Origin of the sequence: Saccharothrix sp. 6-C (genome assembly GCF_016695385.1) — a bacterium.
Classification (GTDB): Bacteria; Actinomycetota; Actinomycetes; order Mycobacteriales; family Pseudonocardiaceae; genus Actinosynnema; species Actinosynnema texasense.
Genome location: NZ_CP064192.1, coordinates 1541676 through 1598562 on the forward strand (window position 1 = coordinate 1541676; position 56887 = coordinate 1598562).

The 56887-nt window shown below is 73.4% G+C and carries 51 protein-coding genes and 1 pseudogene (1 of these 52 running past the window's edge); 24 read left to right on the forward strand and 28 right to left on the reverse strand.

What is annotated here, in order from left to right:
* On the reverse strand, positions 1-55 hold the 5' end (the start) of the coding sequence (locus IOD16_RS07120) for a pyridoxamine 5'-phosphate oxidase family protein (RefSeq protein WP_201439386.1). Its footprint begins 554 nt before the window's first position; only the first 55 of its 609 coding nucleotides appear in the window; the start codon lies at positions 53-55; the stop codon falls past the left edge of the window.
* A gap of 686 nt (positions 56-741) precedes the next feature.
* Between IOD16_RS07120 and IOD16_RS07125 the strand changes: the two genes are divergently transcribed.
* Positions 742-1926, forward strand: coding sequence for an acyl-CoA dehydrogenase family protein (locus IOD16_RS07125; RefSeq protein ID WP_123742975.1), 1185 nt, complete (start codon positions 742-744; stop codon positions 1924-1926).
* 350 nt (positions 1927-2276) lie between these two features.
* Here IOD16_RS07125 and IOD16_RS07130 read toward each other — a convergent pair whose 3' ends face one another.
* Positions 2277-3461 carry an acyl-CoA dehydrogenase family protein gene (locus IOD16_RS07130; protein ID WP_201439387.1) on the reverse strand — a complete coding sequence of 395 codons (1185 nt, stop codon included), beginning with the start codon at positions 3459-3461 and terminating at the stop codon, positions 2277-2279.
* A gap of 455 nt (positions 3462-3916) precedes the next feature.
* Here IOD16_RS07130 and IOD16_RS07135 point away from each other — a divergent pair, with 455 nt between their 5' ends.
* On the forward strand, positions 3917-4609 hold the full coding sequence (locus tag IOD16_RS07135; protein ID WP_201439388.1) for a lysoplasmalogenase: 693 nt from the start codon (positions 3917-3919) through the stop codon (positions 4607-4609).
* Positions 4610-4693: 84 nt separating this feature from the next.
* Here IOD16_RS07135 and IOD16_RS07140 read toward each other — a convergent pair whose 3' ends face one another.
* From IOD16_RS07140 to IOD16_RS07150, 3 genes are all read right to left on the reverse strand, one after another.
* Positions 4694-5566, reverse strand: a complete 873-nt coding sequence (locus IOD16_RS07140) for a hypothetical protein (protein WP_201439389.1) — start codon at positions 5564-5566, stop codon at positions 4694-4696.
* A gap of 72 nt (positions 5567-5638) precedes the next feature.
* Positions 5639-6934, reverse strand: coding sequence for a choice-of-anchor B family protein (locus IOD16_RS07145; protein ID WP_201439390.1), 1296 nt, complete (start codon positions 6932-6934; stop codon positions 5639-5641).
* A gap of 387 nt (positions 6935-7321) precedes the next feature.
* Entirely contained in the window at positions 7322-8281 is a 960-nt protein-coding gene (locus tag IOD16_RS07150) for a helix-turn-helix transcriptional regulator (RefSeq protein WP_201439391.1), read from the reverse strand.
* A gap of 89 nt (positions 8282-8370) precedes the next feature.
* Between IOD16_RS07150 and IOD16_RS07155 the strand changes: the two genes are divergently transcribed.
* The 3 genes from IOD16_RS07155 to IOD16_RS07165 all read left to right on the forward strand — a co-directional run bounded on the left by IOD16_RS07155 (position 8371) and on the right by IOD16_RS07165 (position 10134).
* Complete coding sequence (locus IOD16_RS07155) at positions 8371-8799, forward strand: VOC family protein (RefSeq protein ID WP_442978095.1); 429 nt, start codon at positions 8371-8373, stop codon at positions 8797-8799.
* An 88-nt stretch (positions 8800-8887) separates the two neighbouring features.
* Positions 8888-9064, forward strand: coding sequence for a hypothetical protein (locus tag IOD16_RS07160; RefSeq protein WP_201439393.1), 177 nt, complete (start codon positions 8888-8890; stop codon positions 9062-9064).
* On the forward strand, positions 9061-10134 hold the full coding sequence (locus IOD16_RS07165; RefSeq protein ID WP_201439394.1) for a winged helix DNA-binding domain-containing protein: 1074 nt from the start codon (positions 9061-9063) through the stop codon (positions 10132-10134). The genes IOD16_RS07160 and IOD16_RS07165 overlap by 4 nt, the downstream gene beginning before the upstream one ends.
* A 7-nt stretch (positions 10135-10141) precedes the next feature.
* Here IOD16_RS07165 and IOD16_RS07170 read toward each other — a convergent pair.
* The 4 genes and pseudogenes from IOD16_RS07170 to IOD16_RS07185 all read right to left on the reverse strand — a co-directional run.
* Positions 10142-10517, reverse strand: a pseudogene (locus tag IOD16_RS07170) (ABC transporter permease); the annotation flags it as partial.
* Between the two features lie 471 nt (positions 10518-10988).
* Positions 10989-11969 (reverse strand): hypothetical protein, encoded by a 981-nt coding sequence (locus IOD16_RS07175; protein ID WP_236594795.1) that lies wholly within the window; start codon positions 11967-11969, stop codon positions 10989-10991.
* Positions 11966-12484, reverse strand: coding sequence for a SigE family RNA polymerase sigma factor (locus IOD16_RS07180; RefSeq protein WP_201439396.1), 519 nt, complete (start codon positions 12482-12484; stop codon positions 11966-11968). Before IOD16_RS07180 ends, IOD16_RS07175 begins: the two co-directional genes overlap by 4 nt.
* 87 nt (positions 12485-12571) lie before the next feature.
* On the reverse strand, positions 12572-12748 hold the full coding sequence (locus IOD16_RS07185; RefSeq protein WP_201439397.1) for a hypothetical protein: 177 nt from the start codon (positions 12746-12748) through the stop codon (positions 12572-12574).
* Here IOD16_RS07185 and IOD16_RS07190 point away from each other — a divergent pair.
* Positions 12698-13117, forward strand: a complete 420-nt coding sequence (locus IOD16_RS07190; RefSeq protein WP_201439398.1) for a LysR substrate-binding domain-containing protein — start codon at positions 12698-12700, stop codon at positions 13115-13117. The two genes, IOD16_RS07185 and IOD16_RS07190, sit on opposite strands and share 51 nt — an antisense overlap.
* Before the next feature lie 3 nt (positions 13118-13120).
* Here IOD16_RS07190 and IOD16_RS07195 read toward each other — a convergent pair whose 3' ends face one another.
* Positions 13121-13978 carry a GNAT family N-acetyltransferase gene (locus IOD16_RS07195; protein ID WP_201439399.1) on the reverse strand — a complete coding sequence of 286 codons (858 nt, stop codon included), beginning with the start codon at positions 13976-13978 and terminating at the stop codon, positions 13121-13123.
* A 65-nt stretch (positions 13979-14043) separates the two neighbouring features.
* A complete protein-coding gene (locus tag IOD16_RS07200; RefSeq protein WP_201439400.1) occupies positions 14044-14850 on the reverse strand; it encodes a glycosyltransferase family 2 protein in 807 nt (268 codons plus the stop codon).
* Between the two features lie 227 nt (positions 14851-15077).
* Between IOD16_RS07200 and IOD16_RS07205 the strand changes: the two genes are divergently transcribed.
* Complete coding sequence (locus IOD16_RS07205; protein ID WP_201439401.1) at positions 15078-15914, forward strand: DUF4097 family beta strand repeat-containing protein; 837 nt, start codon at positions 15078-15080, stop codon at positions 15912-15914.
* Positions 15915-15929: 15 nt separating this feature from the next.
* On the opposite strand, the gene IOD16_RS07210 is transcribed toward IOD16_RS07205, so the two are convergent.
* The 7 genes from IOD16_RS07210 to IOD16_RS07235 all read right to left on the reverse strand — a co-directional run bounded on the left by IOD16_RS07210 (position 15930) and on the right by IOD16_RS07235 (position 24311).
* Complete coding sequence (locus IOD16_RS07210; RefSeq protein WP_201439402.1) at positions 15930-19061, reverse strand: BTAD domain-containing putative transcriptional regulator; 3132 nt, start codon at positions 19059-19061, stop codon at positions 15930-15932.
* 177 nt (positions 19062-19238) lie between these two features.
* The gene (locus IOD16_RS07215) at positions 19239-20387 is read right to left on the reverse strand and encodes a cytochrome P450 family protein (RefSeq protein ID WP_236595131.1); all 1149 of its coding nucleotides are present in this window, start codon (positions 20385-20387) and stop codon (positions 19239-19241) included.
* Positions 20324-21700 (reverse strand): cytochrome P450, encoded by a 1377-nt coding sequence (locus tag IOD16_RS39970; protein ID WP_236594796.1) that lies wholly within the window; start codon positions 21698-21700, stop codon positions 20324-20326. The genes IOD16_RS07215 and IOD16_RS39970 overlap by 64 nt, the downstream gene beginning before the upstream one ends.
* Positions 21697-22293, reverse strand: coding sequence for a GTP-binding protein (locus IOD16_RS07220; protein WP_123742958.1), 597 nt, complete (start codon positions 22291-22293; stop codon positions 21697-21699). The genes IOD16_RS39970 and IOD16_RS07220 overlap by 4 nt, the downstream gene beginning before the upstream one ends.
* On the reverse strand, positions 22271-22633 hold the full coding sequence (locus IOD16_RS07225) for a DUF742 domain-containing protein (protein ID WP_201439404.1): 363 nt from the start codon (positions 22631-22633) through the stop codon (positions 22271-22273). Before IOD16_RS07225 ends, IOD16_RS07220 begins: the two co-directional genes overlap by 23 nt.
* Positions 22630-23055, reverse strand: a complete 426-nt coding sequence (locus IOD16_RS07230; RefSeq protein ID WP_201439405.1) for a roadblock/LC7 domain-containing protein — start codon at positions 23053-23055, stop codon at positions 22630-22632. Before IOD16_RS07230 ends, IOD16_RS07225 begins: the two co-directional genes overlap by 4 nt.
* Positions 23052-24311, reverse strand: coding sequence for an ATP-binding protein (locus IOD16_RS07235; protein WP_201439406.1), 1260 nt, complete (start codon positions 24309-24311; stop codon positions 23052-23054). The genes IOD16_RS07230 and IOD16_RS07235 overlap by 4 nt, the downstream gene beginning before the upstream one ends.
* 211 nt (positions 24312-24522) lie before the next feature.
* Here IOD16_RS07235 and IOD16_RS07240 point away from each other — a divergent pair, with 211 nt between their 5' ends.
* Both IOD16_RS07240 and IOD16_RS07245 read left to right on the forward strand, forming a co-directional pair.
* Positions 24523-24981 (forward strand): AAA family ATPase, encoded by a 459-nt coding sequence (locus IOD16_RS07240; protein ID WP_201439407.1) that lies wholly within the window; start codon positions 24523-24525, stop codon positions 24979-24981.
* Positions 24982-24983: 2 nt separating this feature from the next.
* On the forward strand, positions 24984-25802 hold the full coding sequence (locus tag IOD16_RS07245) for a tRNA(His) guanylyltransferase Thg1 family protein (RefSeq protein ID WP_201439408.1): 819 nt from the start codon (positions 24984-24986) through the stop codon (positions 25800-25802).
* On the opposite strand, the gene IOD16_RS07250 is transcribed toward IOD16_RS07245, so the two are convergent.
* On the reverse strand, positions 25784-26758 hold the full coding sequence (locus IOD16_RS07250; protein ID WP_201439409.1) for a helix-turn-helix transcriptional regulator: 975 nt from the start codon (positions 26756-26758) through the stop codon (positions 25784-25786). The genes IOD16_RS07245 and IOD16_RS07250 overlap by 19 nt on opposite strands.
* A gap of 61 nt (positions 26759-26819) precedes the next feature.
* Between IOD16_RS07250 and IOD16_RS07255 the strand changes: the two genes are divergently transcribed.
* The gene (locus IOD16_RS07255) at positions 26820-27173 is read left to right on the forward strand and encodes a YybH family protein (RefSeq protein WP_201439410.1); all 354 of its coding nucleotides are present in this window, start codon (positions 26820-26822) and stop codon (positions 27171-27173) included.
* A gap of 91 nt (positions 27174-27264) precedes the next feature.
* Entirely contained in the window at positions 27265-27699 is a 435-nt protein-coding gene (locus IOD16_RS07260; protein WP_201439411.1) for a VOC family protein, read from the forward strand.
* A gap of 131 nt (positions 27700-27830) precedes the next feature.
* On the opposite strand, the gene fxsT is transcribed toward IOD16_RS07260, so the two are convergent.
* Both fxsT and IOD16_RS07270 read right to left on the reverse strand, forming a co-directional pair.
* Entirely contained in the window at positions 27831-30329 is a 2499-nt protein-coding gene (fxsT, locus tag IOD16_RS07265) for an FxSxx-COOH system tetratricopeptide repeat protein (RefSeq protein WP_201439412.1), read from the reverse strand.
* Positions 30330-30440: 111 nt separating this feature from the next.
* A complete protein-coding gene (locus tag IOD16_RS07270) occupies positions 30441-34283 on the reverse strand; it encodes an Ig-like domain-containing protein (protein ID WP_201439413.1) in 3843 nt (1280 codons plus the stop codon).
* A gap of 146 nt (positions 34284-34429) precedes the next feature.
* Here IOD16_RS07270 and IOD16_RS07275 point away from each other — a divergent pair, with 146 nt between their 5' ends.
* Positions 34430-35935, forward strand: a complete 1506-nt coding sequence (locus IOD16_RS07275) for a PKD domain-containing protein (RefSeq protein ID WP_201439414.1) — start codon at positions 34430-34432, stop codon at positions 35933-35935.
* Entirely contained in the window at positions 35932-37407 is a 1476-nt protein-coding gene (locus tag IOD16_RS07280; protein WP_201439415.1) for a PKD domain-containing protein, read from the forward strand. The genes IOD16_RS07275 and IOD16_RS07280 overlap by 4 nt, the downstream gene beginning before the upstream one ends.
* A 48-nt stretch (positions 37408-37455) precedes the next feature.
* Here IOD16_RS07280 and IOD16_RS40890 read toward each other — a convergent pair whose 3' ends face one another.
* The 3 genes from IOD16_RS40890 to IOD16_RS07295 all read right to left on the reverse strand — a co-directional run bounded on the left by IOD16_RS40890 (position 37456) and on the right by IOD16_RS07295 (position 39280).
* On the reverse strand, positions 37456-38013 hold the full coding sequence (locus IOD16_RS40890) for a carboxymuconolactone decarboxylase family protein (RefSeq protein WP_123742945.1): 558 nt from the start codon (positions 38011-38013) through the stop codon (positions 37456-37458).
* Position 38014: 1 nt separating this feature from the next.
* Positions 38015-38620, reverse strand: a complete 606-nt coding sequence (locus tag IOD16_RS07290) for a TetR/AcrR family transcriptional regulator (RefSeq protein WP_201439416.1) — start codon at positions 38618-38620, stop codon at positions 38015-38017.
* 84 nt (positions 38621-38704) lie between these two features.
* Entirely contained in the window at positions 38705-39280 is a 576-nt protein-coding gene (locus IOD16_RS07295; protein WP_201439417.1) for a CGNR zinc finger domain-containing protein, read from the reverse strand.
* 84 nt (positions 39281-39364) lie between these two features.
* Here IOD16_RS07295 and IOD16_RS07300 point away from each other — a divergent pair, with 84 nt between their 5' ends.
* On the forward strand, positions 39365-40219 hold the full coding sequence (locus IOD16_RS07300) for an alpha/beta fold hydrolase (RefSeq protein ID WP_201439418.1): 855 nt from the start codon (positions 39365-39367) through the stop codon (positions 40217-40219).
* A gap of 33 nt (positions 40220-40252) precedes the next feature.
* Here IOD16_RS07300 and IOD16_RS07305 read toward each other — a convergent pair whose 3' ends face one another.
* Positions 40253-40642, reverse strand: coding sequence for a PPOX class F420-dependent oxidoreductase (locus IOD16_RS07305; protein WP_201439419.1), 390 nt, complete (start codon positions 40640-40642; stop codon positions 40253-40255).
* 280 nt (positions 40643-40922) lie between these two features.
* On the opposite strand from IOD16_RS07305, the gene IOD16_RS07310 reads away from it, so the two are divergent.
* The 5 genes from IOD16_RS07310 (at position 40923) to IOD16_RS07330 (ending at position 45630) form a co-directional block, all read left to right on the forward strand.
* A complete protein-coding gene (locus IOD16_RS07310; protein ID WP_201439420.1) occupies positions 40923-41315 on the forward strand; it encodes a bacteriophage spanin2 family protein in 393 nt (130 codons plus the stop codon).
* Between the two features lie 43 nt (positions 41316-41358).
* On the forward strand, positions 41359-41967 hold the full coding sequence (locus IOD16_RS07315; protein WP_201439421.1) for an SGNH/GDSL hydrolase family protein: 609 nt from the start codon (positions 41359-41361) through the stop codon (positions 41965-41967).
* A gap of 340 nt (positions 41968-42307) precedes the next feature.
* Positions 42308-44605: a glycoside hydrolase domain-containing protein gene (locus IOD16_RS07320; RefSeq protein WP_201439422.1), complete on the forward strand. Its 2298-nt coding sequence runs from the start codon at positions 42308-42310 to the stop codon at positions 44603-44605.
* Between the two features lie 35 nt (positions 44606-44640).
* Positions 44641-44961, forward strand: a complete 321-nt coding sequence (locus IOD16_RS07325) for a hypothetical protein (protein WP_201439423.1) — start codon at positions 44641-44643, stop codon at positions 44959-44961.
* 6 nt (positions 44962-44967) lie between these two features.
* Positions 44968-45630: a hypothetical protein gene (locus tag IOD16_RS07330; RefSeq protein ID WP_201439424.1), complete on the forward strand. Its 663-nt coding sequence runs from the start codon at positions 44968-44970 to the stop codon at positions 45628-45630.
* A 68-nt stretch (positions 45631-45698) separates the two neighbouring features.
* On the opposite strand, the gene IOD16_RS07335 is transcribed toward IOD16_RS07330, so the two are convergent.
* Positions 45699-47081: a glycoside hydrolase family 6 protein gene (locus tag IOD16_RS07335; RefSeq protein WP_201439425.1), complete on the reverse strand. Its 1383-nt coding sequence runs from the start codon at positions 47079-47081 to the stop codon at positions 45699-45701.
* 349 nt (positions 47082-47430) lie between these two features.
* Here IOD16_RS07335 and IOD16_RS07340 point away from each other — a divergent pair, with 349 nt between their 5' ends.
* The gene (locus IOD16_RS07340; protein ID WP_201439426.1) at positions 47431-47880 is read left to right on the forward strand and encodes a hypothetical protein; all 450 of its coding nucleotides are present in this window, start codon (positions 47431-47433) and stop codon (positions 47878-47880) included.
* On the opposite strand, the gene IOD16_RS07345 is transcribed toward IOD16_RS07340, so the two are convergent.
* Complete coding sequence (locus tag IOD16_RS07345; RefSeq protein WP_201439427.1) at positions 47822-49267, reverse strand: phosphatase PAP2 family protein; 1446 nt, start codon at positions 49265-49267, stop codon at positions 47822-47824. The two genes, IOD16_RS07340 and IOD16_RS07345, sit on opposite strands and share 59 nt — an antisense overlap.
* 157 nt (positions 49268-49424) lie before the next feature.
* Between IOD16_RS07345 and IOD16_RS07350 the strand changes: the two genes are divergently transcribed.
* The gene (locus IOD16_RS07350) at positions 49425-50267 is read left to right on the forward strand and encodes a hypothetical protein (RefSeq protein WP_201439428.1); all 843 of its coding nucleotides are present in this window, start codon (positions 49425-49427) and stop codon (positions 50265-50267) included.
* A gap of 475 nt (positions 50268-50742) precedes the next feature.
* Positions 50743-51525, forward strand: a complete 783-nt coding sequence (locus tag IOD16_RS07355; RefSeq protein WP_201439429.1) for a tetratricopeptide repeat protein — start codon at positions 50743-50745, stop codon at positions 51523-51525.
* Between the two features lie 370 nt (positions 51526-51895).
* On the opposite strand, the gene IOD16_RS07360 is transcribed toward IOD16_RS07355, so the two are convergent.
* Positions 51896-52900, reverse strand: a complete 1005-nt coding sequence (locus IOD16_RS07360; RefSeq protein WP_201439430.1) for a hypothetical protein — start codon at positions 52898-52900, stop codon at positions 51896-51898.
* A gap of 122 nt (positions 52901-53022) precedes the next feature.
* On the opposite strand from IOD16_RS07360, the gene IOD16_RS07365 reads away from it, so the two are divergent.
* The gene (locus tag IOD16_RS07365; protein WP_201439431.1) at positions 53023-56514 is read left to right on the forward strand and encodes a serine protease; all 3492 of its coding nucleotides are present in this window, start codon (positions 53023-53025) and stop codon (positions 56512-56514) included.
* The gene (locus IOD16_RS07370) at positions 56502-56870 is read left to right on the forward strand and encodes a CU044_2847 family protein (protein WP_201439432.1); all 369 of its coding nucleotides are present in this window, start codon (positions 56502-56504) and stop codon (positions 56868-56870) included. The genes IOD16_RS07365 and IOD16_RS07370 overlap by 13 nt, the downstream gene beginning before the upstream one ends.
* Positions 56871-56887 lie beyond the last annotated feature (17 nt).

Here is a 56887-nt window from a genome sequence, read left to right on the forward strand (position 1 = left end):
GGGTTTGTATCACCGGATCGGTGTTCACCATGTCGACGATCTCGTGGTATTTCACGGGGTGGCCCTTCTGTGCAGCGAGTTACGGCAGTGGGTGCTCACGCTGCTCCAGGGGAGTGGAGAAGGTGGGCAGCGGGTGACGGAAAGATTTGCGAACGTCCGGTGTTTATTCCTGGTCGACCGGAATCATGGGCGAGTCCGGGCCTGCGCGGGGGAATGTCGTCCAGCTCATCGCGGCCCTTCGTCACTCGGACGTCGCAACGGCGTTCGAGTCGGATCGGCGTCATGTCGCAGGTCTTTCACGAGGCATGTAGGCCGTTTCTGCGCACCCGCGAGCCACTGTGCCACGGCCGATGATCGCGGTCTTCTTCGAAAGTGCCCGGCCACGGCATCGGCGCAGGTGGCAGCGGTTTTGCACGCAGCAATCTCGGAGAGGTGGCGCGGTTCGCGAGCCCACTAACCTGGCAAGAGGTGACCGTCGACTCTTGTCAGTCGACGCCGCGACCTGAACTCGTCCGCCGAAGTGAAGATGGCCGAATTGACGATCTCGACAACCGGCAGCGGCACGCCGACCGGTAGGCCCGGTCACCCGGGTTCGAGTGGGCCGGAAATTCCACTCGGAGTGGCAATTCAACGCGGTGGGTGGGCCCGTCCGCACCGGGCGGTCGACACCCGCCGGCGCCGCGCCGCCGCGCGCAGGATCCATTTCTCGCATCCCGCCATCGCATCGAGGAGCAGTGCAGCATGAGTTTGATCATGTCCCAGCCGAGGCCCGACCTCGTCAGCCGGGCAACGGGTCTGGTGGAAATGATCCGGAAGCACTCCGGGTGGCACGAGGAGCACCGGGAACTGCACCCGGAGGTCCTGGACGCGTTGACCGAGAACGAACTGTTGAAGATGCGGATCCCGGCGCGGTACGGCGGCAGCGTGCCGGACATGCGCACGGTGGTCGACGTGATCGCCGAGCTCGCCCGCGCCGACGGCTCCGTCGGTTGGACGTGCGTCTCGTTCACGATGGCCTCCTGGTTGTCGTCGCTGGTCCCCGACGAGGCGCAGGACGAGATCTGGGCCGACCCGGACGTCCGGTTCTGCGGGTCCGTCGAGCTGAACGGCGTCGCCGAGCCGACCGAGGGCGGCTACCTCCTCAACGGCAACTGGCACTTCCAGACCGGCTCGCCGCACGCCACGTGGGTCGCCCACTTCGCCGTGCTGAAGAACCCGGACGGCACGGGCGAGCCGGCTCTCGCCGTGGTCCGGCTCTCGGACCTGGAGGTGACCGACGACTGGCACACCTCGGGCCTGCGCGGCACGGGCAGCCGGTCGACCGCCGCGAAGGACCTCTTCGTCCCCGAGGGCTGGCTGGTGCGGGTGCTCCCGATGGCCCTGGAGGGCAAGCTGGAGACCAAGCTCAACGCGGACTACCAGGCGTGGCGGGTGCCGTTCATGCAGATGGCCATCGCGGTCGCCGCCGCGCCCGCGATCGGCATGGCGCGCGCCGCGCTGGAGAACTTCCTGGAGCGGGTGCCGAACCGGAAGATCACCTACACCCACTACGACCGCCAGGTCGACGCGCCGATCACGCACCTGCAACTGGGTGAGGCGATCCAGCTCATCGGCGAGGCCGAGTACCACCTGTACCGGGTGGTCGACGTCCTGGAGGCCAAGTCGGCGAGCGGCGAGCCGTGGACGGTCGAGGAGAAGGCCATCGCGCGCATGGACGCGGGCGCGGCCGTCGGCCGGGCCAAGCAGGCGGTGGACATCCTCGCCAACTCCTCGGGCGCCTCGTCGGTCTACTCGCACGTGCCGCTGCAGCGGATCCAGCGGGACATCGGCGTCCTCCAGCGCCACGCGATCATGTACCCGAACACGAACCTGGAGACCCTCGGTCGCGTGAAGCTCGGCTTCGAACCGAACACCGACTTCCTGTGACCGCCGCTCCACGCGTTGCGTGAGCTTTCCGCCGGCCGGCCTTGGGCGCCTCCGATCACCGGAGGCGCCCAAGGCTTTTTCGCATCGACGGCACGGCACGCGCAGGTGACTCGACGCCCGTGCGCGCTGGGGACCGTGGTCGTGTGGCTCCGGGCTCCGGGCTCCGGGCTCCGGGCTCCGGGCTCCGGGCTCCGGCTCTGCGGTGCCCGCACCCCGGCGGCGCTGCCGTCCTGTTGGTCCGGTAGCGCCGCGGTTCTGGCTCTGTGCGAGGAAAAGCGCCCGCGCACACCGCCGGCCCGCCACTTCGCGAGTGGCGGGCCGTGGTGCGTGCGGGCGCTGGAGCGCGCCGGTCAGATGTAGTAGGTGTTGGGATCGAGGCCGCAGAGCACCCGACCGTAGATCTCGGCGTTGACGTCCGGGATCATCATCGCGTGCAGGGCGACCGCGTTCAGGTCGTTGACGAACCGCTGGATCGGCACCTTGGTGTAGGCCGAGGAACCGCCGCTGGACCCGGCGAAGATCTCCGCCGCCTCCTTGGACAGCTTCACGGCCGCGCCCTCGTCCGCCCGGATGCGCCCGCGCTCCACCAGTTCCAGCGGCTCGTTGGCGGCGGACTTGGCGTCCACCGTCGCGGCCAGCCGCTGCGCGTGGAACTCGGCCTCGTCGATCTTCATCATGGCCTCGGCGATCCGCAGGTGGGTCACGGGCGCCTCGGCCTGGCTCGGGTAGTTGGTGTAGGTCACCTTCCGGTTGGGCAGCCGCTCGAAGAAGCTGTCCCGGATCGCCTTCGCCATGCCCGTGACCACGCCCACCGTGGACGCCGCGCCCACGGCGATGAACGGGGCCCGATACATCTGCGAGCCGGCGTTGGCCTTCGAGGCCGACTGGCCGGTGAGCACGGCCGGCGCGGGGAGGATGCGCTCCTGCGGGATGAACACGTCCTTCGCGGCCGTGCCGACGCTCCCCGTGCCGCGGAAGCCGTTGGTGTGCCAGTCGTCGGTGATCTCCAGCTCCGACATCGGCACCGGGCCCATCACCGGGTACGGCTCACCGTCCGGGTTGAGGAAGATGGCGCCGATCTGCTGGTACTTGCTGCTCAGCGCACCGCTGATCGAGGGCCACGTGCCGTTGACCAGGATGCCGCCGTCCACGGGGACGGCCGTCGCGGTGCCCGGTCCGATGGTGGTGCACACCTGCACGTCGGGATCGGCGAACAGTTCGTCCTGGACCTCGTCCGGGTACAGCCCCAGGCCCCAGGTGGCGACCCAGGAGCAGGCCACCACCCACGCCGCGGAGCCGTCGGCCTGCGCGATCGCGTCCGCCACGGCGACCATGGCCCGAGCGTCGCTCTCGAACCCGCCGTACCGCTTGGGGATGCGCATCCGGAACACACCCGTGTCGGTGAGGGCCTTGACTGTCTCCTCGTGCAGTCGCCTGTTCTCCACCGACCATTCGGCATTTGCCCGGAGCACCGGCGCTATCTCGGAAACCCTGTGCACCAGTTCTTCTGAAGACGGGACGACGACAGTCGACATGTCCTCTCCTTAATAGTTTTCCGAAGAATCCACTGCCCAGACTTCCGGAACCGCCGGGAGCCGCGCTTCTTCTGCATTGCCCCGTGGTCGCGGCCTGGAAGTATCAACGTCGGATGGAATATTTTGCCACTCGGCGTAACCGGTGCCCAGGGGCGAGTACGCCGTTCAGTAGAAATCGGGACAGGAGGGAATACCCGCGTCCGGCACCGTGTTCGCGCACGCCACGGGCGCGTAGCGGTGCTGCGGGCGGGTCCGCGCGGGTGCTGTCGGAGGCTCCTCGCCGGTCGACTCCGGGCCATTCTCGCGTGTTCGTCGACGAGTATTTCAATGTGAATTCGGTCAATGTCGCGCGCTTTCTCGGGATTCCGGTGCTCGTGGAGAGAATTCCCGGGTGGTTTCCGGAGGGCCCGCGGCGTGACACGATCGGCGCCGACCGCCCCAGCCTCAGGAGTACCATGACCCGGGTTCACGACCGTTTTCCGCTGTCCGCCACGCCGACGGTCCTGGCCGCCGGCGTGCTGTTCGGCGTGCTTTCCGCCGGGCACCTCGTCGCCCAACTCGTCGGGGCCGGCGGGGCCGCCCGGATCAGCCAGTGGCTGCTCATGCCGGTGCTCGCCGCGGCCGTATGGTCCGCGACCACCGGCGCGCCCCGCTCTCGGGCGGTGCGCCTGGTGCTGCTCGCGCTCGCCTTCTCCTGGCTCGGCGACAGCGTCCCGGCCTTCTTCTCCGGCGACGCCCGGTTCCTGACCATGGTCGGGCTGTTCCTGTGCGCCCAGGTCGTCTACGTGGCGGCGTTCTGGCCGTGGCGACGCCGTTCGGCGCTGCGCCGGCCCGCCGTGGTCTGGTACGTGCTCGCGTTCGGTGCGCTGCTGGCGGCCTGCGGGCCCGGCGCGGGCGCCCTGCTCGGCCCGGTGGTCGGCTACGGCCTGTGCCTGACGCTGATGGCCGTGCTGGCCACCGGCGTGGGCCGGGTGGTGGGGATCGGCGGCGCGGTGTTCTTCGTGTCCGACGGGCTCATCGCCCTCGAAGCCTTCGCCGGCTGGTACGACCCGCCGGCGCCGGGCTTCTGGGTGATGCTGACCTACCTCGCCGGTCAGGCCCTGATCGCCGCCGGCGTGTGCGGCCACCCCCGGGAGGGTGAGGTCTGACCCGCCGGACGCGTGCCGCCGACGTCGGGTCCACTGTGGAACGCGGGCACACCTCCGGCACCGCCCTCAGGCCCGGTCGACGGGTCAGGTGACGGCGATCGTGAACGCGGCCGTGTGCACGACGCCGCCGTGGGCGAACTCCAGGAACAGCCGGTACTCGCCGCGGTCGGCGAAGGTGGCCTGGAACGTCAGCTCGCCGTCGACCAGCGGCACGCCCAGCGGCTGGACCGGGTGCAGGTGGGTGGCCGACAGCAGCATCGTGTGGAAGCCGGTCATGTGCCCGTAGGCGCCCAGGTGCGGGTCGAGCGTGCGGACCGGCGAGCCGTCGGGGGCGCGGATGGCGAAGCGCAGCTCCTGGGGCCGCATCGGGGCGGGTTGAGCCGGCTCGTCCACTCGCGTCACGGTGAACCCGGTGGCGGTCGTCGCTCCGGCGTCGGGCGCGGGCACCGGGACCAGGGTGGTGTCCCCGGGCACGCTGAACGGGACGCCGAGCACCACCGGGTGCCGGGGGTCCTTGGTGTCGAGCGGGACGAACTCGGCGAACATGCGGTACGCGCCGCCGTCGTCGAGCCGCACGTCGACGTGCCACGTGTCGCCGACCAGGGTCGGGTGCAGGTGCTGGAAGACGTGCATGTCGTCGCGGATGACGAAGAAGTGCAGCTGCTTGGTCTGGTTGTCCAGGAAGCGGGTCCGCGGCCGGTCGTCGGGTCCGAGGACGCGGAACGCGACCGGCACCGCCGGGCCGCGGGTGGACGGCACGGTGACCCGCTCGAACCGGTAGCCGCTCTCGGCTTCCGACAGGCCGTCGCTGTGCGCGGCGGGCACGAAGTCGGCCGATCGCTGGTGCGCCGAGTGGGCGGGGCCGGCCGGGGACCGCACCAGCGCGAGCGCGCCGGCCACCACGATCGCGACGGCCAGGACGACGAACACCCAGTCGGTGAGGCGCAGGTGGCGCATCATCACTCCTCAGGTCCGGTGGGACGGCGGCCCCCGTGCGCGGCCGGGTGGCCGCGCACGGGGGAGGACACGTCACCGCTGAGCGAGGTTCGGCCGGACCACGACCAGGCCCTGCTCGATGCCGTTGACCAGGACGATGCCGCTGGCGAAGTACGGGTAGTTGCTCCACGCCCCGTTGAACCGCGCCGTGTCGCTCGCCGGGTAGATGTCGAAGTACCCGGCTTCGGTCAGTCGCGCCGAGGAGACCGCGCTGACGTCCAGGATGCGCAGCCCCGCCTGGTAGTTGGCCTGGTAGGAGTACCGGCCCTTGATGTACTGGTTGTGGTCGATCGCGGTGGCCGGCGAGTTGTAGGTGCCCGTGTGCACGGGGGAGGAGAGCTTCGCCAGGTCCCAGATGTAGGTCTTGGTGCGCTTGTCGGTGCCGCGCGACTCGTCCAGCTCGTCGTCCAGCAGGAAGTACCGCTGGTCCTCGGTCAGCCAGCCCTGGTGCGAGTACTGCGCGCCGGAGTAGGCCTTGCGGACGATCTGCACGGGCGCGGACTTGGTGGTCACGTCGACGATGGTCAGCGTGTCCTCGTTGGAGTTGAAGCAGATCTCCCGGCCCCGGTACGCCTGGTCCGGGCCGCGGTAGACGACGCACTGGGTGTCGTGGGTGTAGCCGTCCTGTGACACGCACCCGGCCTGGGTCGGCGACTTCGGCGTGCGGATGTCGACGATGTGCGGGCCGCCGCTGCACGTGTTGGAGCCGATCGCGTAGGCGAAGCCGGTCTCCTCGTTGATGGCGATGTTGTGCGCGGGGCCGAAACCCCGGTACAGCGCGTCCGCGGTGAACGTCTGCGGCGTGGTGACGGTCCGCAGCCGGGTCAGGTCGAACACCTGCATCCCGTGGCCGCTGATGGCGTCGGCGACGATGAACGCGTGGTTGCGGTACACCTTCATGTCGCGCCAGCTGCTGCTGCCGCCGTTGGACGGCAGGTTGCCGAGGTACCTGGGCGAGGTCGGCGTGCTCACGTCGACGAACGCGGTGCCGTTGGTGCGGCCGACGACGGCGTACTCCTTGCCGGAGGAGGGATCGGTCCACCCCCAGATGTCGTTGCCGTTGCCGCCGCCGATGGAGGCGAGCGGCAGCACGCTGAGCAGGTCCACGTTCTTGCAGGGGTAGATGTCGGCCTTGCCGTTGACGCACGGCGCGCCGGCCGCCGTGCCGACGACGGCGTGCCGGTCGGCCGGCAGGTGGTCGGTGAGGAAGGCCCGGACGGCGGCCTGTCCTTCGGGGGTGTCGGGGTCGTGCGCGGAAGCCGCGGTCATGGACATCGCCACCATGGAGGCGATCAGCACCGCCAACCCCGTCATGCGCAGGATCTTCATCGGAGTAGCACTCCTCCCGGAAATCCCGGACGCGGTGACGCGGCCGGGTGCAGGGTTTTCCGATCACCTCCGACAGTAGGAGCTGTGGCGCGCCGGGATAACCTCCGATCGTCTGCACTGCGGCACGTCCGGCGCGCTCCACGACCTCACCGTGCGGCGACACCCGCGCGCTCGCTGTGCGCGGGGGTCTGGAATCGGGGCGGGCGCGGTTCTTCGCCCGGCGTGGCAGGTTCGGCCGGCGGACGACTTGGTTCTCCTGCAGCAGGTTCTCCGCTCACCGCGACGAGGACGGGGACCGGGTTCGAGGGCAGGTCGATGCCCCGGGTGAAGGCGGAGCGGGAACCTGGTCGAGGTGATCGAGCACTTCCGCGCCCTCGTGCGGTGACCTCACCTCGCTGCCTTGGCGTAACGGCGTGCCAGGTGGGCGAAGGCGGCCTTGAGCTCGGGCGGCCCGACGACCTCGATGTCGGCGTCGAACCGGCCGAGGGTGGCGGCCAGGGCGGGCCACGACCACGAGCCCAGGGTCAGCCGGCAGCGGTCCGGGGCGAGTTCTTCGACCACGCCGTCCTGGGCGAACGGCGACACGTCGGCCGCCGGCAGGGCGAGGACCACCTCGCCGAGGCACGGTGGGCCGGCCGAGCCGGAGCCGTCGGAGCCGGCGAACCGGTCGGTGACGAAGGCGGCCACGTCCGCGGCCGGCAGGTCACGCGGGGCGAAGCGGGGACCGGTGGGGGTGCGCGGGGTGATCCGGTCGGCGCGGAACGTGCGCCAGTCGGCGCGGTCGAGGTCCCAGGCGACGAGGTACCAGCGGCCGGCGCGGGTGACGAGGTGGTGGGGCTCGACCCGGCGCGGTGGGGCCTCGGCGTCGCCGCCCGCGTAGTCGAAGCGCAGCACCTCGCGGGCGTGGACCGCGCCGCTGATCGCCATCAGCACGCCGCTGCCGACCTGCGGCGCGGCGGCCCGTTCGACCGCCGTGACCTGGAAGGTGTCGATGCGGTGGCGCAGGCGGGCGGGCATGACCTGCCGGACCGTGTGCAGGGCCCGCGCCGCGGCCTCCTCGATGCCCGCGCCGGCGGTGGTGGCGATCCGCAGCGCCACGGACAGGGCCACGGCCTGCTCGTCGTCGAACAGCAGGGGCGGCAGCCGGGAGCCGACACCGAGCCGGTAACCGCCCTCCGGGCCCTTGGCGGTCACGATGGGGTAGCCCAGCTCGCGCAGTCGGTCGACGTCGCGGCGCACGGTGCGCGGACTGACCCGCAACCGCTCGGCCAACAGCGCGCCCGGCCAGTCCCGACGCGCCTGCAACAGCGACAGCAGCGACAGCAGTCGTGCTGAGGTCTTCGGCATGGCCGCCATTGTGCCGGAGAGAAGAGGACACGACCTGGCCACTACTCCTGCGAGGGTTGCCCACGTCAGTCAGCGAGTCGACCTGAGGAGTGAGCTTGTCCGTCACGACCACCGCCCACCTGAACTTCCGCGGTGACGCCCGCGCGGCGCTGGAGTTCTACCGCTCCGTGTTCGGCGGCCACCTCGCCGTCGTCACGTACCAGGACGCCGGCGACGTCCACGAGGAGTCCGAGGCCGACCACGTGATGTGGGGCCAGGTGCTCGGGGACGACGGCTTCCACGTGATGGCCTACGACGTGCCCTCGCGCACGGCCTACGAGCGGGGCGAGAACTCGTTCTTCGTCTCCGTGCGCGGCGAGACCGCCGAGGAGGTCACCGGCTGCTGGGAGCGGCTCCGCGACGGCGCGACCGTCGTGGTCCCGCTGGGTCCGGCGGGCTGGGCCCCGGCTTACGGGATGCTGCGCGACCGCTTCGGCGTCGTCTGGGTCCTCGACGTCGTCAGCGGGCACCACGCCTAGCCCGACCCCGGCCGCGGGTGGGTGCGCACGCTCCCGCCCGCGGCCGACCATGGGACGATGACCGGACACCTGACAGGACACCGCCACCATGAAGACGCACCCCCTCGGCCGTCCCGGTCCGCGCAGCGGCACCGGGGACACCCCGCCCGACCTCGTGCGCGGCGGCGAGGTCCGCGCCACCGGCGCGTCCGACCGGCCGGTGTCGGAGACCGTGGAGCACGCGGCGTCGTGCCGTCGTCCGGCCGACGGGCGGGCCGCGGCATGACGGTGCTGGACGCCAGGGCGCTCAACCGCGCGACGCTCGCGCGGCAGTTGCTGCTCGATCGGGCCGACGTGCCGGTGCTCGCCGCCGTGGGGCACTTGTGCGGCCTGCAAGCGCAGGAACCCCAGGAGCCCTTCGTCGGGTTGTGGTCACGGCTGCGCGCCTTCGACCCGACGGCGCTGGACGACCTGGTGACCGGGCGGCACGTGGTGCGGACCCACCTCATGCGCCGCACCGTCCACCTGGTCACCGCCGACGACGCGCTGGCGTGGCGCGCCCGCCACGGTCCGATGCTGCGCCAACGGGTCCTCGGGGTCTACCGCCGCGAGTTCGAGGGGGTGGACCTGGACGAGGTCGCGGCGGCGGCACGGGAGGCGATGGCGGACGGGGAGCCGCGGACGATGCCCGAGCTCGGCCGGGCGCTCGCCGCGCGCTGGCCGGCCGTCGGGTCCCGGGCGTTGGGTGAGATGGGGATCGCCGCCCTCCTCCCGACGGTGCAGCTGCCGCCGCGCGGCTTGTGGCGCCGCAAGGCGGGCGCGCGCACCGCGTTGCTCGAATCGTGGCTGGGGCGCGAGGTCGACCCGCCCGCACCGGACGGCTCCGACCCGGTGGGGGAGGCGCTGGTGCTGCGCTACCTGGCCGCGTTCGGCCCGGCCACCACGACCGATCTGCGCGCCTGGTGCGGCCTCGCCGGGCTGCCGCGCGCGGTGGCCGCGACGCGCGAGCGGCTGGTCGCCTTCCGCGACGAGCACGGCCGGGAACTGCTGGACCTCCCGGACGGCCCGCGCCCCGACCCCGACACGCCCGCCCCGGTGCGGTTCCTGCCCGCGTTCGACAACGCGGTCCTCGGCTACCACGACCGCGCCCGGATCGTCGACCACGCCCACCGGGGCTTGTCGGTCGCCGGCGCGCGCGTCGTCCTCGTCGACGGTCGGGTCGCCGCCACGTGGACGGTCGAGGCGGGCGCCGCGCTCGTGACCCCGCTGCGCCGCTTCTCCCGGACCGAGCACGCCGCCGTGGCCGAGGAAGGGCGGGAACTGGCGTCGTTCCTGTCCGGCGGCCCCGCCTCCTAGGGCCTGTCCTGCGGCGGTGGAAGACCGTGGCGGAGAAGTGCGCGACGGCCAGGACGCCGACGCACCAGGCGAGGGCGGGCCAGAGGTCCGAACAGGTCGCGGATGGCGTTGACGATGGAGGTGACCGGCCGGTGCTCGGCGAAGGCGCGCAGGGGACCGGGCATGGTGTCGGTGGGCACGAAGGCCGAACTGAGGAACGGCAGGAAGATGAGCGGGTAGGAGAACGCGCTCGCGCCGTCAACGGACTTCGCGGTGAGGCCGGGGATGACGGCGAGCCAGGTCGACGCCACGGTGAACAGGAGCAGGATGCCCGCGGCCGCCGGCCACGCGGTCGGCCCGGCGTCGCTGCGGAAACCCATGAGGAGGGCGACGAGCAGGACCACACGGTGTCCGGGCTGCGCGCGATGTGGCGCAGCGACCGTCCCAAGAGGACGGCGGTGTCCTCGCGGAAGTCCTTGGCCATGCCCGTCCTTCACCGGCGGGTTCCCGACGAGGCTCATCGCGATGTCCAGGCGGCGGCGCATCCCGCTCGAGTAGGTCGACACCCTCTGCGCGCCGGCGTCGGTCGGGGAGAAGCGCTCCAGCAGGTCGACCGCGGTGCGGTAGTGCGCGGGGAGCTGGCGCGTGCGCGCCTTGTACGCCCGCCATCGCCGCTTGTCGCCGATGACCTTCGTGGCGAGGTCCGAAAATGCCCGTGGTCGCCTACCTCCTGGCGCGGTGTGCCCGGCCCGTCCGGCTACTCTGTGTTGCTGACTACCGGTACCTGGTACCACTGGATAGCGGTGCCGGTGCAAGTTCGCCGTGCGGCGGGAGGTCCCGTCACGGGGTGGAGGTTCGCGAGCGGGGCGCCGCGGTCAGTCCTCCTCCCACAGCGCCAGCACCCAGTCGCCTTGCGCTCCTTCCGGCACGACGCTGATCTCGACCGGTTGCCCCGGGACGAGGCCGGTCGGGTCGAAGCCGACGCTGCCGGTGACGCCGCTGGGCGTGTAGCCGTAGTTGCTGGCATCGGCGACGGTGACGTCGCCGACCAGCACCCGCAGGCGGCCGGGCGAGCCGTTCATCAGCACCATGGAGGACAGGCCGCGCCACGCGACGACGACCTTCTGCGGCTTGTTCGGGTCGAGCGGGTCGGCGCGCAGGACGATGTCGGCGTCGCCACCCACGTACTCGTCGACCCGCACCGGCTCCTCCGGCGGTGGCGGCAGCGGGTACTCGGTGACCGGCACGTGCTCGCCGACGGCCAGCCGGATCGCGATCCCGTCCGGCGCCGGGCCCACCGCGGGCGTCGTCGTCCCCACCGGCGGCTCGGACATGTGCCCGAGCACGGTCAGCCGCACGAGGGACTCCCGCCCGGTTCGCAGGCTGCCGGCCAGCGCCCGGTCGCCCGTCGAAGTCGCGTCGTCCCGGCACGCGGTCCGCGCCACCTCCTGCCCGTCGACCGAGATCGCCACGCTCAAGGACTGCTTGTCCCCGGTGGTGTGCCGGTCGCCGAAGTCGCACCTGAAGATCAGCGTGAGGTCCTCGGGAGCGGAAGTGGGCGTGAACCTGATCGTGAGCGGCTCGGGGGTGTGACCCCAGGTCTGCGCGAGGACGCGCGAGCTCAGCAGGTACTCGGGGAACGGCTCGGGCGCGGCGGGCCGGGAGTCGAGCAGCGCCGGCCTCGTCACCAGGGTCCCGCCGACCAGGGCCAGCACGGCGCACGCGACCGCGACGAACGCCCGGCGCCGCCGCACCCTGCGGACCCTGGCGCGCACACCGTCCATGCGGGCGGCGTGGGGGATCTCCGGCGGGCCGGCGCGGTGGTGCAACACGTCGCTCACGTCGTGCGGGTTCACCTGTGCACCCCTTTCCCGTGGATCTCGCCGTCGAACCGCCCGTCGAACGACGGGTCCTCCCGCAGCCGGGCGAGCGCCTTGCTCGTCTGGCTCTTGACCGTGCCCACCGAGACGCCGAGCAGGTGCGCCGTCTGCGCCTCGGTCAGGTCCTCGTAGAAGCGCAGCACCAGCACCGCCCGCTGGCGGCGCGGCAGCGTCCCCATCGCCCGCCACAGGCGGTCTCGCTCGTCCACGGCGGCCTGCGGGGGCAGTCCGACCGGTTCCGGCAGCACGTCGGTCGGCTCCTCGCCGTGCCAGCGCCTCCTCCACCACGTGGCGTAGGTGTTGACGATGATCCGGCGCACGTACGGCTCCGGGTCGCCGTCCACCCGCCGCCACGCCAGCCACGCCTTCGTCAGCGCCGCCTGCACCAGGTCCTCGGCGTGCCCGGCGTCGCGCGTCAACAGGAACGCGGTGCGCAACAGGCGCGACGACGCGCCCGCCACGAACTCCTCGAACCCCTCAGGTACCTCCACCGAGCCCCCATCCACCAACCGCCTCGCTGGTACTACCAGTCGAGGCGGGTGGATGGTTGCCGGCCGGTCACACGGGCGTTCGGGGGGTCAGCGGGCGGTCGAGACGGCGAACGGCGCGAACCCGCCGGACCGGATCACGTGCGGCACGAACAGGACCGCGGCCTCGGTGGCCCGCGCCGTCTCGATGCCGCCGAGGTCCGTGATCCAGTCCTCGTGCCGGCCGAGGTCCGCCGGCAGGCCGCGGACGACCTGCTCGGTGGGCACCCGCTGACCCGCGTCGGGACCGTCACCGCCGCGCGGTACGCCGCCGCCGAGCACCTCACCGTCTCGCGACGCGGACGGCTCGGCAACGCCCTCGACGAGGCCCTGGCACGGCTCGGGCTCACCCGGCGCGTGGTGGCCGCCGCGCCGACCGAAGCGGCCGCGTTCGCGTTCGTCCGCGGCACGGACCTCGTCGTCACGGTCCCGGAGTCGACGGCGCGGTCAGCGGCCGCGGACCTGGAGCTGCTCCCGCTGCCCTTGGAGCTGCCGCCGGCGCGGGTGTACCTGTTGTGGCGGCAGCGTTACGACACCGACCGCGCGCACCTCTGGTTGCGCGAGCTCGCGCGGACCGCGTTGGCCGCCGCGGACTGAGCTTCAACGCCCGGCGCCGCCGGGGAACCGGCACGAGGCGAAGTCGGCGATCGGGACGTAGCCGAGGCGCCGGTAGAGGGCGTTGCTGGTGGCGTTGCCCGGGTCCGCGAACAGCACGACGTCGGTCGCGCCCGCCGCCGTCGCGGCCCGGCTCACCTCGACCGTGACCGCGCCCGCGTAACCGCGCCCGCGCAGGTGGGTCGGGGTGTAGACCGGGTCGACCCGGACCATGCCGGCGATCATCGACGTGGCGCCCGCCATGGCGGCGGTGACGCCGTCCGGGGTCTCCCAGAACGTGTAGCGCTTGTCGGCGTAACGCGAGGCCGCCCACGTTCCGGCGTCCAGGGCAGGAGACTCGCCGACGGCGGCGGCGAACTCGCCGCACCAGCGGACTACCTTCGCGAGGTCTCGCGCGTCCGCGACGTGGGCACGGCCCTCCGGGACCGGCTCCGGCGGGGTGAGCGTGCCGAGGCGGTAGAGGCGGACCGGCGGGCCGTCGACCGGTTCCGCGCCGGTGTGCCGTCGCCAGGCGTCGGCGAAAGCGGTGGCGGTGTCGCGCACGGCCGTGACGCCGGAGAGGGGGAGGCCCAGGCCGGCCAGGTGGGCGGCGAGGGCGTCGGCCTGCCCGGGGGAGAGGGCGGTGACGCTCAGGTGGTGGGTCGGGCGGCGGTAGCAGGTGGCGCGGACTTCGTCGCCCTGGACCAGCCGGCCGAGCACGGTGCCGTCCGCGTGGCCCGATCTCAGCTTCTCGGTCACCGTCAACGGCATCGTGTGCAGGGCGGGGCGTGAGCGGAGGAAGTCCCCGGCCCGGGCGAGGAAGTCGTCGACGTCTTCGGTGAGGTGCCAGCCGTCCGGGCGCATGCCCCATGATCTCCGCTCGCCCCCGTCCCCTCGCACCGGGAGCCTCGGTGTTCGGGACGTTCCCGCTAGCCGGTCGGGGCCGGCTTGATGTTCGGCCCCACTCGGACGTCCGTGCCGCCGCCGTCGAACGAGGGCGGCGCGGTGAGGGCGAGCCCGGCGTTGCGGAGCGCCTTGGCGCGTTGCAGCGCGATGCGGCGGCCGGTGTCCTCCAGCCCCGGGTAGTGGGAGTTGCGCGTGGTCTGCGCCGGGTGCTTGCGGTAGAGCCAGGTGACGGTGGGGTCGTTCCAGCCGTCGGCGAGCTCGGAGACCGCCACGAGGGCGGCGAGGTCGTCGTCCACCGGGATGCCGGTCCAGCCGCCGATGGCGCGGAGGGTGTCGGCGCGCATCATGAGGCCGCCGCCGTGCACGGGCCAGTTCCCGCCGTGCCGCTCGGCCCACCGGTTGACGTCGCCGGCGGGCAGCAGGCCGAAGGGCATCGCGGAGTCCCAGGACCGGCGGGCGCCGTCCTCGAGGAGGTCGTCGGCCGCGCCGACCGCCCAGTGGATCGGGTGCTCCTCGAAGCGGCGGATGAGGGTGGCCAGGGCGTGGGGCAGCAGCACGTCGTCGTGGTCGAGGTTCTGGACCAGCGCGCCGCTGGCGCGGGCCAGGGCGAGGTTGCGGGTGGCGGCGATGCCCAGCCGGGTGCCGTTGTGGCCGTACTCGGCCTGTGCGCCGAGCGCGTCGGCCAGGACGGGGCGCTCACCGTCCTCCTGGACGACCCACTCCAGCGACCAGCCCGGCGGCAGCTGTTGCGCCCGCACGCCCCGCGCGGTCTCGGCGAGGTGGTGGGCGCTCGGGCCGTAGGCGGCGGTGATGACGGAGACCGTGGGCATGGCCGACTTCTACTCGGCCGGCCGGCGACCCGTCAACGCGACACCGGGTCGCGACGACGACGAGCCCGCACGGCCAGGTCGTGGCCTGCGGCGACGTGGTGCGAGGCCGTGTCAGGGGCGGTGTCAGGGTCGTGGCGGGGCGGTGACAGGCGGGCCGCCGACAGTTGCCCGCATGAGTTCGGCGATCGAAGTCGTCGCCACCCTCACCGAACGAGAAACGAGTCGTCATGCCTTCTTTCGCCACTCCCGGTCCCATCACCGCCACCATCGTCGTCGCCGGCGCCGGGGTGCGGGTCGACGCGAGCGACCGGACCGACACCTCGGTGCTGGTCACACCCGTCGACCCGACCAGCGAGTCGGACGTCGAGGTGGCCGGTGGGACGAAGGTCGCCTTCGCCGGCGGGCACCTGTCGGTCAAGACCACCGTTTCCGGGCGCGGAACCGGGTCCGTGGCCATCACGATCGACCTGCCCGCCGGTTCCGGCCTCGTCACCTACCTGGCGAACTCCACCGTCCGGGCCGACGGCTCGTTCGGCGAGTGCGAGCTGCACACGGCGTCGAGCCGGGTCGAGCTGGACCGCGTCGAGGCGCTGCGGGCGACCATCTCGGCCGGCGAGGTCGCGGTCGGCCACGTCGCCGGCCGCGTCGACATCGAGGGCAGCGTGGTCGAGGCGCGCATCGGCGAGGTCCGCGGCACGGTCAGGTGCTCGACCTCGGGCGGCCGGACGTGGATCGGCCACGCCGCGGCCGACCTCGACCTCAGCAGCGGCAGCGGCGGGTTCGACGTCGACCGCGCCGACGGCGGCGTCACCGCCAAGACCGGCAGCGGCGCCATCCGGATCGGCCGGTTGACCCGCGGTCGGGCGGAGCTGACGAACCGCTCGGGCGACATCGAGGTCGGCGTCGGCGAGGGCGTCGCGGCCCTGGTGGACGCCGAGAGCAAGCGGGGCGCGGTGCGCGACTCGCTGTCCTCGCGGGACGACCTGGCCGCCACCGGCCACGAGGTCACCGTCCACGCCCGCACGCGGCACGGCGACATCATCGTCCAGCGTGCGGCGGGCTGACCCGCGACGCCGCGCTCAGGGGACGAGCGCGGCTCGCGCCAGCTCGGACCAGCTCGTCTCCGCGCCCTCCCGAGCCGCCTCGGCGAACCGCGCGTCGCCGAGGCGGCCGCGCGCGCTCTCCTCGATCCGCGCCACGTCCGGGTGGGCGCGGTCCTGGAGCCCGCCCACGGCGGCGCTCGCCGCGAGCAGCCGGACCGCCTGCTCGGGCCGGTCCCGGCGCAGCGCCAGGTCCGCGATCCCGACGAGGACCAGCGCGGTCGTGGTCGGGTGCCCCGCCTCCGACACCGCCTGGCAGGCCGCTTCGCGGTGGGCCCGGGACTCGGCCAGGTCGTCGGCGAGGTAGCCGAGCAGGTCGTGGGTGATCGCGCGGATGTGCGCCCGTTCCGCGTTGGCGCCCAACGAAGCCGTCGCGGTGTCGAGCTGCCGGCGTGCCTCCTCGGCGTCACCGGTCCACCGGGCGAGCGCCGCCTTCGCCAGCGCCAGCTCGGCCAGCGCGTCCGGCCAGGTGACCCCTGCCGCGGCCCGCTGCGCCTCGGCCATCGCGGCCTCGCCGGCGTCCTCGTCGCCCATCAGCCAGTACAGCTGCGCCTGCCGCGACCGCATCCGGATGACGTCCTCGGTCGCGCCGATCTCGGCGACGACCGCGATCGCCTGCTCGTAGTGCTCGCACGCGGCGGCGAACTCGCCGCGCGTGGCGATGCGGTCGGCCAACGACGTCAGGGCGAACGAGATGCCGAACCGCTCGCCGATGGCCCGGAACTCGCTCAGCGCGGTCTCGAGGTACTCGTCCGCGTCACGGCCGCCGTGCCCGAGGACGATCCGCATCTTGCCCAGGTGCAGCCGGCCCAGCGCCCGCACCCACGGGTCTTCGTTGTCCAGCAACGGTTCCCACGAGGGCAGGAACGCGCCCGGCTCGCGCAGCATGTGTTCCAGCGGGACGACCAGCGCCAGGATCGGGTTGCTCCGCTCGACCCGCCGGCGGTGCTCGTACGCCTTGTGGATCCACTCCGCCGCCTGGTGCTCGTCGCCGAGGCCGGAGTTCACGAACATCGTCATGAGGCTGTAGACCATGGCCCGGACGTCGTCCGGCACGTCGCCGGGCGTGCCGGTGGCCGCGAGGATCAGCTCCACGCCCTCGGACTTGTGCCCGGCCAGCCACCAGTACCAGCCGGAGGCCGCCGCGAGCCGCATCGCGCCGGCCGCCTCGCCGGCCGCCAGCGCGCCCCGCATCGCGGCGCCGATGTTGTCGTGCTCGGCCTTGAGCACGGCGAGCCACGTCAGCTGGTCGGCGCGGCGGAGCCGGGGTTCCGCGGTCTCGGCCAGCTCGGTGAAGTAGGCGAGGTGCGCGTGGCGCGCCAGGTCCGCTTCGCCCGCCTCCGCGAGGCGCTGGGCGGCGTACTCCTTGATCGTGCCGAGCATCCGGTAGCGCGGCGCGCCGTCGCCCGCCGCGACCAGCAACGACTTCTCGGCCAACGTGGTGAGCAGTTCGAGCACCTCGTCCGGCTCGACCGCGTCGTCGGCGCAGACCCGCTCGGCCGCCTCCAGGCTCGCGCCGCCCGCGAACACGGAGAGCCTGCGCAGCACGATCCGCTCCGCGTCGGTGAGCAGCTCCCAGCTCCAGTCCACCATCGCACGCAGCGTGCGGTGCCGCGGCAGCGCGGTGCGGCTGCCGCCGGTCAGCAGCCGGAACCGGTCGTCGAGCCGGTTGGCGAACTGGTCGAGGGTCATGGTGCGCAACCTGGCCGCGGCCAGCTCGATCGCCAGCGGCATCCCGTCCAGCGCCCGGCAGATCCGCACCATGGTCGACCTCGCGTCGGCGTCGACCGCGAGGTCCTTGCGCACCGCGCTCGCCCGGTCCCGCAGCAGCCGGACGGCGGGCGACGCCTCGACCTCGTCCGCGCCGGCGCCCTCCTCCGGCACGCCGAGCGGCTCGACCAGCCACAGCGCCTCGCCGGTGATGCCGAGCGGCTCCCGGCTGGTGGCCAGGACTCGCAGCCGCCGGCACTCGCCGAGCACCCGGTGCGCGAACGCGGCCGCCGACTCGATCACGTGCTCGCAGTTGTCCAGGACCAGCAGCGCCTCCCGGTCGCGGAGCGCGGCGACGAGCCGGTCCGTCGGCTCCGCGTTCGGGGTGTCGCCGAGCAGGGCGTCCCGCAGGCCGAGTCCGGCGAGCGCCGCCTGCGCCACGTCGCCGTCCGCGCCGATGGCCGCGAGCTCCACCAGCCAGGCGCCGTCCGGCAGGTCGTCGAGCAGCGTGCGCGCGGTCTCGGTGGCCAGCCGGGTCTTCCCCGAGCCGCCCGGCCCGATCAGGGTGGTGAGCCGCTGCTCGGCGACGAGCCCGCGGACCACGGCCACGTCGGCGTCCTTGCCGACGAAGCTGGTCAGCTCGGCGCGCAGGTTGGTCTTGCGGTCCTCCTCGCGCCGGCTCACCTCGCCGCGCAGCAGCGCCACGTGCAGCGCGGACAGCTCCGGCGACGGGTCGACGCCGAGCGCGTCGGCCAGGGCTTCCCGCGTGCGCTCGTAGACGAGCAGCGCCTCGGCGTCGCGGCCGGCCGCGATGAGGGCGCGCATCAGCGCGACGGCGAACCGCTCCCGCATCGGGTGGGCGGCGGCCAGGTCGGTCAGCTCCGGGACGACGTCCGCGCCGAGCCCCACCTCCGCGTCGAACCGGTCCTCCGCGGCGGTCAGGCGCAGCCCGTCGAGCCGGGTGACGGCCGCGTCGAACGCCTCGCTGTCCTGCAGGCCGACGTCCTGCATGGCCGCGCCGCGCCACAGCGCCAGGGCCTCGCGCAGCAGCCGCACCCGCTGCGGCGCCTCTTCGCCGCGGGCCCGCGTGACGAGGCGTTCGAACCGGACGGCGTCGACGGCGTCGGGCGCCACCAGCAGGCGGTAGCCGTTCGGCTGCCCCTCGACCACACCCTCCGGCAGCACCTTCCGCAGCCGGGAGACCAGGCGCTGCAAGGCGTTCGTCGCGTCGGCGGGCGGGTTCTCGCCCCAGATCCAGTCGACCAGCGACGTCTTCGGGACCACGTGGCCCGGTTCGAGCGCGAGGGCGATCAACAACCCGCGCAACCGCGCGCCCGGCACGTCGACCGAGACGCCGTCGTCGGTGCGAACCTCGAATGGCCCCAGCGTCCCGATCTGCACGTGGCCGATTGTGTCACGGAGCGCCGGCAGGCCTCTGACGAGCGCGAACCCGCCCGGTGCGGGGGCGCACCGACGAAGTGGACCTGGCCTACTTCTTCGTCGAGGACGACGTGGTCACCGCGGACCGGACCGGGGGCGGGTCACCGCTCGTGACGCGCCCCCGGTCCGGTCGACACGTCACTTCAGCCGCACCGGCAGGGAGCGGTGGCCGTTGGAGATGAAGGACTGGCTCGGCTCCAGCTCGTGCGGCGCGACCGCCAGCTCCATCGCCGGGAACCGGGCGAACAGGGCGGGGAGGGCGATCTCCGCCTCCATCCGCGCCAAGGGGGAGCCCAGGCAGTAGTGGACGCCGTGGCCGAACGCCAGGTGGGTCTTGTCGGCCCTGGTGATGTCGAACTCGTCGGCGGTGTCGCCGTGCACCGACCGGTCACGGCCCGCCGCCGCGTAACCCGCCAGGATCGCCTCGCCCTTGCGGATCGGGACACCGCCGACCTCGATGTCCTCCACGGCGTAGCGCAGCGGCAGGTTGGCGATCGGGGCCTGCCAGCGCAGGGTCTCCTCGATCACGTCCATCCAGCCGCTGGTGCCCGCGCGCACCGCCGCCAGCTGCTCGGGGTGGGTCAGCAGGGCGGTGATCGCCTGGTCGAGCAGGTTCACCGTGGTCTCGTAGCCCGCCGAGATCATCAGGATCAGGGTGTCGACGAGCTCGGCCTCGTCCAGCTTCGAGCCGTCGTCCTCGCTCACCGCGATCAGGCCGCTGGTCAGGTCGTCGCCGGGCGTTTCCCGCTTCGCCGCGACCAGCTCGTGCATGATCCCGTACAGCTGCACGACGTTCGCCTGCGCCGCCTCGGCCGTGATCGAGGTGTCGAAGACCCCGTCGACCACCTTCCGCAGCCGCGACCGCGCCTCGGCGGGCACGCCGAACAGCTGGCAGATCACCTCGATCGGGATCGGGTAGGCGAAGGCCTCCCGGAGGTCGACCGGCTGCTCCGCCGCGTCGAGCCGGTCCAGCAGCTGCTCGGTGATCTGCTCGATCCACGGTCGCATCGCCGCCACCCGCCGCGGCGTGAACGCCTTGGACACCAGGGAGCGGAGGCGCCGGTGGTCGCCGCCGTAGGCGGTGAACATGTTCTGCACCGACACCCACAGGTGCAGCGGCCAGTCCGCGGGCAGCTCGCCGTTGCTGAACGCGGGCCAGTGCTGCCGTGGGTCCTTCGAGACCCGGGGATCACCGAGCAGCTCGCGTAATGTCTCCTGGCGGGTCACCGCCCACGCAGGAACCTGGCCAGGGAGCTCCACCAGGGTCGCCGGGCCTCGCGCGGCGATGGCTGCGGACTCGGCGTGGAGGTCACGGCCGGTGGGGTCGAGGACGATGGGGTCGGCTGCACGTTCCAACGGGTGTCTCCAGGTGACTCGTCGGGCTGGGCGGGCACGGCTACCGGGGTGAAACGCACGGGGAGCGCGGTCAGTGCCCGGTGGAACGGTCCGGGCCGCCAGACCAGCTCGTCGGCGGGGACCGCCAACCGCATGTCGGGCAGGGCGTCGAGGATCTTCTCCATCGCCACCGACGCGATCAGCCGCGCGGGCTGCTGCGCCGGGCAGGAGTGGACGCCCGCGCTCCACGCGAGGTGGGCCCGGTTGCCGGAGCGCTGCTGGCCCGCCAGCGCGGGGTCGTTGTTGGCCGCCGCGAAGCTGATCACCACCGGCTCGGCGGCGGGCAGCCGGACACCGGCGAAGTCGACGTCCTCGACCGGGTAGCTGGCCGAGTAGTTCGCCATCGGCGGATCGGTCCACAGCACCTCGTCGAGCGCCTCCTCGACCGGCATGCTGCCGCCGGAGAGGTCGCCCGCGAACCGGTCGTCGGCCAGCAGCAACCGGATGCCGTTGGCGATCAGGTTCTGCTCGGGCTCGGTGCCCGCGCCCATCAGCAGGACGAGCTGGTGGATCAGCTCCTCGTCGTTGAGCCTGGCCGGGTGGGCCATCATCCACGAGGGCATGTCGTGGTCGGGCCGCTCACGCTTGAGCGTGACCAGCTCCACCATGCACTGCGTCAGCTCGACGTTGGCCTGCTCCGGGTCGATCATGTCGAAGATGTTGCGCATGGCGACGACCAGCCGGTCGCCGAGCTCCGGCGGGCAGCCGTAGAGGTGGTTGAACATCATCAGCGGCAGCAGCTTCGCGTACTCGCCGAGCAGGTCGGCCTCGCCCTTGCCGGCGAACCGCGAGATCAGCCGGTCCGCGGTCTGCTCGACCTGGGCGCGCAGCGCGTTCGGGTCGACCCGGGCGAGGCTGTCGGTGACCACGGCGCGCAGCCGGGCGTGCTGGGCGCCGTCGGTGAACAGGCAGTTCGGCCGGTACATCATCATCGGCAGCACGGGGGAGTCCGGCGGCATCTTCGCCTGCCACCGGCGCGGGTCGCGCGGGAACGCGCTGGGGTTGCGCAGGACGTCCAGCGCGGCGGTGTAGCCGACGACGAGGTTGGCGGGCACACCGGGCGCCAGCTCGACCGGCGCGACGGGCCCGTGCGCGCGCAGCGCCTGGTACGTCGCGGCCGGGTCGGCGGCGAACTCGGGGCCGTGCAGCGGCATCCGGCCTTGGTGTGCGGGACATGCCTGCCCGGGGGCGGCTTGCGAGGTCACGCGTTCTCCTGGTTGCGGGTCAACAAGTACTCGACGAGGGTGACGAGTGCCTGCGTGGACGACGTCACGTCGCGGGCGTCGCAGAACATGAGCGGGGTCTCGGGCAGCAGGTCCAGCGCGTCCCGCAGCTCCTCGCCGGGGAACGCGGGCGCGCCGTCGAAGGAGTTGACCGCCACCGCGTACGGGATGCGGAGCTCCTCCAGCAGACCCATGACCTCGAACGACTGCTCGAGGCGTCGGGTGTCGGTGAGCACGAGCGCGCCGAGCGCGCCGAGCGCGATGTCCTTCCAGATCGGGGTGAACCGCTGCTGGCCGGGCGCGCCGAACAGGTAGAGCACCAGCTCGTCGGTGAGCGTCAGCCGGCCGAAGTCGAGCGCGACCGTGGTGGTGCTCTTGTCGTCCACCCCGGCGAGGTCGTCGACGAGGGCGCCGGCCTGCGTCATCGTCTCCTCGGTGCGCAGCGGGCGGATCTCCGAGAGGGTGCCGACGAAGGTGGTCTTGCCGACCGCGAACGGACCGACGACCAGCAGTTTCACCGTCGTCCGCACGGTGTCGCGCAGGTAGACGCCGTCAGAGGCGAGCACGGAGGCCATCGAGCACGTCCTTCAGCAGCTTCATGTCCGGGCGGGCGGTGTGCGAGACCGCGGCGTGCGTGGCGATGTGGCCGCTGTCGACCAGGTCGGACAGCAGCACCTTGGTCACGCTCATCGGCAGCGAGAGGTGCGCGGCGATCTCGGCGACCGACAGCGCGCCGCCCCGGCACAGCTCCATCAGCCGCTTCTTCTCCGGCGACAACCCGGAGACCTGCTCGCGGGTCGCGATCACGACCGTGACCGCGTCGAAGGTGTTGCGGCTGGCGTGTGCTCGGCCGCCGGTCACGACGTACGGTCGCACCAGCCCCCGCAGTCGCCTCCCGCCGCTCGCGCCGCTCACGCCGGGCTGCCTGCCTCGCGCTGCGGCGGACTCGTCCGCTCGACCTGCCTGGGCGGGCTGGTCAGCTCCTTGCCCAGCCGTTGGACCAGCTCCTGGATCCGGAAGGACACCGCCTCCATGTCGACCCGCGCGCCCGCCGACACGGCCAGGTATGCGCCCGGACCGGCGGCGGCCAGGAACACGTAGCCGCCGGCGAACTCGCTGACCGTCTGGCGCCAGTCCGCGCTGGTCTGCCCGCAGAACTCGGCGGTGGCGCGGGCCAGCGCCTGCAGCGCGGACATCGCGGCGGCGTGCCGTTCCGCGTCGTCCCGGTCGATGCCGGCGGAGTGCGCCATCAGCAGCCCGTCGGCCGAGAGCAGGACGGCGTGCCGCGTCTCCGGCATCGTCAAGGCGTCGTCGAGCATCCAACCCAAAGTGTTCATGCCTGGGTGTTCCCTTCAGCGACAGGCGGCGGCGTGGTGGCCCGGCCGGAGTCGGTGCCGCGCTTCCAGGCGGCCAGCCCGGTCGCGATCCGCTGGTCGGCCGGCGCCGGGACGGTCGGGGCCTGCGGCGGCGCGCCCTGGTCGACGGTCTGCGTCCGCCGCCGCCGGGGCAGGCCGCCAGGGGTGCGTTCCAGCTCGGCGGGCGGCGCCGGGGCGACCGGCGCCCGCTCGGGCGGCAGCGCCACGGCGTGGTCGGGCATGGTCGGCTTGCTGACCCGGGTGAGCAGCTCGTTCGGCAGGAACACGACCGCGCGCACACCGCCGTAGGGCGAGCGCGTGTCCACCGAGACGCGGAAGCCGTAGCGCTTGGCCAGCACGCCGATGACGGCGAAGCCGACCTGAGGCGGGTCGCCGAGCCGGTTGATGTCGTTGCCGCCGTCGCCGGCCAGCAGGCGGGCCGCGCGGTGCAGCTCCTCGACGGTCATGCCGACGCCGCCGTCGTCGATCATCACCACCATGCCGTTGTGCGCCTGCTGGAAGTTGACCTCGACGCTGGTGTTGGGCGGCGAGTGCCGCGCGCCGTTGTCGAGCAGCTCCGCCACGGTCAGCACGACGGGCTCGACCGCGCGGCTGACCACCGCGACGTCGGACTCGGCCGGCACGTTGACCCGCAGGTAGTCGCGGATCCGGGAGGTGGCGCCGCGCGCCACGTCGGTCAGCGACGACGCCGACCGCTGCTGCCCCGGCCAGGAGCCGCAGAGCACCGCCGTGGCCTGGGCCCGGCGGTTGAGCTGGGAGTTCATGTGGTCGATGCGCATCAGCCCGGCCAGCACGTCCGGGTCGTCGTGCCGCTCCTGCATGGCCGAGATCGCGACCTGCTGCTCGTTGGACAGGCTCTGCACCGCGCGCATCATGGCCTTGAGCGTGGCGCGGGCCGACTGCTCGCCGCGGGCGCCCGCCTGCCGGACCGAGTCCGCGAACAGGGCGAACACCGGCTCGTGCGCCTCGGCGACCCGGGGGTGCCGGGGTCCGGGCACCTCGACGGGCCGGTGGTTCAGCGACTCCGCCAGCGCGGGCAGCCGGGCGTCGACCAGGTGCCGCTCCTCCTCGGCGCGGCTGCGTTCCCGCGCCTCGGCCTCCTCGGCCCGGATCTGTAACGCGCGGGTGGTCCGTCGTTGGCGTACCAGCAGGAACACGACGATCAGCACGATGGCGAGCAGGAACCAGAACGCCACCGCGAGTGTTTGTTGGTCCATCAATTCCTCTGGTGCGGGCGAGCTGCCGGATACCAGTGCGTCAGCAGGGTCTGAATCTTTATCACGGGACTTCATCGGCCGCCAAGTGGTTCCGCCAGTCTCCCTCCGATAGGAGTAACTCACCGGGAATACCAATACCATATGTCCATTGTGGACAGTGTGGTGAGGTGGTCGGCGCGCGCCGCTCGGGCGTGCCGCATAGGATTGCGCGGTGACCGAGGTCGCGATCTTGATCGGGCTTCAGGCCTCGGGGAAGACGACTTTCTACCGCACCTCGCTGGCGGGCACCCACGCGCACGTCAGCAAGGACGCGTTCCCTAATGCGCGACGGCGGCAGGCGAGGCAGTTGCGGCTGATCAGGGAGGCTCTGGACGCCGGGTTCAAGGTCGCGGTCGACAACACCAATCCGTCGGCCGAGGAATGGGCGCCGCTCATCGCGGCCGGTCGGGAGCGCGGCGCGCGGATCGTCGGATACTGGTTCCCGCCGGATCTCACCGCGTCGATGGCGCGCAACGCCGCCAGGGACGACAAAACCAGGGTGCCCGACGTGGGGCTTTATGCGACGGTTAAGCGACTGCGGCGGCCACGACCGGCCGACGGGTTCGACGAGTTGTCGGTCGTGCGGTTCGACGGCCGCGGCGGGTTCGACGTGCGGCCCTGGGAGGAGTGACGATGCGGTGGTCCGACCTGGAGTCCGGGCAACGTGCCAGGGAGTGGTTCCACGGGTTGACCGCGCCGTCCGGGATGTGGGTGGTCGTGCGGGTGGACGGGCGCGGGTTCTCCCGGTTCACCGAGGAGCGCTTCGACAAGCCGTTCGACGTGCGGTTCTCCGGGCTGATGGTGGAGACCGCGCAGGCGCTGCTGACCGGGTTCGGGGCCCGCTACGCCTACACCGAGAGCGATGAGATCTCCATCGTGCTCGACCCGCGTCACGACATGTTCGGGCGCGGCGTGGAGAAGCTCGTGTCGGTCTCGGCCGGCGTCGCCTCCGCCGCGTTCACCCACGCCGTCGGCGAGCCCGCGCACTTCGACAGCCGGGTCTGGATCGGCGCGGGTCCGGGCGACGTGCTCGACTACGTGTCCTGGCGGCAGGCCGACGCCACCCGCTGCGCGCTCAACGGCTGGTGCTACTGGACCCTGCGCAAGGCGGGCGCGTCCCGCCGGGAGGCCACCGGCCGGCTGGAGGGCACGACCACCGCCGCCAAGCACGAGCTGCTGCTCGGGCACGGGACCGACTTCGACGACCTGCCCGCCTGGCAGCGGCGCGGCATCGGCCTGTGGTGGGAGGAGCACAGCCGCGCCGGCCGCGACCCCGTGCGGGGAGTCGACGTCACCACCACCCGGCGGCGCGTCCACGTCGAGCACGACCTGCCGGTGAGGGACGCCTACCGCGCCCTCGTCCACCGGCTGGTCACCGGCTCGCCGGAGCTCGCCGGGTCGCCGGCCGCCGCCGCGCCGCCGGAGGTCGGCGCTCAGGAAGGCGCTCCGTAGCGGGTGGCGATGGCGGTGGCGCGGTCGCGCAGGGTCGTGCGCAGCCACGGCGGGGTCAGGGCTTCCGCGCCCGTCGAGAGCTGCCACAACGCCCACTCGGCGTGCCGCGGGTCCTGGAACGCCACCTCCAGCCGCAGCCACCCGTCCGCGTCGGTCTCCTCGGCGTGCACGGCCAGCGCGGTGTCCACCAGGTCCTTCCGGCGCGCCGGGTGCACCCGCACCAGCGCGGTGACCTGGTCGGCGCCCGCCCGGAACCGCGTGCCGCGTTCCTGCCAGGCCCGGTCCAGGTCGACCAGGTCCGGTCGCTGCGCGGGTTCGGCCAGCTCTTCGGCGGCCCGGATGCGGGACAGCCGGTAGGTGCGGTCCTCACCGGACCTGGTGGCCAGCAGGTAGCCCTGCTCGCGGACGGTGACCAGGCCGATCGGGTCCACCGTGCGCCACTTCGGGGCCTGGTCCGCGGCCGCGTAGTGGATGCGCAGCTTGTGCCCGGCGAACACCGCGCGCCGGACCTGGGCGACCACGGCGTCGGGCACCTCCTCGACGGCCTGCCGGCGTGCCAGCAGGTCGGTGCCCGGGTCGATGAGCAACCGCCGCGCCGCACCCGCCGCGGTGGACCGGTGGTGCTCGGGCAGCGCGTCGACCACCTTGCGCATGGCCGAGGCGAGCGCCGCGCCGAGGCCGAACGCCTGCGCGCCGCGCCGCGACCCGGCGACCAGCAGGGCGAGCGCCTCGTCGTGGTTCAGCCCGGTCAGCTCGGTCTGGAAACCGGGCAGCAGCGCGAAACCGCCGTGCCGGCCGCGTTCGGCGTAGACCGGGACACCGGCCGCGGACAGCGCCTCGACGTCCCGCAGCACGGTGCGGGTGGACACCTCCAGCTCGCGGGCCAGCGCCGTCGCGGAGAGCCGACCGTGCCGGCGCAGCAGCAGCACCAGCGACACCAGCCGGTCGGCACGCACGGGCGAACCTTATCGGAATACGTGACACAGGGTGTCGTGTATTGCTTGGAGGCTTACCGGCATGACAAGCGAGAACGCGGCCCTCGAGCCGAACGACCTGGGCAAGCACTTCATCGAGCGCGGCAACGCGGGGGACGTCGACGGCCTGGTGGCGTTGTACGAACCGGACGCCGTGCTGGCGTTCCCGCCGGGCAACCTCGCCACCGGCCACGCGCGGATCCGCGAGGTCTACGAGCAGTTCGTCGCCGCCGCGCCGGTGCTCACCCCCGGCCGGCAGCACCCGGCGCTGGTGAGCGGCGACCTGGCGCTCACGATGTCGACCCTGACCAGCGGCGAGCTGACCGTCGAGGTCGCCCGCCGCCAGCCGGACGGTTCGTGGCTGTGGGTCCTGGACCAGCCGATGCTGGCGCCGTAGCGGGAGACGGCGGTGGGCCGGGGCCGAACCGGGCCCACCGCCCCCGGTGACGAGTGGCGTGCGCGGTGGCAGCCGGAACTATCGTGGGCGCATGGCGTCGGTCAGGCAGGTCCAGGTCACCTTCGACTGCGCGGAACCCGAGCGGGTCGCCCGGTTCTGGTGCGAGGTGCTGGGGTACGTCGTGCCCTCGCCGCCGGAGGGGTTCGCCACCTGGGACGACCACGACCGCTCGTTGCCGGTCGAGCGCCGGGGCGCGGCGTTCGCCTGCGTCGACCCCGCGGGGGTCGGTCCGCGGCTGTTCTTCCAGCGCGTTCCCGAGGGCAAGGTCGTCAAGAACCGGGTGCACCTCGACGTGCGGGTCGGCACCGGGCTGGTGGGTGGGGAACGCCTCGCCGCGCTCGAAGCCGAGCGCGCACGGCTGGTCGCGCTCGGCGCGGCGCACGTGCGAACCCTGTACGCGGACGGCGTCGAGGAGTCGTGCATCGTGATGCGGGACGTCGAAGGCAACGAGTTCTGCCTCGACTGAGGACCGCGGACGCCGTCGGGCGTCCGGCGCCGGGCGGGCTGGTCGGATGGGGACTCGGGTTGATGCGGCTGCCCGGCCCGTGCGGAGGCGGGGGCTGGAGGGGGCACGGCGGTGACGGCCGGAACGGCGCGTCACGCCCGCAGGCGTGCGCGCATGTCGCGGGCGCGGGTGATCAGGTGGCCGGCTTCGTCCTCGCGGTCCATGAGGCTCAGGGCCAGGCCCAGCCGGCTCAACCTCGTGGCGACGTCGTGGTGGTCGTCGCCGCGGTGCCACGCCTCGGTGATCTTCAACGCCCGCTCCATCAGCGGGATGGCGAGGTCGGGGTGGCCCTGCGCCCGCCAGGCGCCGGCGAGGCCGTCCAGGTGCTTGGTCACGTCGGGGTGGTCGGCGCCGTGCGCGGCCTCGGCGATCGCCAGCGCGCGCTCGTGCAGCCGCGTCGCCTCTCCCGCCCGGCCCAGGTCGCTCAGGACCAGGCCCAGGTTGCCCAGCCGCACCGCGACGACCGGGTGGTCGCCGCCGAACACCGCCTCGCTGATGGCCAGCGAGCGCGTCAGCAGGGCCTGCGCCGTCACCAGCAGGGTGTCGTCGGCCGGGCTGTGCAGCCTGCGCAGCACCATGGCGAGATCGCTCAACGTGCCGGCGACCTCCGGGTGGTCGAGCCCGTAGGCGGCCTCCTTGACCGCCAGCGCGCGTTCGAACAACCGTCGCGCGTCGAGCGGGTAGCCGCGGTCGACCAGGGCCGCGCCCAGGTTGTGCAGCGCCCTGGCCACGTCGGGGTGGTCGGGTCCGTGCGCGGCCTCGGTGATGGCCAGGGCCCGCCGGTGCAGGGCCTCGGCCTCCTGGACGTGCTCGGGCGCCAGGTCGCGCATGACGAGCCCGAGGTTGTCCAGCCTGAGGGCGACGATCGGCCGGTCCGGGCCGTAGGCCGCCTCGGTGATCGCCAGCGCCCGCTGCATCAGCGGCAACGCCTCGCCCGGCCTGCGGAGGTCGTGGAGGGCCAGCCCGAGGTTGTTCAGCCGCACGGCCACGGCGGGGTGGTGCGGCCCGTAGGCGGCTTCGGTGAGAGCCAGGGCCCGGTCCAGGAACGGCCGCGCCCGCTCCGGCTGACCCAGCTCGCTCAGCACGACGCCCAGGTTGCTGAGGTGGACGGCCGCGCCGGGGTGGTCCGGTCCGAAGGCCGCCTCGCCACCCTCCAACGCCTTGGTGAACAACAGCCGCGCGTCGTTCAGCTGCCCCGTCTCGAACAGGTACGCCCCGGCCCGGCCGAGCAGCCACCCGCCGACCCTCGGGTCGACGTCGAAGCCGACGCAGGCCAGCACGTGCGGCAGCATCAGCCGCCAGCGCGGCCACGCCGACGTCGACCTCGGGTGCCGCTCGCGCAGGTCCGCCACGAGCAGCCCCGCCGCGACGGCCTGCGGGTGCGCCCCGGCGGCGGGTGGCAGGCCGGCCACCCGCGCGCGGACGGCGAGTTGCACCATGCGGTGCACCCGCACGCTGTCGTCCACCCGCCGCAGCAGCGAGTAGTCGACGAGCACGCCGACGGTGTCCGCGAACTCGCCCGACCGGTCCGCGACCGCCGACTCCAGGGCCTGCGGCAGCGCGGAGGCGTTGTCGGCGAACAGGTCGAGGGGTATCGCCTCGGACGCGAGGTAGGAGCAGATCTCCAGGAGCCGCGCGGACGCCGGGAACGACTCCTCGATCAGCCGCAGCGGCAGCTCCCACAGCGAGGCGAGCGTGTCGTGGTCCGGCGTGCGGTGCGCGTCGCGCCCGCGATCGGCGGCGGTGTCGGGACTGCGGCGCAACCGGTCGAGGTAGTCCGGCACGGGCGTGGAGGTCTGCTGGAGGTAGGCGGCGGCCTGCTCCAGCGCGAGCGGCAGGTCGCCGAGCAGCTCGGCCAGCTCGTCGGCCTGCCCGTCGGACATCGCGGGCACGCGCCGCCTCAGCAGCGACACCGAGTCCGGCCGGCGGAACGTGTCGACGTGCCTGACCGCGGCGATCGCCTCGAACCCCGCCCGCCGGGTCGTCACCAGCACGTGGCCGGCGCCCGACGGGAGGTACCGGCGCACACCGGAGACGGTCTCGGCGTTGTCGAAGACCAGCAGCCAGTCCCGCCGCCGGCGCAGCTCCGCGAGCACCACGCCGACGGACTCCTCGACGTTGGCGGGCAGCGTGAGCCCGAGCGCCCGGCCGAGCAGCGCCAGCTGGCCGGGCACGAGGGCCGCGTCCTCGGCGGTGATCCACCAGACCGCCCGGTACCGGCCCGCCCGGCGGTGGCAGAACTCGATCACCACCTGGCTCTTGCCGACGCCTCCCATGCCGCGCATCGCGTGCACGGAGACGTTCCGGTCGCGCTTGAGCCGGTCCCGCAGCCACCGCTGCTCCTCCGCGCGGCCGGTGAAGTTCGGGTTGCGCGGCGGCACGCTCCACACCGGCGGCAGGCTCGGCCCGGCCGGCTCCCGCCGGAGGGTGACCGCGAGCGTCACGCCGAGCACGGCGACCAGCACCGGCCACACGACCCACGAGACGGTCATCCACGGGGGCAGGTGCTCGCTCGCCGCGTTGATCGCCAGCCCGGTCAGGAAGACCAGCGCCACCTCCGCGGTGACCAACGCACCCCGTGGACGTCTCATGCGCGCTCCTGACCGCCGGGCAGCACCGCACCCAACGGTATCGACGAACGCCGTCGCGGGGCGTCGGAACCGCGCACCCCCGCACCGCCCGTCAGCCGGCGCGGCGGTCGATCACCGGACCGGCCGCACGTAGACCTGGGCGTCGTGGACGTAGGCGACCTCGTTCGACCGGCCCGCGTACGAGTGGGTGGTGCAGCCCGCGCCCGCGGCGACCCGGCTGATCGCGTCGGCCCCCCGGTTGTAGGAGTACAGGTCCCAGCCGCGGGGGTCGCCTCCCGGCAGCAGGGTCGAGTCGGCCAGGAACGCCACCCTCGCCGAGTCCTCGGCCAGGCCGCACGGCATGACCAGCGGACTGCGCACCGGTGTGGCGCCGGCGCCGATGTACAGCGCCGACTGGGTGCTGCTCACGTCGAGGCTCGCGGTGAAGTCGCCGGCGGCGGTGGGGACCAGGCGCTCCAGGCACTGGCTGCCCGCGTTCCAGCCGCACCAGGCGTGCAGCACCGGCTGGGCGGCGCCGGTGGCGGTGTCGAAGCGGTAGCCGGAGTCGTAGGCCTGGCCGCAGCGGTCGGAGATGAAGAAGACCGAGGACGCGTCGCCGGCGAACCGCACGTCGTGGGCGAAGTCGCCGATCGGGGTGGTGGAGGCGGGGCAGCGCAACTGCGTGACGGCCTGGGTCGACAACCGCACCAGGCGGCCGTAGCCGAGGTACACCACGTCACCGTCGTCGGAGATCGAGTTCTCCCGGGACGTGCTCCCCGCCAGCAGGTCGTCCGCCAGGACGAGCCGGGTGGAGGCGCCGGTGACGAGGTCGTGCCGCCAGATCGCGGACTGCTGCGGGCGGTCCAGGGTCGAGTGGATGAGGGAGTAGCGGCCGTTGGTGGAGATCGCGCGCAGCTCGTGGCGGGCGCCGGTGTCGCCGGGCGGGTCGATGCGCGTCGTCGTGCGGGTGACCCGGTCGCGGACGAACACCGACGGCTGCCGGGTCAGCGGGCTGGCGGTGAGGTCGGTGGCGGCGGACTCGAAGTAGGCGAACCGGCCGTCCGCGCCGATCATGGCCCGACCCGCTGACGCGTTGCCCGGGGCGCCGGACGGCGTCACCGACAGCAGTTCGGCGCCGCCGCCGCCGGTGGTGGCGACGACCAGTTGCACGGAGGCGGTGCGCTGGGCGCCCGCCGCGTCGGTCACCTGCACCCAGAGCTGCTCGCCGCCCGGCGCGGTCGGCGTGCCGCCGAGGTGGCCGGTGTCGTCCCAGCGCAGCCACGCCGGGCCGGAGGAGACCTGCCACGTGTACGGCGCGGCGCCGCCGGACGCGGTCAGCGTCGCCCGGTACGCCTTGCCGACGAACCCCAGCGGCAACGTCGACACGGCCACCCGCAGCGGCCCGGCCGAACCGCCCTGGCACGACGTGAGCAGCGTCCACGGCCCGATCACGATGCTGATCAGGGTTTTCTTGGCGTGGATGAACAGCAGGTCGACGCGCACGTCGAGCTCGAACCGCATCGCCACCGACAGGGTCAGGCAGCCGGAGGTGTCCAGCGCGGCGGTGAACTGCGGCCCGATGGTGAAGCCGACACCCGCGATGTCGAGGACCTTCACCGACACGTCCGCGCCCATCAGCACCGACACGGCCACCTGACCGGACAGCGACGTCCCCTCGTTGCGGTGCGAGGAGGAGTTCAAGGCGCGCAGCGACAGGTCCGGGTTGGTCTCGAAGCCGACCATGCGGCGCAGCCGCACGGTCAGGTCCGCGGTCACCGCCGCGCTCGCCTCGAACCGCAGCACGGGCGCGAGGTCGACCGTGATCGGCACGCTCGTCGGCAGCCGCCACACCAGCCGGACCCGGTCGCGGACGGCGGGGGACAGCTCGCACGTGACCTTGCCGGTGAACTCGGCCGCGAACCGCACCACCGGCTCGGTCTCCACCGAGACGTGCATGAACGGCGCCGTCAGCGGCCCGAACCGCTGCTCGAACCGGACCCGGGTGTGGTCGAACCGCACCAGCGCCGCGGACAGGGTGGTCCCGGTCCCGGCGGAGCACGTGAACGCGCCCGGCCGGCCCAGGTCCATCACCGACTCGTCGACGGGCACCTCCACGCCGACGCCGCGCGTGGAGGCGGCCGGCGTGGGCGGCAGGAGGTCGGCCGGTCCGTCGTAGGCGATGTCGACCCGGTCGTACAGCCGTTCCAGCGGCGCGGCGGCGAGCGTCGCCACGGTCGTCCCGCCCGGCCCGGACGCCACCGCGGTCACCGTCCCCGTCCGGCCTTGGGGCGCGAGCGCCCCGCCGCCCCGCAGCACCAGGCCGGCGCCGACGGCGGGGCGCGCGACACCCGCGGCCAGCGTCACCGTCGTTGCGGTCAGCGCGGTCACGGCGGGCGGGTCGAGCACGACGGTCGACGCCGCCGGGGCCACGTCCTCGTGCGAGGTGGCCGGCGCGTCGGGGTCGAGGTCGGCGGTGAAGTACCCGGCCACGTCCAGGACCAGGTGCGTGGGCGCGGTCGGGAACAGCTCCACCGCCCCACCGCCCAACGGCACCGTCACCAGGTTGGGGCGGGTCTGGCCGGCGGTGTCGATGTTCAGGCTCGACGCCGTCGGCCGGGCCGTGCCGCCGGGGTGGACGGTGACGTGCCCGGGCCGCTCGGCCTCGGTGACGGTCACGTTCGCCACGACGGCCGCCGCGCCCGCCGGCACCGGCGCGCGTCCGGCCAACCCGGCGACCACCGCGCTCGACGCGACGGGTTTGCCTCCCTGGTACCCGATCCGGGAGTCGGGCCGGGTGTCCAGCAGGCGGGTGGGCGTGGTGGGCACGAACAGCCCGGCGGTGCCCGACCCGGCGGTCTCGCCGGTGAACCAGCCCGCGACGTCCACCACCAGGTGCGCCGGCGCCGAGGTGAACAGGTTGACCGACCCGTCGGCCGACAACGGCGCCCACACCGCGTTGGGGATGGTCTGGCCGGCCCGGGTGGTGTTGAGGTTCGAGGCCGTCGGCCGGGACCGGTCGGCGGGCCACACCGTCACGTGCCCCGGACCGGCGACCTCCGTGGCGGTCACGTTGAGCACCACGCCCGCCGCGCCCGCCGGCGGCACACCGCCCACCCCGGCGGCCCGGACGGTGATCGTCGCCCCGGCCGCGGGTCGCGGCCCGGTGCGGGTGTCCGCGAGCCGGGCCGGGGTCAACGGCGCGAGGCGTCCCGCCGTCGCCGACGAGGACGTCACGAAGTAGCCCGCCACGTCGGCGATCAGGTCCGCGGCCGTGGTGGTGTGCAGGCCGACGTCCCCGCCGGCGGACAGGGGGACCACGACCAGGTTGGCGATCGTGTCGCCGGCCCGCTCCACGTTCAGGTTCGAGGTGGCCGGCCGCGTGCCCTCGCCCGACCAGGCGGTGACGTGACCCGGTCCGGCCGCGTCGGTCACCGTCACGTTGAGCGCCACCGCGGTCGCGCCGCCCGGCACGCCCGGGTGGAAGCGGACGGTCGTGCCCGCGGCCGGCCTGCCACCGGCGCGGCCCGTGCCGTCCCGGGTGTCGAGGACGCGCGCGGGCGGCAGCGCGACGAACCGGCTCGACCCCGCCGGGGTGACGACGAGCTTCGCGCCCGGACCGGCGTCGCCCGCCGCGAAGCGCTGGTCGCCGCCGTACACCGCGCCGACGCGGTGCGCGCCGACCGCGGCCGGCGGCAGCACGGCCGTCGCCTGACCGCCGACCAGCGCCACGGGGTTCCCGACGGGAGTCCCGTCGACGGTGAACCGGACCGTGCCGCCGACCTCGGTCGGGTCCGGTTCGGTCGGGTCCACCGCGGCCGTCGCGCGGACCGCCGTGCCGACGGGCACCGGCGAGGTGGACAACTCGACCGACACCCCGACGGGCGCCGTCCCCTCGGCCCGCGCCTCGGCCGGTGACGGGGCCGTCGCCGTCACCGCTCCCGCCAGCAGTGCCGCAACCACCAGTGACCGCACCATGAAGATCCCCTCGCCGCTCGACAGTGGTTCGGCGCAACCCCCGGCGGCGTTACGAGACCCGTTTGTCACATCGGGTCCTCGTAGATCGATATACCGGTGAGGGTGTCCGCCACAGCGGCGGAGCCCGACTCAGGGGAGGAAGACGGATGAACCTGTCCTCAGGGGGACGGACACGATTACGGGCCCGGATCGCGGCCGCGGTCACGGGCGCGGTCGCGCTGGCGGCGCTGGTGCCGGGGGTGGCACAGGCGTCGCCGCCGGCGAACGACGACTTCGACCAGGCGGGCGCGATCACCGCGCTGCCGTTCGCGGCCGACGTCGACTTCACCGAGGCGACGAGGGCCGAGGACGACCCGGTGTGCACGACGGGTGACGTGGCCTCGGTCTGGTTCGACTACACCGCGGGCTCCGCCGGCGTGCTGGAGGTCGACGTGACCGGCGGCGGCGGGTCCGCCGGCGTCGCGATCTACACCGGGCCGCGCGGCGCGGTGCAGCGGGTGCCGGACACCAGCTGCTGGAGCAGTTGGGACGGCCCGGAGCTGCTGCGGGTCACGGCCGGCGCCACCTACCACTTCATGGTCGTCGTCGACGACTGGTGGAGCGGGTCCGTCCGGCTCGCCGTCGGCGAGGTGCTCCCGCCGGCCAACGACGACTTCGCCGCCGCCACGCCGATCACGGCCGTGCCCGCCACCGCCGAGACCCGGTTGGCCGCGGCCACCGCGCAGCCGGGCGAACCTGTCCCGACGTGCGGCGGCACGACCCTCCCGAGCCCGTCGGCGTGGTTCGCCTTCACCGCCCCGCGCACGGAGGCGATCACCCTCGACCAGCCCGGCGACGACTACGAGACCACGGTCGCCGTCTACACCGGGGACTCCCTCGGCGCGGTGACCGAGGTGTTCTGCGAGCGCTACTACCGACGCGTCCTGGTCGTCACCGCCGGGCAGACCTACCGCGTCCAAGTGACGAACCTGGCGCCGCGGACCACGCCCACCGTGATCGCCCTGGCGCTCGCGCCACCGTTGAGGGTCTACTTCGGGCAGAACCGCTCGGACCCGTCGACCCTGGACGTGGTGGACTTCGTCGACCAGAGCTACGACGAGACGGGCCAGGCGATCACCCGGACCGAGTGGGACTTCGGCGACGGGACCACGGCCACCGGCCGCCAGGTCGAGCACCGGTTCGCCGCGGACGGCGACTACGCCGTCCGGATGGACGTCACCTCCGCCGACGGCCGAACGGGCACGATGTCCCGGACCCTGGTCGTGCGCACGCACGACGTGGGGATCGCCTCGTTCACCGCGCCCACCAGGGGCAGACCGGGCCAGACCAGGTCCGTCGAGGTGACCGTCGGCAACCAGCGGCTCCCGGAGAACGCGACCGTCATCCTCTACCGCGGCACTCCCGGCGGCTTCACCGAGATCGCCCGCGCCACGCAGTACGTGCCCGCCCGACCCACGCGCACGGTGGCGTTCCCGTTCAACTACACGTTCACGCCCGAGGACGCGGTGGTCGGCCGGGTCACCTTCCGCGCCGTGGTCACGCTGGGCCAGGGCGTCCGCGACGCCCGGCCGATCGACAACGAGGCCGTCGCGCCCGCGGCGACGGTCCTCCCCGCGCTCAGCGGCCAGTCCGTCAGCGAGTCGGTCCGATGAGGCGGCGCGCCGTGGAGGGGCAGCGGGTGGACCGCGGACGTGGGCGACTGGTCGCGGTGATCGCCGCCGCCTTGGTCGCGTCGGTGCTGACGCCCGGTGTGGCGCAGGCGGCTCCGCCGGCGAACGACGACTTCGACCACGCCGTGGCGATCAGCGGCCTGCCGTTCACGCACGAGGTCGACATGGGGGAGGCCACCGGCGCGCCGGACGACCCGAACCCGTGCCACCAGCTGGAGTCCGGGTCCGCCTGGTACTCCTTCACGTCGACCGAGGACGTGACGCTGCGCATCGACGTCCACGACACCTACGTGGAGACCGCGATCTTCACCGGCACGCGTGGCGGGCTGGCCTGGGTTCCCGGCACGTGCGAGTCGGGCTGGATGACCCGCGAGCTGGACGCCCGCGCGGGGGTCACGTACTACCTGAAGCTGGCGGCCTCGCCGTGGCAGGGCCTCGTCCGGATCACCGCCGAGGCGGTGCCGGCGCCCGCCAACGACCACTTCGCCGACCGCGCGGTCGTCGACGCCCTGCCCGCGCTGAACCGGGTGTCGCTGGCGGCGGCCACGGTCGAGGCGGGTGAGCCGGCCGCGAGTTGCGACCTCAACCCCGGCTCGCCGTCGGTCTGGTACACCTACACGCCCGTCGAGACCGAGGTGATCGCGCTCGACGCGGACTCGTGGGGCGGCCACAACGCCGTCGCCGCGGCCTACACCGGCACGTCGTTGGGCGACCTGACCGAGGTGGTCTGCACCGGCTACCGGACGTTGTTCCGCGCCGAGGCGGGCCGTCCGCTGCACTTCCAGTTCAACGCGGCCCACGCGACCGCCGACGAGGTGGTGCTCGGGCTGCGGCTCGCGCAGCCGTTGCGGCCGGACCTGCGGGTCTCGCCGGAGGCGCCGTCGATCCACGACGACGTCCGGTTCACCGACTACTCCGACGACCCCGAGGGAGGCGGGACCGCCATCGACGAGCTGGACTTCGGTGACGGCACGGTCGTCGACCCGACGGACGGGTACGCCTACCACCGGTACGCCGCCGACGGCGACTACACCGCGCGGATGACGGTCAGCGGACAGGGCGGGCGCACCGCGACGATCACCAGGACGGTGTCGGTCCGCACGCACGACGTGGGCATCACCGGGTTCTCCGTGCCGGCCACGGCCCGGGTCGGCACGACGAGACCGCTGACGGTGTCCGTGGCCGACACCCGGTACGACGAGACGGTGACCGTCACCCTCCACCGCGGCGGTTCGGCCGGCTACCAGGTGGTCGGCACGCTCACCAAGCCGGTGCCCGCCCGGCAGAACCGCACGGTGGCGTTCACGTTCGACTACGCGTTCACCGCGGCGGACCTGGCGGAGGGCACCGTCGTGTTCAAGGTGGTCGCCGAGCCCGCGGGCGTCCGCGACGCGCTGTCGGCCGACAACACCGTGATCGCCCCGGCGGTCCGGGTGCTCCCGGCCAGGAGCTGAGCGCACCGGCGGGACCGGCCGGGTGGCCGGTCCCGCCGGTGCGTCCTCCTAGGCCTCGTCGCGCTTCCACTCCTGGTCCTGCCACGCCGGGTCGAGCGGCGTGTGGGCGATGTGGTTGGTGTAGTTGGACAGCGTCTTCATCCCGACGCCGAGGATCACGTCCAGCACCTGGCGGCGGGTGTGGCCCGCGGCCAGGAACTCCTCCACCTCCTGGTCGCCCACCCAGCCCCGGTCGGTGACCACGCGCTCGGTGAACCGGCGGACGGCCTCCAAGGCGTTGTCCGACAACGGCTTGCCGGCGCGCAGGGCCTGCACGGTCCCCTCGTCCACGCCGGTCTTCACCGCGAGCGTGGAGTGCGCGGCCACGCAGTACTCGCAGCCGTTCAGGACGCTGGTGGTGATCCACACGACGTGCTTCGCGGGCCCGGACAGCGAGGACTTGCCGAACTGCTCGGCCAGCGCGTTGTAGCCGGCCAGGAGCTCCGGCGACTCCGCCATCACGGCGTTGAGCGTGCTGACGAAGCCCAGGCGGCGCTTGCCGGCTTCCAGGTAGGGGCGGGCGTCCTCGGGCGCGGTGTTCTCGTCGTGAACGGTGAACTGCACCATGTCAGCGGATCTCCTCGGGTCGGTTCGCCAGTGAGTCGAGCACGGCCGTGACGGTGTCGCCCAGCGCTTGCGGGGTCGCGCCCGCGCGGGAGCGCACGTTCACCCCGTAGGCCAGCAGCGAGAGCACGTCGGCCGACGTCGCGGGCACCACGCCCGGTCGCAGCTCGCCGGCGGCCCGCGCGCGTTCCAACGCCGCGCCCATCGCCGCCCGCAACCGGTCGTGGTGGTCGTGCAGGACGGCCCGGACGTCCGGGTCGTCGTTCTCCGCGCCGGCGTGCGCGTTGGTGACCATGCAGCCCCACCGGGCGTGCTCGCCGGCGCAGCGGACGCCGATCAGCGCGCGGAAGAAGTCCGCGATCGCCGGCAGACCGCGGTCGTCCTCGGCGAGCCGCCGGAAGACCGGGCCCGAACGCCGGTCGGCGTAGCGGCGCAACGCGGCGACGTAGAGCTCCCGCTTGCCGCCGAACGTGGCGTACAGGCTGGACCGGTTGACGCCGGTCGCCGACACGATGTCCTGCACGCCGGTCGTCGACGCGCCCCGCCGCCAGAAGAGCTCCTCCACCGAGTCGAGCACCGCCTCGGGGTCGAAGTGCTTCACGTCCGGCATGTCCGCCTCGCTATCTTGGAATGGTCGTTCCAAGATAGCTCCCGGCCGGATGCGGCCGCAACGGCCCGCTTCGGGGTCGCGCGGTCACGGCGTCGGGTTCTTGTGGCGCCGGTAGTAGCGGGCGACCCGGGCGCGGTTGCCGCAGCGCGTCGGCGAGCACCAGCGCCGGCGGGGGTGCGCCGGCAGGAAGACCAGCACGCAGTCCTCGGCCTCGCACCGCTTGAGGCGCCCGACCGCGTCGTCGGTGAGCAGGTCCGCGGCGGCTTCGGCCAGGCGGGCGGCCAGGCGGACGCCGAGCCGGCCGGCGCGTCGGCGCGCCGCGGTGACGGCGACGCCGTCCCAGCCCAGTTCGCGCACCGCCGGCGCCGCGCGTGCCGCCTCGGTCAGGCCGCGCAGGGCGGCCTTCGGCGGCCGGGTCCCGCGCAGCAGCGCGCGGACGACCGCGTCGACGTGCTCGCGCACCGCGTGCACGGGGGCGAGGTCGGCCGCCGTCGGGACGGCGTCGCCCACCTCCGCCGCGAGCGCCGGTTCGAGCGTCAGCCAGGCGGCCAGCCGCGCCGGGGTGTCCAGCAGGTCGGCGCGCCCGTCCTCGGTCGAGGGTCGGGTGTTGACCAGGTCCAACGCGAGGTGCTCGCCGGTGAGCGGGCCGGTGTCACTCATGGCACTAATGCTATCAACCCCGCTTGACCCATTAGGTCGACCCGGCTATACCTAACGCATCTTCTCGCCAAGGAGGCATGTGACATGATCGCTCGGGTCGCCCACCGCCACGTCGACGTGGACGGGGTCCGGGTCTTCTACCGGGAGTCGCTGCCGGACCGCCCCGACGCGCCGGTCCTCCTGCTGCTGCACGGTTCCCCGTCCGCCTCGCACCAGTTCCGCCGCCTGGTCGACGCCCTCGGCTCGCGCTACCGGCTCGTCGCGCCCGACCACCCCGGCTCCGGCCACACCGAGGTCCCCGACGGGTTCACCTACTCGTTCGACCGCCTCGCCGACGTCGTCGAGGGCTTCGTCGACCGCCTGGGGTTGACCCGCTTCGCGCTGTACCTGTTCGACTTCGGCGCGCCGGTGGGCTTCCGGCTGGCGCTGCGCCGCCCGGGCCGGGTCGCCGGGCTGGTCGTGCAGAACGGCAACGCCTACGCCGAGGGCCTGTCGGACGCGGCACGGGACTTCATCGCCGTCACGCCCGACCGCGAGCAGACCGTTCTGGACCTGTTCACGCTGGAAGCGACCCGCGGCCAGTACGAGGGCGGCACGGCCGATCCCGCCCTGCTCGCGCCGGAGGGGTGGCTGCTCGACCAGCTGTTCCTGGACCGGCCCGGCCGCCGTGAGGCGCAGCTCGCGCCGGCCTACGACTACCGCCGCAACGTCGAGGCCTACCCCGACTGGCAGGCGTGGCTGCGGGAGCACCGCCCGCCCACGTTGATCGCGTGGGGCGTGCACGACCCGTTCTTCACCGAGGCGGGCGCGCGGGCGTACCTGCGCGACGTGCCGGACGCCGCGCTCCACCTGCTCGACGCGGGACACTTCGCCCTGGAGGACCAGCTCCCGGTGATCGCGCCGCTGGTCGCCGACTTCCTCGACCGCACGGCGGCCTGACGGCCTGGTCCCGGCGGGACGTCCCGCCCGGTGCTACTGGGTGCTCACCGACTTCGGCTTCACGACGTAGACGACGCGGTGCCGGGCGTCCGCCGGCGGGCCGTCGAAGCGGAACCCGTAGCGCGCGGCCACCTCGAGGAAGAACCGGCCCTCCGAGTCGTCCTCGACCCGCTCGACCACGCCCCGCACCTCCAGGTACCTGGTCGGCTGCTCCGGGTCGTTGACGGACAACGCGATCTCCGGGCGCAGCGCCACGTTCCGGTGCTTCTGGCGGCGCGTCGTGCTCGTGAAGCGCACGTGCTCGCCGTCCCAGGTGAACCACATCGGGTTGACCTGCGGCGTCCCGTCCGGCCGGACCGTCGCCAGGTGGGTGTACAGCGGCCGTTCCAGGAGGTCTCGGTGGCTGTCCGGGATGACGCTCATGGAGCCAACTTAGGGGCGCGGCCCGCGGCCTCGACCGCTGTTCGCCGAGAGCCGCCGGAGTCGCACCGCGCCGCCGGGTTGCCCGCCGTCGCGCATCCGCGAGGTTATCCCCGTCACTTTGACCGGGGGGTGGTGGAACCGGCATCCTGGTGGCAGAGGGGAGTACCCACTCTGCCCGTGATCGTCATTACGGCCGCTCCGCAGCGGTCCGGTCACGGCGCCGCCGGGTTCGGCGGTCGGGGAGACCTCTGGTTCGGGACCTGAGCCGGAGGAGCACGCCATGCGCGTCACCACCCGTCTAGCCGCCGCTGTCACCACCATCGCCGCCGTCACCGCGTTGACCGCCTGCGGCACGCTCCAGGACGCCTCGCAGGCCGCCGGCGCCGTCGCCGACACCGCGTCCACGGTGCAGTTGTGCACGGAGGCGTTGGCGCAGGCCACCACCGCTTTCGACACCGACAGCCCGGAGCGGGCCGTCGAGCAGGCGCACTCCGCCGCGGACAGCCTGAGCGCGTTGGCCGCGGACGCCGCCGACACGACGATCAACGAAGCCGTCACCGCCGTGGCCGCCACGCTGCGCGCGGTGACGCTGGAAGACCTGGTCCTGCAACCGGCGGCGTGGCTGGAGGACAAGGCGACCAAGGTCGCGAACCTCACCGCCGCGTGCACCTGATCCCGGGAGTACCGGAGCGGTCGCGGGCGTTGGCAGTGGTGTGATGACTGGACGACTCCGGTTCCGCGTCCTGGGTGACTCGCTCGCCGCCGGCGTGGGGTGCGACCGACCCGAGGAGACGTTGGGCGAGCGGTTGGCGGCGGTGCTCCGCTCGGCGGGGCACCCCGTCGAGCTGGGCGTGCACGCGGTGTCCGGCGCGCGGTCCGCCGGCCTGGACGCGCAGGTGCGCGCGGCCGTGCGGACCGGTGTCGACGTCGCGCTGGTCGTGATCGGGGCGAACGACCTGACGTCGTTCACGCCGCCGGCGGTCGGCGCGGGCCTGCTGCACGACGCCGTGCTCGCCCTGCGCCGCGCGGGCGGGCAGGTGGTGGTGGCGACGGCGCCCGACCTCGGCGTCGTCTCGCACGTGCCGCCCGCGTACCGGGCTTTCGTGTCGCAGGCCAGCGGTCTCTACGCACGCGCGCAGGCCGACGCGGTGCTCCGCGCGGGCGGCGTGGTGGCGGCGGCCGGGCCGGCGCTGTCCGGCCGCTTCGCCACCGACCCGACCCTCTTCTCCGCCGACCGCTTCCACCCCTCGCCCGCCGGGTACGCGCTCATCGCCGACGCCCTCGCGCCGTCCGTGCTGGCAGCGGCCGGCCGTGGCGCGGCCTAGGCTCCCCGCGCCGCGGATTTCCGCGCCTCGGATTTCCGCGCCTCGGATCTGCGCACACCACTCTCCGGTCCCGCCGGCGGTATGGCCCGCCCGCACGGGTCCACCCCGGGATCTCCACACCACGATCACAGTCGCTTGACGGCCCTCTGGGGCGTCGTTAGCGTCATTTTTCGCTGCCTGGGGGTGGCGTGCACCGCCGGGAACCGTGATCGCCGATCACCGCGGACCTGTCGTGCCCGGTGTGCGTTCGCGCGGCGTTCGCCGAGTGGCGATTTCCGATTCCCGGCTGCCTCCGCAGGATCGCGGCGGCGGTCGGTCGATCCGGGGGGGGACACGGACGATGGCTGACCCGAAGGTGCTCGAAGCCCAGCGCTGGGTGAACTCGACCTACGGTTCGGTGCCGGGCTACGCGCGCTGCGCGGAGAACGGGGTGACCGGGTGGGACGTGATGTTCTCGCTGACCCGCGCGTTGCAGCACGAACTGGGCATCGCCACCCTCTCCGACTCGTTCGGTCCGACCACGTTGGGCAGGCTCGCCGAGCGGGGCAACGTCGGCCCCGGCTACACCAATGCGAACATCGTGCGAATCGTGAAGCACGGTCTGTTCTGCAAGGGCTATTGGGCGGGCGACACGTCGACCGGCGTCTACGACACCGACGTGTACGACGCGGTGCGCGAACTCAAGGGCGACATCGGGTTCGCCGCCGACGGCTACCTCCCGCCGAAGGTCTTCAAGGCGATCCTCAACATGGACGCCTACGTGCTGCTGTCGGGCGGCCGGGTCGAGGTGCGGGACATCCAGCGTTGGCTCAACGCCACCTACATCACCAAGTCGACGTTCTTCGTCATCCCGTGCGACGGCCACTACACGCGGGACGTGCAGGTCGCGCTGATGCGGGCAATCCAGTACCAGATCGGCATCCCGGAGGACCAGGCCACCGGCAACTTCGGGCCCGGCACCCAGAACGGCCTGCGCGCCAACACCGTGCGGCCCGGCTCCCCGGCGGCCTGGGTGCAGCTGTTCAGCGCCGCCTGCGTGTTCAACGGCGGTGTCGGCGGTGCGTTCGCCGCGTTCACCTCCAGCTGGGACGCGGCGCTGGGCGACTTCGTCGGCCTGTTCCAGGAGTTCTCCGTCCTCGCCCGCACCGGCATCGGCGACTACGCCACCTGGGCGCAGCTGCTGGTGTCGACCGGCGACCCGGACCGGCCGGCGGGCGCGAGCGACACCCGGTTCCACATCAGCGTCTCGCGCGCGCGGGCGTTGAAGGCGGCGGGGTACGAGGTGGTCGGCCGCTACCTCGACGAAGACCCGTGGAGCACCCTCGACAAGGAGCTCCAGCCCGGCGAGCTGGACGCCATCTTCACCGGCGGCATGCGGGTGTTCCCCATCTCGCAGTACGCCGCCGACTCGGTCGAGGACTTCACCTGGTCCAACGGCTACGACCACGCGCTGCGGGCACACGACCGGGCTGTCGGCTACGGCTTCAACCGGGGCACGGTGATCTACTTCGCGGTCGACTACGACGCCACCGGCGAGCAGATCGCGAGCCACGTCATCCCCTACTTCCAAGGCATCCAGGCCGGTCTCGGCACCCGCGGCAAGCGGTACGTCGCGGGCGTCTACGGCTCCCGCAACGTGTGCGCGCAGGTCAGCGACCAGGCGTTCGCGCGGTACTCGTTCGTGTCCGGCATGTCGTGGGGCTTCTCCGGCAACCTGGGCTTCCCGCTTCCCGCGAACTGGTCGTTCAACCAGATCAAGGAGTTCGACTTCGACGCGGGCGGCGACGTCTTCGCGCTCGACCGCGACGTCCTCCGGGGCAACGACCGGGGCGTCGGCCCGGAGAACGTCGGCGGCGGCGACTCGCCCGTCGACGCCTACCTGCGGTACGTCGACGGCCTCTACGCGACGGCGGTGGCCTACGGCGGCAACCCGAACCAGCGGGTCATGGAGTACCTGCGGTACCCGGCGTACAACGGTCTCTGGTCCGGTTGGGAGACCTTGATCGGCAACGTCGACCAGGCGTGGATCGACCACGCGCAGGCCCACGCCCCGGCCAGGGTCGAGTCCTATGTGGACCCGTCGCTCGGCGTCACCGTCAACGTCGACCACTTCGGCGCCACCGCCAACGCGGTCTACCTCAAGGGCAACGGCGGGCGGGGCGACTTCGGCGGCTGGTCGGGCGACCTGGCCACGTTCTACGGCGAGTGGCGGTCGCACGGCGAGGAGTACGCCTCGGGGTACGCGTTCTGCGCCGACCGCCTGGCCAAGATCACCGTGCTGTCGTCGTTCCCGCTCAACGACCTCGTGGAGGACGTCGACGGCTACCTGATCGGCAGCGCGGTGCGCGCCGGCGCCCGGATCGACCAGGCGATCCGGGCCCACCTCACCGACGGGCACCGGACCAGGTTCCGGCAGTTCTACCTCGGCCGCTACGGGGGCACGGTGACCGGCGTCCGGGACGCCGCCTGGAACGCGCTGGGCGGCAGCACCGCGGACTCGCAGCTCGCCGCGCTCACCGAGGCCGCGATCCGCAGGACCGGCGGGGTCTGCCTGCTGCCCGCGCAGCTGCCCTCGGCGAAGCTCGAACCCTTCCTGCAAGGCTACGCGGAGACGATCGAGAGGTTGTCGCGCAGCTGACGGCACGCCCGGGTGGCGTGCGAGGAGGAGGAGCCGTGCGCGTACCGGGAACGGCCCGGCGCTGGGCGGTCGCCGCCTCGTGCGCGCCGTTCGCGGCGTTCCTGGTCTACGCCTGGGGTGCGATCCACCTGTACACGCCGGACCTCCGGGAGACGTGCGCCCTGGCGCACGGCGGGTGGGACCGGGCCTACGGGCAGGTGACCTACTTCCCGCTGTCCCGCCGGTGCAACGCCTACCAGGACCTCGTGCCCGCCTACGTGAACCCGGCGGTCGTCGTGCTGCTCACCGCGACCGCGCTGTTCGCGGGACTGGCCGTCGCCGCCCGCCGAAACCCCCGATCCCGCGAGGAGCAGTGAGCCACCATGACCGAACCCGCCGAGGACGCGAGCCCGTTCGGGCGTCGCCGGTTCCTCACCATCACCGGCAGCCTCGCCGTGGCCGCGTCGGTCGGCCTGGCCGTGCCCGCGGCGGCCGTCCCCGCCGCGCCGCCCGTCCCCGCCGCGCCGCCCGCTCGTCCGGACGGCCTCGCCACGTTCCCGGTCGAGGGCTCCAACGCGTCCGTGACGCTGCTGTCCGGGCCGTCCGCCGTCGTGCTGCTGCACGTGGCCCGGCGCTTCCACTACGAGGTCGCCGCGCTGCGGGCGAACGACATCACCGGCTACGCCGAGCCACCGGCCGGCACGCCGTTCGCGGCCGACCACCGCTCCGGGACCGCCATCGCCGTGCTGCCCGCCAAGTACCCGGCGGGGGCGACCGGTGGCCTGTTCCCGCACGAGCTGGCGATCGTCCGCGACGTCCTCGCCGAGTGCGAGGGCGTGGTCCGCTGGGGTGGTGACTCCCGGGAGCACCCGCAGGAGGGCCACTTCCGGGTGGACGTGCGCCCCGGGAACCTGCTGACCAGGGTCGCGGGCAAGATCGGCGGGTGGGTCGGCGCGCCGGACCGGGCCGCGCCCGCCGACCCGTTCACGCCCGCGCGCCGCCAGGCGGCGGAGCGGCTGGCGGAGCGGCAGATCGCCACCGGCTGACGGCCGCAGCCCGGTGAGGGGCGTCGGACAGGGGTTCCGGGCGTGGTCGGCCCGGAACCCCTGCCGGCTCAGAGCCGCGGGTAGGCGTTCGCGATCAGCTGGCGGAACTGGGCGGAGAACCAGTGGCCGGACAGCGGGGCGTTGGCCAGCGCGCCGGACAGGTTGTTGCCGTTGCGCGGGTTGCCCGTGTAGGTGGGGTCGCACATCCGGTCGAAGCCCTTGCCCTCGTCGTTCGGGATCTCCCGGCTCGCGCCGTCGGACTCGCCCGGCGGCTTGGCCCACACGTAGGCGTCGATGCCCGAGGCCGGGCTCGCCTTCGGCCGCTCGCCGATGCCGGCCCCGGACTGGTTGCACCAGTTGCCGAGGTGGATGCGGCGGTCGTACCGGCCACCGTCGACGTAAGCGTCCACGCTCGTCGTCGGCCCCTTCGCGGTCGGGCGCTGGGAACCGCCCCAGCCGTTGCGCGAAGTGTCGATCAGCATGCCGATGTTCGACGGGAATCCGGCGCTGATCAATTGCGTGCGGAACGCCTGGGCGAACGACAGCTCATCCACGTAGCGGTTCCAGTCAACCCACTTCGACTGGCGCACGGACGTGCCGTTCACGGTGTCGTTGATGGTGAAGTGGTCTTCTTTCAGCACGCCGTAGTTCGCCGTGTTCGCGATGAACCCGGTGACGTTGTTGACCGTGCTGCCCGAGGCGCGGGCGGCCTGGGCGAACAGCGTCGCGGAAGCGCCGAAGTTGTCGTCCCAGCCGATCCAGCCGTGGTGGGCGGCGTCGATGTAGTTGTACACGTTGCCGATCGCGCCGAGCTTCGCCAGCGCGTACCCGACGCCGTTGACGTAGTTGCCGTTCTGCAGCATCCGGTCGCACGCCGCGGTGGCGGTCGGGCGCCCGCCGACGTTCGTCACGAGGTTGGGCAGCGAGTCGATCTCGATGATCGTCACGATGCGCAGGTTCGCGTACTTCGACTCGCGCATGATCGCGGCGATCGGGTCGATGTACTCGGTCTTGTAGCGCGGCAGGTCGTCCGGGCCCAGCTCGCCGTTGGAGGCGAGCGCGGCGCAGTCGCGGCCGGGCAGGTTGTAGATGACGAACTGGACGACCATGGTGCGCCCGGCCGCCTGGCTCAGGGCGTTGTCCAGGTGCGAGCGCAGGCCCCGCGTCCCGTTCACGCCGTTGATGGCGGCGATCCGGTCCATCCAGATGAACGTCGGCTGGTTGGCGATGGCCGACCCGCCGTCGGCCCGCGCCTTCGCGGACCAGTCCGGGTTCACGTACACCGACGCGCCCGCGTACGGGTTGTCCACGCGCGCCGCGGCCGTCACGTCCGCGGCGGCCGGGCCCGCCCCGAGCGTCATGGCCGCGGCGAACGTGAGTGCCGCGGCCGCCGCGATCCCGCGACGCGCCCGCCGCCTGCCGGTCAGGCCTGGTGATGACTTCAGTGGCATCTTCGGCTCCCTGGTCGGATGATCGGAACAGGTGGCGGCGGATTTTTTTCGGTAACGCTCCCAGAATTCGGACGTTAGCAGGGAAACGACTGGCCCGGAAGAGCTTTACCGGTTAATCGATCAATGCCCCGCATATTCCATATCGCCCGGAAGCGCCCGGAACGAGCCTCTTCCGAGCCCATTCGACCGCATTCGACTTCGAATGCTTTCGAATGGTCGAGGAACCAAAACCGCGCCCGGGTCTCGAGCACGGACGGGCCATTGGCCATCCGAAGGCCGCCGCGCCGGTCACGAACCGGTCGCCGCCCGCACCCCCGTTGTCCACCGCGTCCCGGCACGCACCGACAGGGTGTGGCTGAGCGGACCGGCGGCGTCGAGACCTGCCCCGCGGACCTCGACCCGGCCGCGCCGGACCGGCCGAGCAACGCCGGTCGTCCGGGCAGCACCAGGACGACGCCTCTACGCCGGCGGTGACGCGGCTCCCACCGGCCCCTACCGGCTGCGGCACGGTGGCGTCGCGCGGCGCGTCGCCGCACTGCCGGACGACGGCCTGCCCAACGGCCTGGCCCACGACGAGCGCGCCGGCACGTTCTACATCACCGACTCCGTGCTCGGCACCATCACGACCGTGCCGCCGCGCCGTGGCCCGGCGAAGGTCCGGTCGGCCGCGCCGGAGCTCGCCGCCACCGGGTTCCTCGGCGCCAACGGCGTGCAGGTGCGCGGCGGCACGGCGTACCTGCTCAGCGCGGCCTGCTCCACGGCCGCGGACCCGAACCTGCTGCCGGCGGAGCTGCGCTGATCGTCGCCAGGGCCACCGCGGTGACCCACGGCAGGGCCAGCAGGAGGCTGCCGAGCAGGTCGGTGGGGTAGTGGACGCCGGTGTAGAGCCGTTGCGCGGCGACCACCACGGGCACCGCCAGGGCGGCCGCCGCCACCACCCACCGCCACCACCTGGTCGTGCCGCGCACGACCAGGACGGCCACCGACGCGCCGAGCACCAACGACGCGGCGACGTGACCGGACGGGAAGCTCGACGTGGGCGGCAGGTGCTCGGGGAGCTTGGCCGCCGGGCGCGCGCGTTCGATGATCGCGGTGGTGAGCAGGAACAGCGTGACCTCGCCCAGCATCCCCAGGACGACCAGCAGCACGGGCCGCCAGGAGCGCGTCCTGGCCAGCGCCAGCACGCAGACGACCACCGCCGCGCCCATCACCGGCCACGTGCCGCTGAAGGCCTCGACCTTGCCCATCGCCGCGTCCCAGCCGGGGACGCGGCGTTCGGCGATCCACTCGACGACGCCCCGGTCCCACGCGGTCGGCACGTCCGGGCCGGCGGCGGTGAGCCACGAGCCGAGGGCGAACAACGCGCCCAGCAGCAGCACCCAGACCACCAGCAGCCGGGCCGCCACGAGCCGGAGGTCGGACGGCACGTGGACCGGGCGTCCGGCCAACGGCCGCAGGTCGTCCGCCGCCTCGGGCGCCAGGCCACCGGACAGCGGCGCCTCCGGCAGGCCCTCGTCGCGCCGCCACTGGCGGAACACCTCGGTGGTCAGGGCCAACCACACCAGGCCGAGCAGCCAGCCGCCGAGGACGTCGGTGGCGTAGTGCACGCCGAGCGCCACCCTCGTGCAGCCGACCAGCACCACGACCACGACGACCAGCGAGGTCAACCGGCGACGTGCCCGCCGCGCGGACGCGAACACCAGCAACAGCACGCCGTAGGTGACGGTGGCGCCCAACGTGTGACCGCTGGGGAAGCTCCAGCCCGGCGCGGTGGCCACCTCGACCTCCACCAGCGGCCGCAGCCGCCCGACCAGCTCCTTCACCACCACGCCGAGCAACCCGCCGCCGACCGTCGTGACGACCACGTGCGCCGCCACCCGGGGCCGCCGGCGCAGCAGCAGCCACGCCACCGCCAGCGCCGTCACACCGGTGAGCGTCGCCGTGTCACCGAGCCGCGTGATCCCGCCCAGCACCGCGCCGAGACCACCGGACCCGCCGACCCAGCGCGTGAGCCCTTCCGAGATCGCCTGGTCGACCTCGCGCACGGGCGCCCACCCCGTCCACACGACGGCCATGACCACCGCGAACGCGACACCGGCGGCGGAAGCGGCCACCAACGACACCGCGCTCCGCACCACGAACCGCTCGACGACGACCACCTGCCGCGCATCCCGTGTCGTAGTCACCAGGGTGGTGTGCCCAAACGGATCAAGCGGCAATCCTGGGGCGACTCCGGGCCGGTCATGGGCCTTTGGGGTGAAGAGATCACCTGATCCGCCACACCGCGACGCGCGCGGCGACACACTGGTCGCCGTGCCCTAGACGTCGACCGGCCACGCCGAGGTGCGCAACGAGGTGCACGGCGTGGTGAACGGCGCGGTGGTGCAGGCCGGCTCGATCGGCCACCTGACGTTGGCCGTGGGGGACGGCCGGCGCCTGCCCGTGCCGAGGCAGCTGCCCGCGGCGGTCGGCGACTTCACCGGCCGCGCCGAGCACGTGGCGGCCCTGGACGCGCCGGCGGCCCGCGTGGCGGACAACGGTCCCTCGGCGGTCGCGGTGGTCGCGGACGCCGCCGGCGTGGGCAAGACCGCGCTGGCCCTGCACTGGTCGCACCGGGTGCAGGAGCGCTTCCCCCACGGGACGCTGCACGCGGACCTGCGCGGCTACGGCCGCGGCGAACCGGCGACCCCGGCCGAGGTCCTGTTCCGCTTCCTGCGCGCGCTCGGCGTCGGCCCGAAGGCGGTGCCGCCCGGGGTGGAGGAGCAGCCGGCGCTGTACCGGTCGCTGCTCGCGGGCTCGCGGGTGCTGGTCGTGCTCGACAACGCGCGCGCCGCGGAGCAGGTCCGGCCGCTGCTGCCGGGCGCGCCGGGGTGTCTCGTGGTGGTGACCAACCGGGCCGCGCTCAGCGGGCTGCTGATCTCCCAGGCCGCGATGCCGGTGAAGCTCGCCGTGATGCCCGGGACGGAGTCCGTCGAGCTGCTGCGCCGGATCATCGGCCCGCGCCGGGCCGGCGCCGAGGAGGACGACGTGGTGCGGCTGGCCGGGGTGTGCGGTGGGCTGCCGCCGGCGTTGCGGATCGTCGGCAGCCGGATCACCTCGCGTCCCCACCTGCGCGTCGGCGACGTCGTCGCCGACCTGGCCGACGACCGGTTGGCGGCGTTGAGCGGACCGGGGCGTTCGGGGTGACGCGCGTGTTCGACTGTCCTACCGCGAGCTCGGGGCCGACCAGGCCCGGTTGTTCCGCCGCCTCGGCCTGCACCCGACATCGGGTTGCCCGCCGTCGCGGCGGTCGCCGGCGTGCCGGTGACGCGCGCCCGCCGGCTGCTCGACGACCTCGCCGAGGTCCACCTCGTCGAACCGGTGGCCGCTTCCGGTGCCACGACCTGGTGCGCGACTACGCCCGTGACCGAGCCGACCGCCTCGACCCGCCCGAGGTCCGCGATCGCGCGCTGGCCGCGTTGTTCGAGTGGTACGCCCACAACGCGGTGGCGGCGGACCGGGTGGCGTTCCCCGCCTACGTGCACCGGGCGCCGGAACCCGTCGGACCACCGACCACCCGGCCGCTCCCGGCGAACCGCACCGACGCGCCGGCGTGGGTGGAGACCGAGCGCGCGAACCTGGTCGCGTTGATCCGCTCCGGGGGACGGCGCACCGCCGCTTGGTGGTCCGCCTGGTGCACGCGACCGAGACGTTCCTGTACCACCAGGCGCGGTGGACCGAGTTGTTCGACGTCTGCGTGCTCGGCATCGCCGCCGCGCGGCACGGCGGGGACCGCGCCGACGAGGCGTGGTTCCTGATCAGGTCGGGCTGGGCCCGGCTCCAGGTGTCCGGCTGGGAGCGGGCCGCCGCCGACCTCCACGCCGCGTTGGCCCTGGCGCGCGAGGTCGACGACCCGTACCTGATCGCGTACGCGCTCAACGACCTCGGCGACATCTGCCTGCGGCAGGGCCGGTACCGGGACGCGCCGGCGCACCTCGACCTCGCGCTGCCGTTGAGCCGCGGCACGGACAACGGGCGGCAGGAGGCGTTCGTCCGGACGAACCGCAGCCGGGCACTGGCCGGGCTGGGACGCCACGACGAAGCCCTCGCCCACGCCGAACGCGCCTTGGTCCTGCGCCGGCGGTCCGATGACCGCGAGGGGGAAGTCTTCACGCTGGACCGGTTGGCCCGCGTGTGGCAGGCGCTGGGGGACCACGGGAAGGCCATCGCCCTGTGCGAGCAGGCGATCGCCATCGGGCCCGAGCACGCCTACCGACCCGACCTGGCCGCCGCCTTCGACACCCTGGGCGCCTCCGCGCTGCACGTCGGCGACTCGGAGCGGGCGGCGAGCTGCCGGCACCGGGCGTTGGAGATCCTGGACGACTTCGGCGACCACCGCGCCGCCGCTCTGCGGGCCAGGCTCGGGGCGGCGGGCGATCCACCGTCGGGGCGCTTGCTCCCGTGACTCCCGAGCAGTGCCCGAGCTTGTGCTGCGTCTCTGCACGTCGACCCGGTGATCGGGCGTGGTGGGCTGACAGGCCAGGCTGGTCATGCAGATCGTGTGCGAGAGGCGGTAGCGGCTCGTCGTCCGGAAGTGTCCGTCCGGCCGTTGTCAGTCGAGGAGGGCCGGGAGCCGGCCCGGATCGGGCGGACCGCGAAGGACTGCACCGCCGACGAGCCCTTCTCCGGCGGATGAACGCGACGATGGCGGCGAGCACGTGCATCACGCCGTGACGGCGGTCGTAGGCCGTCCAGGCAGATCACACGTCCGTCGTCGGGCCGGTGGTCGCAGAGGTCGAGGACCGACCACCGGGTCAACCCTCCGAGACGCGCCGCTAGCTGGGCACGGCGAACAGGTGCGTCATCGCCGAGTTGTGCTGCGGCACGCCGGGGCCGGCGGAGCCGGTTTCGTCGGTCAGGTTGTCCGCCTGTCCTTGGATGGCGCCGGTGGGGCCGCCCTGGTACTCGGCCCGCACGTAGGCGTAGATCCGGTCGCAGCCCGGGACCAGGGGGATCGTGGTGTAGAGGGGGACGACCTTGTGGTGGGTCTGCCGGTTGACCGTCACGCTCGTCTGGGCGATCTCCGCGGAGGAGCAGAAGGCGTCGCCGTTCATCTGGTGGGCGAACAACGTGAAGCGCGCGCTCGACGTCGTGTAGGAGTACTTGCACACGGCGGGGAGGCAGGACATGTACTCCACGTCCGCGATGACGGCGACCTGCGAGTGGCCGGTCCCGATCCTCCGGTCGAGGACGGGGGTGTAGACGTCGTCGCTCCCGACCACGATGTTGCCGTTGGGCAGCGACGTCTGCATCGCCGTCCCGTTCACGTCCTCCGCGACCTGGAGGGAGGCGAACCGCAGCGTGCCGCTGACCGTGAACGAGGACGTGGCCTCGGCCAACGAGTGGGTCCGGAGGTAGAGGGTGCACGACAGCGTGCCGGTCGTCGTGGCGGAGACCAGGAACCGGTTGACGAGCGTGATGTCGCCGCGGCCGGGGTTGGCGGTGCCGGCGGGGTCGATGTTCTCGCCCACGACGACGTTGCTGCCGCCCGCGCCGGCGCAGCGCACCTCGTTGTCGACCAGGTTGACGTGCCCGGAGTCGTACGCGCGCAGGGTCGAGTAGACGTAGGCGGTCTGCCCGGCGGTCATCGACGCCTCGATCCGGCCCAGCTCCCGGACCAGGTGGATCTTCTTGCCCAGGGGCGGCACGCCGGTGATCGTCACCGGCCCGAAGGTCGTGGACGTGGCCGCGCCGGCCGGCGTCGTGACCCCCGTGAGCGCGACGGCGGCGACCGCGCCGATCGCCGCGAAGCGCTTCCACGAGCGTGCGGAACCTGGCATCAGGCACCCCTCATCCCGGCCGGAGCCGTCCCCTGTGTCGCCCTCGGGCCAGGCTAGCCCGTTCCACCACCCCGGAGGCGGCGTTTGGGTAGCCTTGATCGGCCGTGACCAGGGGGTGTGGCGTGGGACGGGTTCCGGTCGAAGCGGCGTTGGTCCGGGTCTGGCGCGGTGAGGTGGTGGTCGGCGCGGGGTTCCTCGCCGGGCCCCGGCACGTGGTCACGGCCGCGCACGTGGTCGCCGACGCGCTCGGCGGGGTCGACGGCGAGTGGCCGGCCGGGCCGGTCGAGGTCGACTTCCCGTTGGTGGCCGCCGGTCGGCGGGTGTCCGGCCGGGTGGTGGCCTGGGCTCCGGTGGACGAGGACCTGCGCGGGGACGTCGCCGGCCTGGAGCTGGTCGGGCCGCCGCCGGCCGGCGCCGCCCCGCTGGTGCTCACGAGGTCGGGCGGGGTCACCCCAGACCAGTTGGTGATGGTGGGGTTCCCGCGGCGGCTGGAGATGGGCAGCTGGGTCTACGGCCGGCGGGGCGGCCCGGTGGCCACGGGGTGGGTGGAGATCCACTGCGAACCCGGCCGCGAGTCCGCGTTGGAGCCGGGGTTCTCCGGTTCGCCGGTGTGGGGTCCGGAGCTGGACGCCGCGGTCGGCATGGTGGTCCGGAGGATCACCGGCGCGCCGCCCAAGATGGGGTACATGATCACCGTGGACACGGTGCTGTCCGCGTGGCCGGAGCTGGCCGAGGTGATCGAGCGGGAGCCGCCGTTCCGGGCGTTGCGGCCCTTCGACGAGCAGGACGCCGAGCTGTACTTCGGACGCGAGGAGCAGGCCGAGCAGCTGGTGAAGCTGGCGCGTGCCGCTCCCGCGGTGTGCGTGGTGGGGCCGTCGGGGGTCGGCAAGTCGTCCTTGTTGCGCGCCGGTGTGCTGCCGAGGCTCCGATCGGACGCGGCGGTGGCCGTGCTGCGCCCCTCGGACGCCGGCACGCCCCTGCGGTCGCTGGCCGGCGCGCTCGACCGGCTCCTCACCCCGGGCGGCACGTCGCCCGAACGCGTGGACGGGCTGGTGGAGCGGTTGACCGGCGGCGGTGTCGCGGACGTCGTCGCCGCCGTCCTGGAGCGGTCGGGCCACGACCGGCTGGTGGTGGCCGTCGACCAGTTCGAGGAGGTCTTCGGCTACCCGGCGGCCGACCAGGCGGAGTTCACCGGTGTGCTGCGGGCCGCGCTCCGGCCGGCCGCCCGGTGGTCCGTGCTGCTGAACCTGCGCGACACGTTCCTCGGCGCCGGCCTGCGCAACCCGGCGACGGTGGAGCTGGCCGCGGGCTGGCTGCCGGTCACGGTCGGCGAGCTGACGTCGTCCCAGCTGCGCCGGGTGATCACCGCGCCGCTGGCCCGGATCGGCACCGTGGCCTACGAGCCGGGTCTGGTCGACCGGCTGGTGGAGGACGTGCAGCGCGCCGCCGGCCCGCTGCCGCTGCTCCAGTTCGCCCTGACGGAGCTGTGGGCGCGCCGCCGCCGCGGGCTGCTCCTGCACCAGGCCTACGACGAGCTGGGCGGTGTGCGCGGCGCGCTCGCCGGCTACGCCCAGGACGTCTGGGCCGCGCTGGACCCCGCGTCGCGCCGGGTCGCGACCCGCCTGCTGGTGCAACTGGTCCGCCCGCTGCCCGACGGCGACCTCGCGGTCCGCCGCACGGCCCGCCGCGACGAGCTGGACGAGGACCAGTGGGCCATCGCCCAACGGCTCGCGAGCACCCGCCTGCTGGTGCTGCGCGTCGAGCCCGAACCGGGTGTCGAGCTGGCGCACGAATCCCTGCTGACCCAGTGGGGGCACCTGCGCGACGCCGCCGCGGAGCACCGGAAGTTCCGCACGTGGCAGGAAAGCCTGCGCGAGCGGATGCGGCGCTGGACGGACGAGCGGTTCGCGCCCCGCCGCCTCCTGGCCGGCCCGGACCTGCGGGACGCCAACCGCTGGGCGCGCGAGCACCACGCGGACCTGGCCCCCGCCGAACGCGCCTACCTGGCGGCGGGCAACCGCAGGCGGCGACGGCGGACCGCGGGCACGGCGGCCGTCCTGGTCGTGGCCCTGGTCGCGGCCGTGCTCACCTACCGCACGGTCGACGAGCGGCGGGCGGCGCTCGCGGCGGGCGACCTGGTGGCGAAGTCCGAGGCGCTGCACGCCGCCGACAGCCACGGCGGCGTGCAACTGGCGCTGCGCGCCTACCGGACCGACCCCGAGGTCCGGTTCACCCGGTCACCGGACTGGGGCGTCGACCCGGCGGACCGCCTGCTGCCGGACTACACCGCGGTCGGGTCCGGCACGTCGGCCCAGGACCCGTCCTCGAAGTCCGTCGACGTCGTCCGGATGTCCAAGAAGGTCAGCGCCGACGGCCGTCGCTTCGCGACCACGGACTCCGCCCGCCACGTGGTGGTGTGGGAGGTGGCGGGCGATCGGGTCACGGCCATCCCGCTCGGTCACCTGTTCGGCCCGTCCGACGTCGCGTCGGAGGTGACGATCAGTCGCGGCGGCCGGTACGTCGCCTTCACGCAGTCGGTCAGCTGGAACAGCACCAAGAGCTCGGTCACCGGGCCGGTCGACCTCGAGGGCCTGCCCCGCATCGACCCGGCCGACTACCCCACGTGCGTGCCGGCCAGCATGGCTTCCTCGCTGGCCTGCCTGGTGGTCTACGACCTCGACGAGCGCCGCGTCGCGTCCGCCGTGCAGCTCGGCGGGTTCACGTTCGTGAACGCGGTGCTGAGCATCGACCGGGACGACGAGGTGGTCGCCGTCGTGCTGTCGAAGCACTCCTCGCTCGGGCCGGGGGCCACCGAGAACGACCTGGTGTCGTGGGACCTGCGCACCGGGGAGAAGCGCGAAGCGCGGCGGTTGCCGTGGCACAGCTGGATCACCGGCCTGTGGCTGGGACCGGGCGGGCGCGACGCGGTGCTGCGGGAGACCGTGGCCGACGCGGCCGCGCCGTCCCTCCGGACGGTGCTGTCGGACGTCGACCTCGCCGGCGAGTCGACCAGGCGGGAGATCACCGGCCACACCGCGACGACCGCCGTCAGCCTGGACTGGACCACCTTCGTCGCCACGGTGTCCACATCGGACACGGGCCGCGAGGTCGTCGTCTGGGACGCGCGTTCCCGTGCCGTGACCACGCGGGTGGGCGGCCTGTCCCGGGAAGAGGGGTTGGGCGCCGTCGGGCTCGACGCCGCCGGCTCCACCCTGCTGGTCCACTGGTCGGCCGGCTACGACGCGACCTCCACCGACCTCAGGGACGTCGCCGGCACGCGGCGTGACTTCCTGTCCACGTGGGCGTTGCCGACGGGGGAGAAGCGGGGCACGGTGGCGTACGACCACAGCTGGTCCTACCTGGTGCCGCTGGCGGACCTCGCGACCGGCCCCCTCGCGCTGGTCAGCACCAGCACGGTCGGCCTGGTGCTGCCGCACGCGGACCGGCCGTCGCCGTTGGACCGGGTGCTCGCGGTGGAGCCGGTGCGCGAGCAGCGGTCCACCGACGAGATCATGGACCGGCTGTGCGGGTTGCTCGCCGACCCGAACACCGACGACGCGGTCCGGAAGATGGTGCCGCAGGACGCCTACCAGGGGGACGTGTGCCCGAGCTGATCAGCTTTTCCCTGCCCGACGACGACGCGGTGCTGGTCGAGGTGGAGTCCGACGGGCCGGAGATCTCGCCGGTCTCGCGCGGCGGCGACGTGATCCGATCCGCCGCGACGTCGCTGGACGGCGCGCTGCGGCACGTCCGCGCCGCCGCGTCGACCGCGTTGGCGAACTTCCGCGAGATGGACGTGCGGCCGGACGAGGTGCAGGTGGAGTTCGGCGTGAAGCTCACCGCGCAGGCCGGCGCGGTGATCGCGAAGACCGGGGTGGAGGGCCACCTGAAGATCAAGCTTACCTGGACGCGGGACGTCGCGGCCGAGCGCGAGGAGGAGGTCGCCGGCTCGTCGGCTGACCAACCGTGACGAACCGTTGACCCAAC

Coding starts and splice junctions, on each gene's coding strand:
- IOD16_RS07125 (WP_123742975.1), top strand. CDS start 742: ATGAGTTTGATCATGTCCCAGCCGAGGCCCGACCTCGTCAGCCGGGCA.
- IOD16_RS07130 (WP_201439387.1), bottom strand. CDS start 3,461: ATGTCGACTGTCGTCGTCCCGTCTTCAGAAGAACTGGTGCACAGGGTT.
- IOD16_RS07135 (WP_201439388.1), top strand. CDS start 3,917: ATGACCCGGGTTCACGACCGTTTTCCGCTGTCCGCCACGCCGACGGTC.
- IOD16_RS07140 (WP_201439389.1), bottom strand. CDS start 5,566: ATGCGCCACCTGCGCCTCACCGACTGGGTGTTCGTCGTCCTGGCCGTC.
- IOD16_RS07145 (WP_201439390.1), bottom strand. CDS start 6,934: ATGAAGATCCTGCGCATGACGGGGTTGGCGGTGCTGATCGCCTCCATG.
- IOD16_RS07150 (WP_201439391.1), bottom strand. CDS start 8,281: ATGCCGAAGACCTCAGCACGACTGCTGTCGCTGCTGTCGCTGTTGCAG.
- IOD16_RS07160 (WP_201439393.1), top strand. CDS start 8,888: ATGAAGACGCACCCCCTCGGCCGTCCCGGTCCGCGCAGCGGCACCGGG.
- IOD16_RS07165 (WP_201439394.1), top strand. CDS start 9,061: ATGACGGTGCTGGACGCCAGGGCGCTCAACCGCGCGACGCTCGCGCGG.
- IOD16_RS07195 (WP_201439399.1), bottom strand. CDS start 13,978: ATGCGCCCGGACGGCTGGCACCTCACCGAAGACGTCGACGACTTCCTC.
- IOD16_RS07200 (WP_201439400.1), bottom strand. CDS start 14,850: ATGCCCACGGTCTCCGTCATCACCGCCGCCTACGGCCCGAGCGCCCAC.
- IOD16_RS07205 (WP_201439401.1), top strand. CDS start 15,078: ATGCCTTCTTTCGCCACTCCCGGTCCCATCACCGCCACCATCGTCGTC.
- IOD16_RS07220 (WP_123742958.1), bottom strand. CDS start 22,293: ATGGCCTCCGTGCTCGCCTCTGACGGCGTCTACCTGCGCGACACCGTG.
- IOD16_RS07230 (WP_201439405.1), bottom strand. CDS start 23,055: ATGAACACTTTGGGTTGGATGCTCGACGACGCCTTGACGATGCCGGAG.
- IOD16_RS07235 (WP_201439406.1), bottom strand. CDS start 24,311: ATGGACCAACAAACACTCGCGGTGGCGTTCTGGTTCCTGCTCGCCATC.
- IOD16_RS07245 (WP_201439408.1), top strand. CDS start 24,984: ATGCGGTGGTCCGACCTGGAGTCCGGGCAACGTGCCAGGGAGTGGTTC.
- IOD16_RS07255 (WP_201439410.1), top strand. CDS start 26,820: ATGACAAGCGAGAACGCGGCCCTCGAGCCGAACGACCTGGGCAAGCAC.
- IOD16_RS07260 (WP_201439411.1), top strand. CDS start 27,265: ATGGCGTCGGTCAGGCAGGTCCAGGTCACCTTCGACTGCGCGGAACCC.
- fxsT (WP_201439412.1), bottom strand. CDS start 30,329: ATGAGACGTCCACGGGGTGCGTTGGTCACCGCGGAGGTGGCGCTGGTC.
- IOD16_RS07270 (WP_201439413.1), bottom strand. CDS start 34,283: ATGGTGCGGTCACTGGTGGTTGCGGCACTGCTGGCGGGAGCGGTGACG.
- IOD16_RS07275 (WP_201439414.1), top strand. CDS start 34,430: ATGAACCTGTCCTCAGGGGGACGGACACGATTACGGGCCCGGATCGCG.
- IOD16_RS07280 (WP_201439415.1), top strand. CDS start 35,932: ATGAGGCGGCGCGCCGTGGAGGGGCAGCGGGTGGACCGCGGACGTGGG.
- IOD16_RS40890 (WP_123742945.1), bottom strand. CDS start 38,013: ATGGTGCAGTTCACCGTTCACGACGAGAACACCGCGCCCGAGGACGCC.
- IOD16_RS07290 (WP_201439416.1), bottom strand. CDS start 38,620: ATGCCGGACGTGAAGCACTTCGACCCCGAGGCGGTGCTCGACTCGGTG.
- IOD16_RS07295 (WP_201439417.1), bottom strand. CDS start 39,280: ATGAGTGACACCGGCCCGCTCACCGGCGAGCACCTCGCGTTGGACCTG.
- IOD16_RS07300 (WP_201439418.1), top strand. CDS start 39,365: ATGATCGCTCGGGTCGCCCACCGCCACGTCGACGTGGACGGGGTCCGG.
- IOD16_RS07305 (WP_201439419.1), bottom strand. CDS start 40,642: ATGAGCGTCATCCCGGACAGCCACCGAGACCTCCTGGAACGGCCGCTG.
- IOD16_RS07310 (WP_201439420.1), top strand. CDS start 40,923: ATGCGCGTCACCACCCGTCTAGCCGCCGCTGTCACCACCATCGCCGCC.
- IOD16_RS07315 (WP_201439421.1), top strand. CDS start 41,359: ATGACTGGACGACTCCGGTTCCGCGTCCTGGGTGACTCGCTCGCCGCC.
- IOD16_RS07320 (WP_201439422.1), top strand. CDS start 42,308: ATGGCTGACCCGAAGGTGCTCGAAGCCCAGCGCTGGGTGAACTCGACC.
- IOD16_RS07330 (WP_201439424.1), top strand. CDS start 44,968: ATGACCGAACCCGCCGAGGACGCGAGCCCGTTCGGGCGTCGCCGGTTC.
- IOD16_RS07335 (WP_201439425.1), bottom strand. CDS start 47,081: ATGCCACTGAAGTCATCACCAGGCCTGACCGGCAGGCGGCGGGCGCGT.
- IOD16_RS07360 (WP_201439430.1), bottom strand. CDS start 52,900: ATGCCAGGTTCCGCACGCTCGTGGAAGCGCTTCGCGGCGATCGGCGCG.